The sequence below is a fragment of the Mesorhizobium captivum genome (assembly GCF_033977165.1).
GTDB classification, from domain to species: Bacteria; Pseudomonadota; Alphaproteobacteria; order Rhizobiales; family Rhizobiaceae; genus Mesorhizobium; species Mesorhizobium captivum.
The window spans coordinates 1-57,671 of the sequence record NZ_JAVIJB010000006.1; the positions used below are offsets into that span (position 1 = coordinate 1).

The window sequence follows — 57,671 nt, forward strand, 5'->3', positions numbered from 1 at the left end:
GCAGCCCCGTGCGGCCTAACGCTAACGCTGTCACCTATTCCCTGTCTCACAACAGGGGTGCAGTCCATGGCGCTGTTCCCCTACTGCCCTACTCCCTACTGCCTTACTCCCATACTGCCCTATTCGCCCCAGACGGCGAGCTCGTTGCCGGCCGGGTCGGTGAAGTGGAACCGCCTGCCGCCCGGGAAGGAGAAGATCGGCTTGACGATCGCGCCGCCGGCATTCTCAACCGCGTTGAGCGTCTCCTCGAGATTTTCGGAATAGAGCACGGGCAGCGGTTTGGCCGACGCTTCGCCGGCATCGGCCTGGAAGCCGCCGTCGAGCCCCTCGCCAAAAGCGGAATAGGTCGGCCCGTAGTCGGTGAACGACCAGGAAAACACCGCGCTGTAGAAGGATTTGACGCTGTCCAGCGTCCCGCCGGTGGCCGGCAGTTCCAGATAGTCGAGTTTTCCGTTGAGTTTCATTGCGCTACTCCACTTTGTTCTTGTTGTGTTCTATATCGCGGGGGCCGATACCGGCAAGTCTTTTTGACGCAGCTTTTGCTTAATCGATTGTAGCGGCGGCGCTTGCTTTGCCGACACCTTGCCTTTCGCACTGCAGCATCCTATCGCTCGGATCGGAAGGGCGGGGAACCGGGCTTTGGTCCGGGTGTTGTCTATCTTCCAAGGACCTGGAGGGCGAGTATGACCAAGTGGGTTTACACCTTCGGCGACGGCGCCGCCGAAGGCCGTGCCGGCGACCGCAACCTTCTCGGCGGCAAAGGCGCCAACCTGGCCGAGATGTGCAGCCTCGGCCTGCCGGTGCCGCCGGGCTTCACCATCACCACCGATGTCTGCAACGCCTATTACGCCAACGGCCGCACCTATCCGGCAGCACTTGAGACGGATGTCCTGTCGGCGCTCGACCATATCGGCAAGATCACCGGGCGCTGTTTCGGCGACCCGTCCAAGCTGCTCCTGGTCTCCGTGCGCTCCGGCGCCCGCGCTTCGATGCCCGGCATGATGGATACTGTGCTCAATCTCGGCCTCAACGACGAGACGGTCGAGGCGCTGGCGGCCGATTCCGGCGATGCGCGCTTTGCCTATGACAGCTACCGCCGCTTCATCCAGATGTATTCCGACGTCGTCATGGGCCTCGACCACGAGGTTTTCGAGGAAATCCTCGAGGACCGGAAGGCGAGCCTCGGCCACGAGCTCGACACCGAGCTGACGGCCATCGAATGGCAGGGCGTGATCGCGCTCTACAAGGCGAAGGTCGAGGAAGAGCTCGGCAAGCCGTTTCCGCAGGACCCGCGCGAGCAGCTCTGGGGCGCCATCGGCGCCGTGTTTTCGAGCTGGATGAACAACCGCGCCATCACCTACCGGCGCCTGCACGACATCCCGGAAAGCTGGGGCACGGCGGTCAACGTCCAGGCCATGGTGTTCGGCAATATGGGCGACACCTCCGCCACCGGCGTTGCCTTCACCCGCAACCCCTCGACCGGCGAGAAGCAGCTCTATGGCGAATTCCTCGTCAACGCCCAGGGCGAGGACGTGGTGGCCGGCATCCGCACGCCGCAGAACATCACCGAGGCGGCGCGCATTAACGCTGGCTCCGACAAGCCGTCACTGCAGAAGCTGATGCCGGACGCCTTCCAGGCCTTCGTTGACATCTCCGACCGGCTGGAGAAGCACTACCGCGACATGCAGGACCTCGAATTCACCATCGAGCGCGGCAAGCTGTGGATGCTGCAGACCCGCTCCGGCAAGCGCACCGCCAAGGCGGCGCTGAAGATTGCCGTCGAGATGGCCAAGGACGGGCTGATCACGCAAGAGGAGGCGGTCGCCCGCATCGATCCCGCCTCGCTCGACCAGCTCCTGCACCCGACCATCGATCCGAAGGCCGCGCGCGATGTCATAGGCATGGGCCTGCCTGCCTCTCCCGGAGCCGCCACCGGCGAGATCGTCTTCTCCTCGAGTGACGCCGAGGACGCCAAGGCGCAAGGCCGCAAGGCGATCCTGGTGCGCATCGAGACCAGTCCCGAGGACATTCACGGCATGCATGCGGCGGAGGGCATCCTCACCACGCGCGGCGGTATGACCAGCCACGCCGCCGTGGTCGCGCGCGGCATGGGCAAGCCCTGCGTGTCGGGCGCCGGCTCGCTGCGCGTCGACTACAAGGCCGGCACGCTGATCTCGATGGGCCAGACCTTCCGCAAGGGCGACATCATCACCATCGACGGCGGCAACGGCCAGGTGCTGAAGGGCGCGGTCGCCATGCTGCAGCCGGAACTGTCGGGCGACTTCGCCGCCATCATGGAATGGGCCGACGCCGCCCGCCGCATGAAGGTGCGCACCAATGCCGAAACGCCGCTCGACGCGCGCATGGCGCGCTCCTTCGGCGCCGAAGGCATCGGGCTTTGCCGCACCGAGCACATGTTCTTCGAGGGCGACCGCATCGTCGCCATGCGCGAAATGATCCTGGCCGACACCGAGAAGGACCGGCGCTCGGCGCTCGACAAGCTCCTGCCGATGCAGCGCTCGGATTTCCTCGAGCTGTTCGAGATCATGGCCGGACTGCCGGTGACGATCCGCCTGCTCGACCCGCCGCTGCACGAGTTCCTGCCCAAGACGGAAGCCGAGCTCGCCGAGGTCGCTTCCGCCATGAACGTGTCGGCCGACAAGCTCAGGCAGCGCACCGAGGCGCTGCATGAGTTCAACCCGATGCTCGGCCATCGCGGCTGCCGGCTCGCCGTCTCCTATCCGGAGATCGCCGAGATGCAGGCGCGCGCCATTTTCGAGGCGGCGGTCGAAGCCGGCCGCAAAGCCGGCGCGCTTGTCGTGCCCGAAATCATGGTGCCGCTGGTCGGCCTGGTGAAGGAGCTGCAATACGTCAAGGCGCGCATCGATGCGGTCGCGCAAAGCGTCATGCAGGAAACCGGCACGAAGATCGACTACCTCACAGGTACGATGATTGAGCTCCCCCGCGCGGCCATCCGCGCCCATGTCATTGCCGAAGCAGCCGAATTCTTTTCCTTCGGCACCAACGATCTGACGCAGACGACCTTCGGCATCTCGCGCGACGACGCTGCCTCCTTCCTCGAGACCTACCGGCAGAAGGGCATCATCGAGCAGGATCCGTTCGTTTCGCTCGATGTCGACGGCGTCGGCGAGCTGGTGCGGATCGCGGCGGAAAAGGGCAAGGCGACGCGGCCCGGGATCAAGCTCGGCATCTGCGGTGAACATGGCGGCGACCCGGCATCGATCCGTTTTTGCGAGGAGGTCCGCCTCGACTATGTGTCGTGCTCGCCCTACCGGGTGCCGATTGCGCGGCTGGCCGCCGCACAGGCGGCTGTGGCGGCCGCGAAGGACAAGGCAAAGCGCGCCTGAGCGGCGCGCCGGCACCTTACGATTTTGTATGGAAACTCACGCGAACGTGCGCGTGACGGTTCCCAATCCAGACATCGTTCCGAAGCAGTTTCTGGTTCCGAATTCCTTGGTGCCAGAAACAGATGTTGCCGATTTCCCCCACCTCTTTCCGGTCGATCCTGATCCTGCAGACCAAATTCGTCGGCGACATCGTGCTCGCCTCGACATTGGCCAAGAACCTGCAGCTCGAATATCCTGGCGTCAGCATCGTCTTCCTCTGTGAGGCGCGCTTCGCTGGCTTCCTCACCGCGCACGGCATCGCGGCCGAAGTCGTCACCTTCCGCCGCGCCCAAATGCGCGGCACGCCGCTGCAGCGCGGGCGCGAGTTGCTCCAGATGGTGCGCGAGTTGCGGCAATACCGCTTCGACATGACCATCGACATAACCGACTCGAAAACGTCGCGGATTCTTTCCGGCCTGGTCGATGCTCCGGTCCGGCTGGGTTACCACCCGACGGAACGGCGCATGCGCTGGTATGAACGCCAGCCTGCCAATGTCAGGATGAGGCCCTTCGCTTTCGGCGAGCGGCACTATCTCCACCGTTATCTGTCGCCGCTCGAGGCGCTTGGCGTGGACCTGCGGGTCAGGGCGCCGGCCATCCGCCCGCTGCCCCTCGAAACGACGCGGGTCCTCGCCTTGCTGGGCAAATATCGTCTGCGGCCCCAAGGCTTCGTGGCGGTGCATGCCGGAGCAAGCTTCCCCGGGCGCCGCTGGCAGCCCGAGCGATTTGCCGCCGCGATCGACCGGATATCGACGGAAACCGGCATGGACGTCGTTTTGGTCGGCGGTCCCGACGAAAACGAGGCGACGGACAAGATCATGACGGCCGCGAAAACGTCGGTCGTCAATCTGGTCGGCGCGCTCCCGCTCGAAACGCTGCTGGCGCTGTTCAAGGAAGCGAGGCTGTTCGTCGGCAATGAGAGCGGCCCGATGCATATGGCGGCGGCGGCCGGTACTCCCGTCGTCGGCCTGTTCGGCCTGACCGATCCGGCTCAGTGGGGACCTGTCGGCGTTCCCAGCATCTCGTTGCGGCCGCCGATGCCTTGCGGTTGCGTCGGCGGCGACTTGTGCCGGCGCATCGATCCGAGCAAGGCATGCTGTGTCTGGCGCCTGGACGTGGATAGCGTGGTCGATGCGGTGCGCGAACTTCTGGCACGGACCGAGGTGGCGCTGGAGCAGGCAGTCTAATGCATGGCAACGACATGCATAAAAACAACCGGCCCGCGCAAATTGTCGCGTGGTTGGTTTTCGGATGCGAGCCGTCCCGATTTTCGCCTAGATGCGGGTCTTGTTGACGCAAGCTTGCGTTGAACGGTTGGGCATGCCGGGCTTGGGACGAATGACGGGTTTATTTCGGAAATCGCTTTGCGCGCTCGCTTTGTCGGTCGGGCTGGCCTCGGTTGGCAATGCCGCGGCGCTAGTCGAGCCGACATTGCATCTGAAGCAGCAACGGGACGGCGGGAGCGTAGCGCTCACGCTCGACGCCTGTGGCGGCAAGACCGATACGCGCATTCTCTCGGCGCTGGTCGAGAATAGCATCCCCGCGACCATCTTCGTCACCGGCATCTGGCTGAAGCGCAACGCCGCCGCTGTCGAGATCCTGCGCGCGCATCCGGACCTGTTCGAACTCGAAAATCACGGCGGCCGCCATATCCCGGCGGTCGACACGCCGCGCAAGATCTACGGCATCAGCAGCGCCGGCAGCCCCGATGCCGTCCAGGCCGAGGTCGAGTCCGGCGCCGCAGCGCTCGCCAGCGCCGGCGGCCCGGCGCCGAAATGGTTTCGCGGCGCCACCGCCGAGTACAGCCCGTCGGCGATCGCGATGATCCGCAAGTTGGGCTTCAAGATCGCCGGCTTTTCCCTCAACGGCGACGGCGGCTCGCTGCTCGGCGCCAAGGAAACCGCCCGGCGCATCGCCGCCGCCAGGGATGGCGACGTCATCATCGCCCACATCAACCAGCCGACCCATGCGGCGGGTGAGGGCGTCGTCCAGGGCCTGCTGGCCCTGAAGCAGAAGGGCATGACCTTCGTTCGCCTGGACGATGCTGAGGACGTAGGCAACGACGGCACGACGGATTGATCCGTGCGCGGACGGCTGGGAATTGTACTCTTCTGAAGCTCGCAAGCTTTCGAGATAGGCCGCTGTCCCGCCGGCATTTCGGATTCCTGCACCGCTGCGGCGCTCAGAAAATCACGGCAGGATCCCAGGTCCTCGCGACGAAGCTGACGCTCCTGCTACGCCTGGGACAAGCGCTTCGGCAATCTCGAATAGTTGCGATGGGTCCCCTGCCAACGGTGAAGCGCGTGTGATCGGCGATGCGTCCCCGCAACTTGCGATCAATCCGCCACGCCTTCGACCGTGACCTTGCTCGTATAGAACGCGCCGTGATCGCGGATTTCGGTCATTTCGTCGAAGGGCTGCTCATAGGCCCACATCGCGTCCTTGCCGCTTTCGCCGGCCGGCAGGACGCTCCAATAGCTCGCGTCGCCCTTGTAGGGACAATGCGTCGAATGATCGGTCCTGGCGAGCTTGGTGAAATCGATGTCGTCGAAGGGAATGTAGAAAACCGCCGGGTAGGGCGGTTCCGACAACAGCCTGGCGCGGGTCGACCTGGCGACGACGACATCGCCGGCGCGCACCGTGACGGCGCCGCGGTAAGGTTCGATCGTTATCACCTTGTCTGGATTGCGTTGAAAGCCGGGGGCGGGGTTGGCGCGCTTGTCCATGACGGTTCTCCTTACTCCACCATAAGGTGTGGCGGATGAGCGCCTCGCGCAAGACCGAGCCATGGCGCGAAATCGCGCCCAGACGAAATAATGTTCTAAGCGAAGCCGACAGTCAGGCGGCGGCCTTGAACGCGTCCATGAGGCCCGCATAGGCAGCGGCGATGCCGGCGACCGGATTGGTGCTTCTCGCTGCTGTCTCGACCTTCAGCGCGCCGCCCGAGGTCGGCAGCGTCAGCAGCAGAAACTGGCGGTTGCCGCCGTCTCCGACGCATGCAGCCGCGACATGCTGGGCCTCGCCTTCATTGTCGACGCACATTCTGAACAGCAGCGTTCCACCGACAGCCTCCAGTGCGCCGCCGACGACTTCGGCAAATTCATCGTCGGAAACGGTTTTGGAGTCCGGCGTCAGATCGTCCAGACTTTCGGCAAGCGTGCTTTCGAGGGCTTTGTCGTCGAGCTGCGCGTCCATGCGAACCTCTCCATCCGCCAATCTCACCCAGCCCATTAATCAAACTTAACGCTGACGATGGCCGGATTATGGCGGATTTCACGGTTCGTTCGATCCATCCACCGCCTTGGACTTATGGCGGCTGGACAATCCGCCGGATCATTCCACAATGCGTGAAACAATAACGCGAAAGCGCGAAAAAGGGGAGGAACCGAGATGCTCGGACTGATGCAGGAATGGCCGCTGCTCTGCCACAAGCTGATCGATCACGCCGAACGCCAGCACGGCGGGCGCGAGATCGTATCGCGCTCGATCGAAGGCCCGATCGTTCGCACGACTTTTGCTTGCATCCGTCACCGGTCGCTCAAGGTGGCGCAGCGGCTGGAGCGTGACGGCTTCGGGCTGGGCGACCGCATCGCCACGCTTGCCTGGAATACCGCCCGCCATATCGAGGCCTGGTACGGCATCATGGGCATCGGCGCGATCTACCACACGCTCAATCCGCGGCTCTTTCCCGAGCAGATCGCCTGGATCATGAACGACGCCGAGGACAGGGCGATCTTCGTCGACCTGACCTTCGTGCCGCTGCTGGAAAAAATCGCCCACGGGGTCAAGTCGCTCAGACAAGTGATCGTGCTGACCGATCGGGCGCATATGCCGCAAACCTCCTTGCCGAATGCTGTAGCCCATGAGGAATGGCTGGCCGAGGCCGACGGCGCCTTCGCCTGGAGGAGCTTCGACGAGAACACCGCCGCCGGCATGTGCTACACCTCCGGTACGACCGGCGACCCGAAAGGCGTCCTCTACAGCCACCGCTCGAACGTGCTGCACGCCATGATCGCCGCCATGCCCGATGCCATGGGTGTTTCGACGCGCGACGTCGTCCTGCCCGTGGTGCCGATGTTTCATGCCAATGCCTGGGGCCTCGGCCAGACCGCGCCGATGATCGGTGCCAAGCTGGTCATGCCCGGCTGCAAGATGGACGGCGCCTCGATCTATGAACTGCTCGACACCGAAAAGGTCACCTTCAGCGCGGCGGTGCCGACGGTGTGGATGATGCTGCTGCAATATCTCGAGGAGACTGGCAAGAAATTGCCCTATCTCAACAAGGTCGTCATCGGAGGCTCATCCTGCCCGCGCGCCATCACTGCAAAATTCCAGGACAAATACGAGGTTCAGGTCGTGCATGCCTGGGGCATGACCGAAATGTCGCCGCTCGGCACGCTGTGCACCATGAAGCCGGAATATGAAGGGCTGACGGGCGATGCCCGGCTCGATATCCAGGGCAAGCAGGGCCATCCTCCCTTCGGCGTCGAAATGAAGGTGACCGACGACGAGGACAATGCGCTGCCCTGGGACGGCAAGACCTTCGGGCGTCTCAAGGTGCGCGGCCCGGCAATCGCGCGCGCCTATTACGGCGGCGTCGGCGCCGGGCAGTTCGACGCCGACGGCTGGTTCGACACCGGCGACGTCGCCCATATCGACGCCAGCGGCTATATGCAGATCACCGACCGCTCCAAGGATGTCATCAAATCGGGCGGCGAATGGATCTCCACCATCGATCTCGAGAATCTCGCCGTCGGCCATCCCGATGTGGCGGAGGCCGCGGCCATCGGCGTGCCGCACTCCAAATGGGGCGAACGGCCTTTGCTGGTCGTCGTGCGCAAGCCGGGCAAGGAGCCGAGCAAGAGCGACATCCTCACCTTCATGAGCGGCAAGGTGGCCAAATGGTGGATGCCCGACGACGTCGCCTTCGTCGGCGAAATTCCCCACACGGCCACCGGCAAGATCCAGAAGACCACCTTGCGCCAGCAATTCAGGGAGTATCGGCTGCCGACGGATTGAGGAATATATTCAATCGGCGATTCCACCGAACGCTGAACTGCGCTAACTCTCGGCGCGGGTTGGGGTGATGCGGCAGATGATGGCTACAATTCCTGAACGGCAGACGTCGAGCGCGGCCGGCTGGTCGCGGCGGATCGGGGCATTCTCGCTCGTCCTTTTGCTGACCGTCGTTGCCGGCTACCGGCTCGACCTTGTCGACACGCCGCCTTTCCTGTGGGTGCTGGCGCTCGTCGCGCTGCTTGCGGCGCTCGCGCTGCTGCTCGCCGGGCTTGCCCTGTCGAAGCTTTGGAATTTCGGCGATCGCGGCGGCCGCGATCTCAGCATCGGCGCGCTGCTGGCGCTGCTGGTGCTTGCCCCTTTCGGCATCGCCGCCTACTGGGCGACGATCTATCCGCCGCTGCGCGACATCTCGACAGACCTCGACGACTTGCCGGTGCTGGACACCGGCGACCGGACGGGCGACATGAACGCGCTGTCGCCGCCGACCCCCGGCGAGCAGAGCCTGCAGGCGGAGGCCTATCCGCTGGTCACCGGGCGCAGTTACAACCTGCCCTTCGAAACCGTGGTCGATGCGGTCGAGACCGTTCTCGACCGGCGCGACTGGCAGCTGACCGCGCCCTATCCCGACATCAGCGGGCAGAGCGAGGCGACGATCAACGCGGTCGCCCGGGGCTTTGTGCTCGGGCTGCCGGCCGACGTCGCCATCCGTGTCGCCGACGACGGCGAGCAGGTCATCGTCGACATGCGCTCGGCTTCGCGCTACGGCCGCTACGACCTCGGCGACAATGCCGCCCGCATCACCGATTTCCTCGGCGAACTCGATCAGGAGGTCGCCGGCCAGGTCGGCGCGGCGCCGGCTGAGTGATTAACCGGCAGGGCTGAAAATGCCGTCGATCGCCGGGTCGCCTCCGGTGGCGACGAGGCCTCGGGCCACCAGGTCCTCGAGATGGGCAAGCACCGAGAGGCCGGCGGCGCCGTGCAGCCGCGGATCAGTGTCGCGATAGATCGCCGCGACCATTTCTTGAATCCTCCTGTCGCCGCTGCGGATGCGCTCCAGGATCGCCCGCTCGCGCATCTTGCGATGCGTCTTCAGCCCGCGCATGAACATTCGCGGCGCGGTGACCGGCCCGCCATGGCCGGGCAACAGCAAACGGTCGCCGCGCTCGATCAGCCTGTCGAGCGATTTCATGTAGTCGGCCATCGCGCCGTCTGGGGGCGCGACGATGGAGGTTGCCCAGGCCATGACATGGTCGGCCGAAAACAGGACGCCGGTCCCTTCGAGCGCAAAGGCCGCGTGGTTGGCGGTGTGACCGGGCGTCAGCACCGTGCGGATCGCCCAGCCGTCGCCATGGATAAGGCTGCCCTCCGCCAGCGCGACATCGGGCGCGAAGCCGAGGTCGGCGCTGGCGTCGAGCGGGTTGACCTCGCCGATGCGCAGTGGCCGTGCCGGCCGGTGTGGGCCCTCGGCGAGCACGGTGGCGCCGGTGCGCTCTTTCAGCCGCGCCGCGAGCGGCGAATGGTCGCGGTGGGTGTGGCTGACGAAGATGTGGCTGACTGGCTGGCCGCCGATCGCCGTGAGCAGCGTTTCGAGATGCTGATCGTCATCTGGCCCCGGATCGATCACGGCAAGCGTGTCGCGGCCGACGACATAGCTGTTGGTGCCGTGGAAGGTGAACGGGCTTGGATTTCTGGCGGTGATGCGCAGAACGTCGGGCGCAACAGCGACCGACTGGCCATAGGCGGGATCGAAGCGTGTGTCGAATTCAAGTGCCATGCCGGGCCCTGCTGCTCGCGCGGCAAAATGATTGCCGCGTCCTCCGGAAGCCAATATAGGAAAATCAATGCATGTCGCCCAAAAGTGCGCAGCGGTTTTGGGAGAACGACATGCATCAAGACAAAGTTTTTAAAGCGCGTCGCCTGAATCCGTTCTGCGCGACGCGTTTTAAAGCCAGCAAATCAGCCACAACGGGGAAGACCATGGCAACTGCAACCACGATGCGTCCGCTCGTTTCTCTCGCTCTGCCCGACCAGGGCGCGGCCCGGCTCGCCACGCAGCTCTTTCTGGCGCTTGTCGGAACTCTGCTCCTCACGCTATCGGCGAAGACGAAAGTGGTGCTCGGCCCGGTCGACATCTCGCTGCAGACGCTTGCCGTCCTGCTGATCGCCTCGGCCTTCGGCATGCGCCTCGCCGTCGCCACCCTCATCCTCTACCTCGCCGAAGGCGCGATCGGCCTGCCGGTCTTCCAGGGCACGCCGGAGAAGGGCATCGGCATCGCCTACATGCTGGGCTCCACCGGCGGCTATCTCGCCGGCTTCGTGGTGATGGCGGCGATCGCCGGCTGGGCCGCCGATCGCGGCTGGGACCGTCATCCGGTGAAGCTGTTCGGCGCCATGCTTGCCGCCGAGATCATCATGATGGCGATGGGCTTTGCCTGGCTGGCGGCCCTCATCGGGCCGGAAAAGTCGTGGCAGTTCGGCGTCGCGCCGTTCATCGCCGGCGATCTGATCAAGGTGGCTTTGGCCGCCAGCCTGGTGCCGGCCGTCTGGGCGCTGCTGCCGAAGCGGCCCTGAAAAATGCGTTCGAACGGAACCAGCAAAAAGCCGGCGCTCACCCGCCGGCTTTTTGTTTGGACGGCGTTGACGCATCGGTGCCCGCCATCTGGCCGAAATCAGCGGGACGGCTGTGCGCTGCCTCAGCCGGAGATTGACAAGCCAGTTCGCGAAACCTAAGCACGGGCAGCTTGCGGGGCCGGGGGGTTCGGCAACTCAAGGAGACCTTCTTGAAAGGAACTATCCTTGCTGGAGACAGGGGAACGCTCCTTTGTCCGGTAGTATTAGGGAAATCTAACGGAATACTCAGCCAGCCGTTTAAGTGGCTTTGCTCCGTAGGGGCGCGTTGTTCGATGCTCCACGCACGCACCACGCTGCCGCAGGCTGTGTAAATTGATGTCGGTTTGCCTGACTTGCGCCGGGCCGACTTTCTCCGGAAAGGATGGCCAAGCGTGACTTTGAAGTTCGGCACCAGTGGACTGCGCGGTCTCGTCAGCGAGCTTCGGGGGCCGCCGGCATTTATCTACACAGCCGCTTTCGTTCGCATGCTCCAGGATCGGGGCTCGTTGAAGGAAGGCTCGAAGGTCTATGTCGGGCGTGATCTTCGCGCCTCCAGTCCCGAGATCGCGCAGCTTGTTCATGCGGCGATAGCCGGGGCCGGGCTGGTGCCGGTCGACTGCGGAGCGTTGCCTACGCCCGCGCTCGCGCTTTACGCCAACAGCGAGAATGCGCCGGCAATCATGGTCACCGGCAGTCACATTCCCGAAGACAGAAACGGGCTCAAATTCTACCGGGCGGACGGCGAGATCGACAAGCGCGATGAGGGCGACATTGTCGAAATCCACGCGGGCATGAAGGATACGGTCCCCCCACGGTCGCCGGTTGAACCCGCGCGGTTGGGCGCCGAGCCGTCGCGCCGCTACGCCGAACGGTTTCTCGGCTTCTTTGAGAAGGGCAGCCTTTCTGGGCTGCGCGTCGGCGTCTACCAGCATTCGTCCGTGGCGAGAGACATCATTGTCGACATTCTTCGCGGGCTTGGGGCCGAAACGATACCCCTGGGCAGGGCCGACCATTTCATTCCGGTCGACACCGAAGCGCTCAGGCCGGAGGATGTGGCGCTACTCAAGGACTGGGCCGCGGCAGAGCGGTTCGACGCGATCGTGTCAACGGATGGCGACAGCGACAGGCCGCTCGTCGCCGACAACAGCGGCATTTTCGTGCGCGGCGATCTGGTCGGCGCAATCACCGCGCGTTTCCTGGGCGCCGACTGCGTCGTCACACCGGTCAGTTCCAATTCAGCCCTCGAACGTTGCGGGTATTTCGCGAGGGTTCTTCGCACACGCGTGGGATCGCCCTACGTCATCGAAGGTATCGGCACAGCTCTCGCCGAGGGCGCAAGACTTGTCGTGGGGTTCGAGGCGAATGGCGGCGTTCTCCTGGGTTCGACTGTCGAGAAGGACGGGCGCAGCCTTCCGGCCTTGCGAACGCGGGATTCGCTATTGCCAATTCTTTGCGTGCTTTCAGCGATTGCGACGACCGGCCGCCCGCTCGCGCGGATCGCGGCCGACTTTCGCTTTCTTGCCGGCGCAAGCGGCCGGCTCGAAGGTGTGCCGAGCGAGAACAGCGCGTCCTTTCTCGGCAAGCTGGCAACTGACGCGGCCTATGCCGACAAAATCTTCGCGGTTCTCGGCGGCGTCGCCAATATTGACAACCGTGACGGTGTGCGTATCACCGCCCGCAACGCAGAAGTTGTGCACTTCCGCGCGTCGGGCAATGCTCCCGAATTGCGGTGCTACGTCGAAGCAGAAGCGCAACCCCGCGCGGACGAATTGCTCGAGTGGGGCCTCGCTCTCGGCCGAGCTCAAATCTTGGAAAGTTGAAGTTTGATCAACATCGTTCCTGTCATCATAAGCGGCGGTGTCGGTTCCCGGCTCTGGCCGATTTCCCGCGCCCTGCACCCAAAACCCTTTATCCCGCTGCCGGAGGGCGGGACGCTCATCCGCAAGACCTTCGCCCGCGCCGTGGAACTCGAAGGCGTCGATCATGTCGTGACGGTCACCAACCGTGATCTGTTGTTTCTCACGGCGGATGAATATGCCGAGGTGGCCGCGCCAGGCGTGAAGAACACGTTCCTGCTGGAGCCGTTCGGCCGCGACACCGCGGCCGCGGTCGCGCTCGCGGCATTGCATGTCGCGCGTAAGAACCCGGACGCCATTCTCGTCGTGCTTCCCGCGGATCACCTGATATTGGATCAGGCCGGCTTCCGCGCCAGCGTGGCGAAAGCGGCGTCGCTTGCGGCTTCGGGCCGGATCGTCACGTTCGGCGTGAAGCCTGACCGCCCTGAAACAGGCTTTGGCTATGTCGAGGCCGAGGGGGATAAGGTCCTTCGGTTCGTGGAAAAGCCGAATGCGGCGACAGCCGCCCAATTCATCGCCAGCGGCCGTTTCTTCTGGAACTCGGGCATGTTCTGTTTTACGGCCCGCTCGATGCTCGAAGCCATGCAGGACCTGTGCCCGGATGTCTTGTCCAGTGCGCGCGCGGCACTCGAGAAAGGCAGGGCAAGCGATGCGAGGGATCGGCTTACCGTTGAAGTGGACAGGGACAGCTTCGCGGCTGTTCCCGCCGTTTCCATCGACTATGCGGTGATGGAGAAGGCAAGCAACGTGGGGTTCGTTCCCTGCGGTTTCGATTGGTCGGACATCGGCTCATGGTCCGTGCTGTCGGAGCTTGTTTCGGCCGACGACAGGGGCAACCGAGCTACCGGCGAAGCAATCCTGCACGACGCGGCGAACTGCTACGTGCACAGCGAGGACCGGCTGGTCGGTCTGGTCGGCGTCTCGGACCTTTTGATCGTCGACACGCCGGACGCGCTTCTGGTCGCGCACAAGGACAAGGCGCAGGAAGTGAAGGACCTCTATAACCGCCTCAAGGCGGACGGGCACGAGACCGCGACCCTGCATCGCACCGTGCACCGCCCGTGGGGCACCTACACCGTCCTGGAGGAGGGGCATCGCTTCAAGATCAAGCGGATCGAGGTGAAGCCGAACGCCCGCCTCAGCCTCCAGGCGCATCATCACCGCTCCGAACACTGGGTTGTGGTGAGCGGGACAGCGAAGGTCGTCAATGGCGAGAGCGAGATCCTGCTTACGACCAACCAGTCCACCTATATCCCCTGCGGCCACAAGCATCGCCTGGAAAACCCGGGTATACTGCCGCTCGTCATGATCGAGGTGCAAAGCGGGGAGTATCTGGGCGAGGACGACATCGTGCGTTTCGACGATGTTTATGGACGCGCCTGACGATTCATTGGCCGGCGAGGCCGGCAATCATCAGTTACATCGGAAGCATTAGATGACAAAGACAGCATTGATAACCGGCATCACCGGGCAAGACGGCGCCTATCTGGCGGAGCTTTTGCTTGAAAAGGGTTACGAGGTCCACGGACTTGCACGGCGGTCGAGCACGGCCGACGTCAACACGACGCGCCTGAAATGGCTGGGCATCGAGAAGGATGTCCGGATCGTCGACGGAAATCTGACGGACCTGTCTGGCCTGGCGCGGACGATGCGCGACGTAAGGCCGGATGAAGTCTACAATCTTGCCGCTCAATCCTTCGTCAAATCCTCATGGCAGCAGCCGATCCTGACCGGCAACGTCACCGGCATGGGCGTGACCAACGTGCTCGAAGCGCTGCGCCTCGAAATCCCCGAGGCGCGTTTCTATCAGGCCTCGTCGTCGGAAATGTACGGCCTTATCCAGGAGCCGATGCAGTCGGAGGCCACGCCCTTCTACCCGCGCTCCCCTTATGCGGTCGCGAAGCTTTATGGCCACTGGATCACCGTCAACTATCGCGAAAGCTTCGGCCTGCACGCTTCGAGCGGCATCCTGTTCAATCACGAATCGCCGCTTCGCGGCATCGAGTTCGTGACCCGCAAGGTCACCGACGCGGTCGCGCGTATCAAGAAGGGCATGGCCAGGGAATTGCGGCTCGGCAACATCGACGCCAAGCGCGACTGGGGCCATTCGAAGGACTATGTCCGCGCCATGTGGCTGATGCTGCAGCAGGACCAGCCGGACGACTATGTCGTCGCTACCGGCAGGACGACGACCGTGCGCGACATGTGCCGCATTGCCTTCGAGCATGTGGGGCTGAAGATGGACGACCACCTTGTGATCGATCCCGACCTGTTCAGGCCGGCGGAAGTCGAAGTGCTGCTTGGAAATCCGGCCAAGGCCAAGGCAAAGCTGGGCTGGGAGGCGACGATCTCGCTGGAAGAGATGATTTGCGAAATGGTGGATGCGGATCTTGAGCGGCATGCCAACCCGCCGAGACGCGGGTGATCGGAAAGCCCCTTGCCAACATGGTCGGTACGTTGACGCATCGCATCCTGGTAACCGGCGCCGGCGGGTTTGTCGGCACGGCGTTGTTGCAGTTGCTGGAGCGGGAGCACGCTGGCTGCAAGGTATTCGTGCTCGGTCATGGCGAGGGCCGGCGAAACCCGATCGATTTGCGGGACCGGGAGGCGATCGATGATGCCGTGCGCGAAATCCAACCCACCGCGCTTGTCCATTTGGCCGCGGTCGCGGCTCCTTCCGATGCACGCAACGAGCCGCGGCATGCCTGGGACGTCAATGTGACGGGGACGATGAATCTGGCCGAATCCGTGATGCGCCATGCTCCGGAGGCGAGGTTCGTCTACGTTGGCAGCTCGGAAGCCTACGGAGCCTCTTTCCAGAACGCGGCTGGTCCCCTGACGGAAAACGCCCCGCTCCGACCGGTGAACGTTTACGGCGCCACCAAAGCGGCAGCCGACCTGATGATCGGGCAGATGTCCTATGATGGCCTGCGCGCCATTCGCTTTCGCCCGTTCAACCACACCGGCCCTGGCCAGTCCGACACCTATGTGGTCTCCGATTTCGCGCGCCAGGTCGCCGAAATCCTATCGGGCAAGCGCGAGCCGGTCATTCATGTCGGAAATCTCGAAGCCGAGCGCGACTTTCTCGACGTTCGCGACGTCGTGCGCGCCTATGCGATCGCCGCGATCCAGGACACTAAGACCGGGGCTGACTGTGTCTATAACATCGCGTCCGGGCAGGCTCGCAAGATTCGCGCTATCCTGGACGCGCTTATTGCGCAGTCGGGCATCGAGATCGAAGTGCGCGCAGACCCGCAAAGGCTTCGACCGAACGAGATCCCCGTCGCTTGCGGTGATGCATCAAAAGCACGCGAAAGATTGAACTGGGCGCCTTTGGTATCGTTTGAGCAAACATTGGCCGACGTTTTGGGTTATTGGCGTCGAAATTGTACCCCCCGCTGACGACGCGCCACGCAAAAGGTCAAACCTATGTTCCGAAGCCTGTGGCAATACCGCCATTTCATCATGTCCTCCATCAGGGGCGAACTGCGCGGTCGTTTTGCGCGCTCGCGCCTGGGGGCGCTTTGGTTCATCCTTCACCCGCTCGCACAATCTCTGATTTTTTCGATCGTACTCGCGGAAGTCATGCGCGCCCGCATGCCCAACAGCGACAACACGGCCGCCTATCCGATCTATCTCCTTTCGGGCATGGCCGCCTGGGGTCTGTTCAGCGAGATATTGAACAGGAGCATCGGCATCTTCATCGAGCAGGCTTCGGCGATGAAGAAGATTGCTTTTCCGCGCCTTTGCCTTCCGGTGATCATTCTGGGGAGCGCGATCATCAATCATGTGCTCCTGCTTGCCGCGATTATGATCATATTCCTGTTTTTCGGCCATTTTCCCGGCTTGGCATGGCTGTATCTCGTTCCTGGAATGCTGGTGATTTCAGCCATGGCATTTGGTATCGGCGTTTTCCTGGGAGTGCTGAATGTGTTCGCGCGTGACGTCGCTCAGTTCATGAGCGTTTTCATGCAGCTTTGGTTCTGGTTCACGCCTATCGTTTACTTGAGAAGTGTCGTGCCGCAACACTTCCAGTGGCTGCTCGCGCTCAATCCGATGACGCCTCTGGTCGGGCTTTATCAGGACGCTCTTCTGCTCAACCAGGGTCCGCAATGGACAAGTCTGTTGCCTACGCTTCTGATCGGCGGCCTTGCGGTATTGCTCTCCTTCGCCGTGTTTCGTCGTGCTAGCCCTGAGTTGGTGGATGCCCTCTGATGTCGGTAGTTCTTGATGTCTCCCACGTGGGCAAGTCCTACACCACGTATCGGAGCAATCTGCAAAGATTTGCGAACTGGTTCGGCGCGTCTATTGCGCCGCAAAGCGAGTTCTGGGCAAACCGGGACGTCTCCTTTCAGGTCAGGCAGGGTGAGGCTGTTGCCCTGATCGGGCAGAACGGCGCCGGAAAAAGCACGCTGCTCAAGATGATCACAGGGACCGTTCGCCCGACGGTCGGCTCGGTCATAGTGACCGGGAGGGTCAGCGCCATCCTCGAACTCGGCCTCGGTTTCAACCCGGAGTTCACCGGGCGCCAGAACGTATACCAGGCAGGCGGGCTGATGGGCTTTTCCCAGCAGGAACTGACGGCCCTGATGCCCAGCATCGAGGAGTTTGCCGAAATCGGCGAATTCTTTGATGAACCCACCCGAATCTATTCGAGCGGTATGCAAGCGCGGCTGGCCTTCGCGCTCGCCACGGCGAGACGGCCCGATATCCTGATCGTCGACGAGGTTCTTTCCGTCGGCGACAGTTACTTCCAGCACAAGAGCTTCGACCGGATAAGGCAATTCAAGGCGCAAGGCGCTTCCATTATCCTGGTCACTCACGGCATGGGCGACGTTCGAGCGTTGAGCGACCGGGTGATCTTGCTCGACAAAGGCACGATCCTGAAGGATGGCGAACCGGACGAAGTCGTCGACTATTACAACGCCATGATCGCGGCCAGGGAGAACGACAAGCTGACCGTCGAGCAGCGGCGAGAAAAGGACCAGTGGCTCTACAGCCGCAGCGGGACAAAGGCGGTTGCGGTCGAATCGGTGGCGCTGACCGACGGCGACAGCGGAGCGCCGATCAAGACCGCCGTCTCCGGTCAGAGCGTGACGGTTCAAACCCGCATCGTCGCGAAGGAGGATATTCCGGAGCTCGTCATCGGTTTCATGCTGAGGGACCGAGCCGGCCATACCGTCTGGGGAACCAACACCTGGCACACGGGTCAGGTGCTTTCAAACATTGCAGCCGGAGACAAGGTCGAATGCCGCCTGCGCCTTGCCTGCGCTCTTGGCCAGGGTTCATATGGCCTCTCGGTCGCGCTGCATACGGGAGACGTGCACATCGACAACAATTACGACTGGATAGAGAACATCGAGGTTTTTGACGTCATCAATTCAGACCGTCCCTTCTTTGTCGGGACGAGCCGCCTTGAACACGCGTTCGAAATCGTCCGATGAACAAGAGCTTTGACGATCTGTATAAGGCCTTCGAGGACCGTTTTCGCGGATCGAGAGAACTCGTCAAGGAACGGCTCAAGATCTACCAACCCCTGTTGGCACGGGTGCCGCGGCATGCCGAGGGACCGACCCTTGCAATTGATCTTGGCTGCGGACGCGGCGAGTGGCTGGAGGTGCTCGCCGAGGCTGGGCTGGAAGCGGTGGGCGTGGACACGAACGCGCGCATGGCGCAGGAGGCCATCGACAACGGCCTCAAGGTCGAATTGCAGGGCGCGCTCGAACATCTCAAAGGCAGGCCGGACAAAAGTGTGGCAGTCGTTTCTGCCTTCCACATGGTCGAGCATGTGCCGACGGACTACCTGATCGGACTGCTGGATGAATGCAACAGAGTGCTGACTGACGATGGCTTGCTGATCCTGGAAACGCCCAACCCGGAAAACATCTCGGTCGGCACGCATACTTTCCATCTCGATCCCACTCACAAACGTCCCCTGCCGCCGGATCTGCTCGAATTCCTGGTGGGACAGGCCGGCTTTGCTGAAACGGCGATTCTGAGGCTGAATGGCGCGCCGATGATCGAGGCAGGGCCGATGGAGCGCAGTGTCCACCTCATGTTCGAGGTGGCGCGCGACTATGCCTGCCTGGCGAGAAAGCGTGCCGTCGACGGCCCCAATGCGCTTGCCACATTTGTCGGAACCGCATCGCAACAGGTGCCCTCGGATACGAACCAGATCAAGCAATGGCTCCGTTCGGCCGATGGCGAGATCGTCGGCATATCGGAAGAGGTCAAGGCAACCATATCCTCCAATGCGGACCAGCTTCGCCAATTGACCGACAATCTCGCGGCCCAATCGGAGCTCGTGCGCACCGCAAATATTGTGCTTCAGGACACGATGGCTTCGCTCGCCAGGCAATTGGAGAACGCCAAAGCAAAAGATAACGCTCTGGCTGAGCGAGATGCCGAAATAGCTCGCTTGGGCCAACGCACCGCGACTCTCAAGGAAGAGGTTCAACAACTGACAGATCAGGTAGCAGCGTTTCAGAATTCGACCTCGTGGAGAGTCACAGCGCCAATCCGTGGTATTGTCGATAGCTTCCGCGCTGTTGGTCGAGCTCCAAAGGCAAATATCAAACTTGTGATGCAGCATGGCCTTCTATGGTTGCGCCGAAGACCTCGCACGACCGCAATTGTCCAACGAGTGGTGCGGCTCGCTCCGCCACTCGAACGCCGCCTTCTGGGTTTCGCACGGGCAAACAGCGGTTTGGTCGCCATCGACACAGGCTGGAAGCTTGAGCCGGACCCCGTTGCGCTTGGTGCGTGGCATAAACGCCTCAGGGCTGGAAAGCAGATATGACCTCACAGCCATTGAGACTTTGGGTCGACGGCCAATGTCTGCAGACGCATAGCCGAAAACGCGGAATTGGGCGCTACGTGTTGGATCTGCTCCGCGCCCTTTCGGCCCATGAAAGCGGCATTGAACTCCTGGTTTCTCTTAATGCTGCGATGCCCGAGGCTACAATTGCCGCTCGATCCCTGCTTTCGGGAATCGTGCCGTCGGACCGCATCTATGTCTGGCACGGGAAAGTCGAAGGGGGGGAAGCCGACTATGGCCACACGGCGTGGCGCGGCCGCAGCGAATTAGCGCTCGTCCATCATGTCAATAAACTCGGTCCAGACGTCGCCCTGTCCGCGAGCCCGTTCGAAGGCGCCGTCGATGCGGCCGTTCCGTATCTCGGCGGTTCATTGGCGGCGGTCAGAACTGCAGCCATTTTTTATGATGCGATCCCGTTCAGATTTCCTGACAAATACATGCGCGATACCCGTCAACGGGAGTATTATCATCGGCGCCTTTCCAAATACAAGAATTTTGATCTGGCGTTCACCATCTCGGATTTCTCTTCTCGGGAATTTCGGCAATTCTCTGAATTGTCAAATGATATATGTATTGGTACCGGCATATCCGAGCGCTTTGTAGAGCTTATCAGAAAAAACGATGATAGTGACAACGATGGTATCGGCAGATACATTCTTTATGTTGGCGGCCTAGATTGGCGAAAGAATCTCGAGATAATACCAAAAGCTTTTGGAAAAATTTCAAAATCATTGCAGGAATCCTTGAAATTTGTTGTAGCTGGCGAGATTAACTTCGACGAAAAAGTCGAATACTCCAACATTTGGCAATCTCATGGTTTGCCGGTTGATCAGGTCGTATTCGCGGGCGCGGTCGATGACAGAACGCTGGTCCGCCTCTACAAAGGGGCGGTTGCACTAGTCCAGCCCTCGTTCATGGAGGGCTTCGGCCTGACGGCGCTAGAAGCAATCGCCTGCGGAACGCCTGCAATCGCGGCCAGAGCAGGCGCAGTTCCCGAGGTTGTCGGAGATGACGCTCTGCTCTTTGACCCCGCATCACCTTTGGACCTTGCGGAGAAGATCGAAACAGTAGCAGCGGGCAAACTCGACGCCAAAAAGCTGAAAGAACTCGCGCAGGATAGAATTGACACGTTCAGTTGGCGAAACGTCGCAGACCATGTCGTTCAGGGCCTGCACGGACTCGACCGGCGCATGGCTGCGCCGCAGGTCGACCTCGTCGAAGCGCTCGGCGCCATCAAGAGAGATGACGAGGAAGACGTGTCGACCTTGATGGCCCTCGCCGAGCCGGAGCCGACGAGGCCGCGGCTTCTGGTGGACGCCAGCGCGACACTGATAGATGACCACCGAACCGGCATTCAACGCGTCGTTCGACGAATCTGCGAAAGCATGTTCCCGAGCGGATCCAAAGACGAGAGCAAATACATCTCGTTCTGCGACGACCACACCGGCTGGTACTTTGCAAGGGAATGGACGGCGCGCCCGCCCTCGAAGCGACAGGAGAACCGGCTGCGGCCACAGGCCGGCGATACGGTCTTGATGCTCGACAGTTCCTGGCCTTTCCATACTCTTCATCCGGCGTTTCTCCGCCCGGTCTTGCTCAAAGGCGGCGATGTCATATCCTGCCTTTATGATACGGTCCCGCTGCGTTCGGCAGCCTTTTGCCATGAAGGCATGCCGCCTATTTTCAGCGCCTGGTTTCAAACAGCGCTCATCTATTCCACCGGCATTATCTGTATCTCTCGCGCGGTCGCCGACGAATTGCTGGATTTGCTCGCAGGCATCCGGTTTCCACGCCGAATGAAAATCGGCTACTGGCAGCTCGGCGCGGATTTCGCGGCGATGGAGCCTCCACCGAAACCAATTCGCCGCGGCAAGGACGCGGCCCGCCCTTGCTTCCTGATGGTGGGAACGCTGGAACCGCGCAAGGGCCACCGCGTGGCGCTGGAAGCCTTCGAGGCATTGTGGGCCGAGGGTGTCGATGCCGAGCTCGTCATCGTCGGAAAGATCGGCTGGGGCATCTCTCATCTCGTCCAGCGCATTCGCAGCCATGCCGAGTTTGGCAAGCGCCTGCATTTGCACGAAAAGGTCGGCGATAGCGAGCTGGGTGCTCTCTACGAGGCGTGCGACGCCTTGATCGCGTCCTCCTTTGCCGAAGGTTTCGGCTTGCCCATCGTCGAGGCAGGCCATTTCGGCAAGCCAGTGCTCGCCAGCGACATTCCGGTGTTCCGCGAAGTGGGCAAGGGTGCGGCCGCGGCGCATTTCTTCGAGGTCGGCTCTCCCACCGCGCTGGCCACGGAGGTCAAGCGCTTCCTGAAGAGCGCACCTGCCGAGTCCCGCGAGACGTTGTGGCCGACCTGGTCCGAGAGCGCGGCACAGCTTCAAGATGTCGTCGTCGGGCAGAAGTGGTACGAGGTCTATGAGCCGCAGTCCCCCAGGCCTTTCGCGCTGCCGACCGATCTTGGCGACACACGGATCGCGGCAGTCCTCAAGGGGCAGCAACGCGCCCACCGCCTCGAACTCGTGGAAGGCCCCCACGGGACCGATGACGGTAACGCGCTGAAGATCGTTGTCAGTGTGACCAACCTATCCGGGACAGTGTGGTCGAGCTTCGGCCCGACCGACAGGTACCTGGGGATTGCGCTGGGCTATCATGCGGTCGACATTGCGGGCGAGCGCTTCCAGTATGACAATGCGCGCTCTCACATCCCGTTTGTGCTGGCGCCGGGTGATACGCACTATATGGCCCTCAACATACCCGCCTCGTTAAAAGAGCGCGGGGGCGCGTTCGTCGACATCGAACTCCTGCAAGAGGGGGTGGGTTGGTTCGGCAGCCCGCTGCGCGTGGCTTTGTAGGCGGGTGGCTCGGATGTCTTGGTTGCGGTTCAAAACCGGATCGTCGGTGTCCCGGGGTGGACAGAAGGCAAGAGGCATGATCAGACGCGACGATGTGCGCTCTGTCGAGTTGGTGAAGACAAGAGCGAAGCGGATCGGCCACAAGGTCGGCGCGGTTCAAGGCAGCTTCGAGGGCATTCCCGGTGATGGGCTGCACGACGCCGTGCTCTACTATAAGAGCCTGCACCACGCCATAAACCGTGGGAGACGCTGTCGCTCGTCCACAGTCCGGGAGGCTGTTCTGCTCGTTTTGCTCGGCGAGCTCAGCTTCAGCCCGGTCATTTTCCTGGCGGTGGTGATTGGGCGGACGATCACCGTGCTGGGCGATCTTCTCTTTTTTGCCGGCGGGCTGATCGCCGGTCGATTCTATGGGGTGGGCGTTCCAGCGCCTCCAGGAGGCAACAACAATGCTTAAGACCGCTGCGCTCAAAATACCGCAGATCAGGAGGCTTTGGCAGGATCGCGCCAATCTTTTGGCGGAGCGTGATCTGCTTCAGCGGGAAAACCAACGGTTGCAATCGGAGGGTGCGCATTCAGACAGCGTATTCTTCCACTACAACTGCAGCTTCGACGCGATCGACACAATAAACAGGCACGCTCGGACCGAACTGACAGCACAACCATCCTACGTCACGAACTTTCTTGGGGTCAAAATTGCCCCTAAGTTTTTCCCGGGCATTCTGGACGGCAAGGCGGGAACCATCGAGCCCATACCGATCCCGGCCAACTGGCATGCCGACATTGCCGAGTGGGCGGCCGCACTCAGGGCCGTCGATTTGGCTTTGGAGCGTTTCCGCGTTGTGGAACTGGGCTGCGGCTGGGGATGTTGGTTGAACAATACCGGTGCTGCTGCACGCAACAAAGGACTCTCCGTTGACTTAATAGGAATCGAAGGGGATGCCGAGCATGTGGCCTACGCCCAGGAGGCAATGGCGGCCAATGGCTTTTCGGAAGACGAGTTTCGTATCATCCATGGCGTCGCCGCACCCGAAAAAGGTGTGGCGCTCTTTCCGGTAGTTGAAAATGCCGGCGCCTCCTGGGGCTCGGAACCGATCCTGAATGCAACGGCAGCGCAGATCAGGGAGGCCACGGCATCCGGGCACTATCAACAGATTAGCGCCTTTCCACTGTCAGAAATCGTTCGGGGCGAGCCGGTAGACCTCTTGCACATCGATATCCAGGGCGGCGAGGCAGACTTCATCGATGCTGCCGTAGCCGACCTTAACAGATTTGTCCGCTACATTGTTATCGGCACGCACTCACGCCAGATCGAGGGACGGATCATGGGCACCCTCTTGAGCCAAGGCTGGAAGATCGAGATGGAACGTCCGGCAATCATCGGATTGCCCGATGGGCGACCGCAGATTCTAGTGGATGGTGTCCAAGGCTGGCGGAACGCTGCCCTACGTTAGACAGAGGCAAATGGCGAATTGCTAAGTCGTTCCTACCAGGGCTCGTGCTGTCGCAGATTTTTCAAATAGAATCTAAGGTGTTGCCTGCAACGACGGTTCGGCTCGTCGGCTATTGACGACCGGTTTCAATTTTCCCACCGATGCTTTTGTCTCTCGCAAGCCTTGATATTCCGTTGGACGGCCTGCCCGCACCTTCGTGCTCGCGGTGCCCCACGTCCCGGATGGGCTCACCATAAGGTCGTTCCAAAGCAGGGACAGCAGGACATGCAGGCACCGCAGATCACATACCGGACAACGGCGAGGCCGAGCGCTTCATCCAGACCGCGCCCAGGGAATGGGCCTATGCCGTCGCATATCCGACTTCAGACCGTCGCGCCGCCGAGCTGCCTGCCTGGTTTCATCGCTACAATTGGCACAGGCCGCACGGCAGCCTAAAGTCGCAAACGCCAATCAGCAGACTCGGCCTGTCCGGGGACAACCTGTTGAGGCTCCACAGCTAGCGCACCGCTCCAGATCAGTCCACCAACAGTTGACCCAACCAAACTCGTCTCGGGGTGGGTGAAAATGTCTCAGTTCAGGGACACGCGTCAATGCGGACCGAACGCAGCGCGAACGCGACCTGCCTTGGATCGTCCGGCGGAATCTGCGGGTTTGAATAGGTTAGCGTTATCGTTGTATCTCCCTCCTTTTTGCCGAGAGGCACCACAAGCTCCGTCTCTCCGTTGGCGGCCTGTTCCATTGCTTGTTTGCCATCCACAGACGCCCCGATAGTCTGTGGACCATAGGTGCCCCCCCTTATGGCCGCGCAAAGCGCAACGGAGTTGGGCGAAGGGAGGCGCAACTCGATCGCGTTCGATGGTCCGAGGCTCCAACGATGTGTCGGCTCAACTGAAGACCATCCGATTAACCGAATCCCCGCACCTGATGTGTCGAATGCATAATCCTTTGCAATCATAATCGGAACCAGTGCTTTGACGACCGACGGATTTCTTGGATCAATGCGAGAATAACGAGGGGAGGTCAGCCCCAACTGACTCTTTGCCACCCAGTCTGCGATTTGTGCGGATTGGTAGGAGCAGCCGTCAGGAACAAAAATCGCAGAGTCGCTCGACGGCGGTAGGATCAGTATTTTGTGACAATCCGGGCCGACGACGGCCGCGACCTGCGCCAATCCATCCACTCCCGAATAGCGTGCGCCAAATACCTCATAGGGCGGATTGTAAAATCCGGGCGCGTAAGTTTGGATCAGTTTGGAGATTGTCGATGGACTAACGTATCGCTCTTGCACTATGCTTAGATGAGTGGCCGCAGTGGCCAAGACTCCGATGGCAAGTGTCCCTATCGCTGCGCGCTGCTGCAAGCCATGATCGCTGCCTTCCAATGCCGTAAGGAGCGCAAGGCCGCACGGGTAGAAAAGCGGAATATACCATAGCGCGTATCGCGCCAGTCCGGGGGTTGCGCCAGAGTTGATGTGCGGCGTCGAAATATGGCTGATCAGCGCTGCGAAGAAGAACACCACGATAAACGTCCAGAAGGGAAGCCCCCACTCAAGGGAGATGGACGAGTCCTTACGAATGCTCGGACGCCAATAATAATAAATGCCTGCGACGAGCAGAACTATTCCTAGCGGCCAGTTGGGCAACAAACCGATATCTGGATCGAGAAACCATGCGTAAGCGGTGCCGACACCGACGCCGATATCTGCACCTCCGGCGAACAGTTGAGGCGTGATCACCCCATACCGCAGAAGATAGTAAGTCGGATGAGCCGCGAGCAAAAGAACCGTAGCAACGATTGAGACAACCTCCCAGCGTGAATATGGAATACTCCAGTTGCCAAATCCTCTAATGGCAAGCAGGGCGATTGGAACCAATGATAAACCGGGATTTTGTGTTGCAGCCAAGGACACCATGAGCGCGCCTGCTACCAGCTGATTTCGGCCGGTGAGAATGAGGCCCATGAGACAGATACAAACGGTAAAAAACTCTGTGTGCGCCTTGTTGAAGTACCAAATCACTGGCGACCCAATCAGCAGGATCACAGCTGTCCAATAGCCGCGCCAGCCATTGCTTGCCTGGGCCACAGCGAGCGTGGCGACAAAAATTAGGGCATGCAAGAGCAGGAAGCTGGACTGCGGTCCTATTGGAATTCCGACGAATTTGAGGGGCGAGGCGACGATCGCAGCCAGTAGGCTATAAAACCAAAAGTGGTTGAAGTCGGCGGTAGCACCAATGCGGAGCGCGGGAAACATATTCTTGACTGTTGATGCATCGAGCATCCCGCCAATGGTCTGGCTTTGAAATAGTTTCTGGTAGAAAGCCCAGCTTTGTTCCGTCATCCACGGGCGAGAGGTATCGCTCCATGCCAGAAACATCGCATAATATTCCATCCCATCGCCCACGCGTATCGTAGGCAGGATGATTGCCGCTGCGATACCGCAACAGACGAATGCAAAGGTAATGAGCGACCAACGGCCCCAGAAAGGTGGTGCCGCTTGATTGTAGACGAATCTAGGGTCCGAACTTTCGGCGGTCGTCGAGCCCACTATGCTGCTGCTCCTGTCATATCTTCCACTACCTCGAGACCCTCGCGGATCGCATAGTTTGTGCCACGATCCTCGGGATATACCTGTGCCATCGTCGAAATGAAGGCGTTGCTAAAGGGTGTCCTTCGTCCCGGCACATAGTCCGAGTAGCCGCGCTCTGTCACTGGTTGAGCATAGCTCGAGCGCCACATGCGATATTCGATGACCCACGAGCGATCAAGGTCAGGGAACATCCGCTTCAGGTGTTCAAGTGCGAAATCTGCATATTCATCCTCGGAATAATTCCAGACCGGATCTTTGACTGGCAGGTACTTGGACAGGAACGCGATGTGCGACCCCTTGTAGTTTTCGGGCGGGTCGAAGTTGGTGTGTTCGATGACGCCGACAAACGGAAATCCGGGATCGTTGACGTTGAGCCAATAGGTTTCCGAGAGGCTCCGCTTGAGCCTGAGCACGAGGCACATATTGCCGAGATATTTGACGCGTCTCAGTTTCGCGACATAGGCCGGGTCGGCCTTGCCTTCGAAGATGTCCGCGACGATCGGAAAGGCCGGCGTGAACAGAAACTGCTTTGCGGAAATCGGCCCGTCCTTGGTCTCAAGTGCGGTGATCTTGTTGTCTTTGGTCTTGAGGCCCGCCACCGGCGTACCGAACGTCACCTCGCCGCCCTTGGCGCGGATTGCCTCGACCATAATGTCGGCCAGACGGCCGAAGCCGCCGCGGAAATAGGCCAATTCCTCGCCGCCCTGGCTGTCGCGGGTGCTGCCGCGCAACACCAGCTTCTTCCAGAACCACACCGCATTGATGTCCTCGGCATGGACCGAGAATTTCGACTTGATCAGCGGCTCCCAGACGACCCGATAGACGTTTTTGCCGACAATAGGCTCCAGCCATTCGCGCACTGACAGGTTTTCGATGCCCTTCCAGTCCTTGACGCCCCGAACGCGGAACACCATCAGCCCAAGCCTGATGCGGTCCCAGAACGGCAGCGCCGTAAAGCGCAGAAGATCGAGCGGCGTCGTCAGCCGCCAATGGCGACCTGCATAATACATGCCATTGCGCGAGGGATGGACGACAATGTCCTTTTCGTAGCCCAGCTCGCGCACAAGCCTGGGAACGTACAGATCGTTGTTGAACCAGTGATGGTAAAACTTCTCTACCCGCAGGCCGTCCGAAAACTCGAAGGTGCCGGCCAACCCGCCAGCGTCTTCATCTGCCTCGACGACGCGCACGCGCAGGCCCTTCTTGGCGAGGTCGTAAGCGGCTGCCAGGCCGGTGTAGCCGGCGCCAACGACGACGACATCATAGACTGGACTAGGCATGTATATTCCTTTCCTATGCGCCGCGCGACCGCTCAGCCGCCGCGACGCGGAAGATCTCTGGCCTCAGCAGCATCGCGATGGCGCCGGCCACGGTAGTTGGAACCCAAAGCATCAGATGGGATATCACCGCGAAACTAGTCGCTACATCCTCACGCGCTCCGAGCAGTGTCATGATCGAGAATGCAGCGAGATGGAACGGGCCCACATAGCCCGGCGACGAGGGCACCAAGGTCGAAAGTGTGACGAACGCCATCACGAGCAGCGCCGCAACCGGCGGGTAGGTCAAACCGAACCCAAGCATGACGAAATAGAAGCAAGTTGCTTCACCCAGCCAAGCGAGGAGCGACAGGACAAGTACGGCAAACAGCGGCCTGGGCGCCGACATCTGGCGAAATCCGTCGAGCATCGAAGCGCCCGCCCGCAATAGCTTGGCCACCAGATCGTCGGCGCTGCGCGCCTTGGCGGCCTGCGATAAACGCCTGGCGATCGGCCCGCTGAAAAGCAGGACAGCCAGAAGGATGAGCCCGCCAACAACGACAAGCAGGACCGTCCCGTCGACAAGCCAGGTCGGCAGCTTGACGCCGCCAAGGACGGTCGCCCCGACCGTCAGGCAAAACGCGAGTGTCAATAGGTCTAGTAACCGTTCGAGTACGATTGAACTGATCGCGGCGGTGCGCGGCACGCCAATCGCAGCCGGGAAAACGGTCGCGCGCACGATATCGCCGGCGCGCAAGGGCAGCACGTTGTTGAGAGTGATCGATCCAAGGAACGGCGCAGCGCAACGCGACGGATTGACGGCCTCGCCGGCGGAGCTCAGCATGACCGCCCAGCGGATCACGCGCTGGCAATACCCGAAGGCAAGGCCGGCTAAGGCGGGCACGAGGTAGGGCCAGGAATAGGCCTGCAAGGCCCGCGTCGCCTGGCCGAGATCAACCTTCGAAGCGATGAAGGCAAGGCAGGCAATCGAAATCACCCAGCCGACAGCCGAGCGTCCGAGCCTGCGCGCCGGCGGCGCGGTTTGTTGTCCGGTCACCGAGCCGCCTACCAGACGCGCCAAGGCGCATTGCCCTGAGCCCACAGCTTCTCAAGTTCGCGCTTGTCGCGCAGCGTGTCGCAGGGCTGCCAGAAGCCGGTATGCTCAAAGGCCGCCAACTGGCCGTCGGCAGTCAGGCCCTTCAGCGGTTCCTGTTCGAACGAGGTGGCGTCGCCGGCGATGTAGTCGATAGCCCTCGGCTCGAGGACAAAGAAGCCGCCATTGATCCAGCCGATCTCGTCGCTCGGCTTCTCCTGGAAGGAGGAAACGCTGTGGTCGTCTTCGACGGCCAGCACGCCGAAACGTCCGGGCGGCTGCACCGCGGCCACCGTCGCCAGCTTGCCGTGCTTGCGGTGGAAGGCGAGTTCGGCAGAAATATCGACATTGGCCAGGCCGTCGCCATAGGTCATGCAGAACGTTTCATTGCCGAGGTAGGGCGCGACTCGCTTCAGGCGGCCGCCAGTCATCGTCGCCTCGCCCGTTTCGATCAGCGTGACCTTCCAATCTTCAGCCGGGCTCTCGAGCACGCGGTTCGATCCGTCCTTGAGATCGATCTCGAGATTGGACAGGTGGCGCTGGTAGTTGATGAAGAATTCCTTGATGACGTAGCCCTTATAGCCGAGGCAGATCACGAACTCCCGTATGCCGTGGCTGGCATAGATCTTCATGATGTGCCAAAGCAGCGGCCGCCCGCCAACCTCGACCATCGGCTTTGGCTTGGTTTCCGACTCTTCGGATATGCGCGTTCCCAGGCCGCCGGCCAGAATTACAAGCTTCATCTTCTTCGATCTCTACAGGACGCGCTCCGATGGCGCGATGTTCAGGGAGCGATCGATGATCGCCAACGGTTCCGAGCGCAGCATGAGATAGATGCGCAGGATGTATTCGCCGATGATGCCCAGCAGCAGCGACTGCAGGCCAATGCCGAAGAGGACCAGGACGTGAATGCTTGCCAGACCCTGCGGCAGGCCAGGCTGCAAGAATTTCAGCAGGATGAAATAGAGCGCTCCAAGCGAGGCCACGACTAACATGGCGATGCCAATGATCGAAGCCATGCGCAGCGGAACGGAGGAGTGGTTCAAGACGGCAGTCAGGCCCAGGCGCACGAGGCGGGAGAGCCCAAACTTGCTCTGGCCCGCCACGCGCGCGTCACGCTCATATTCGATGCCGGTCTGGCGAAAACCGATACTGGCGATCATCCCACGCAGGTAGGGATTTGGTGTCTTCATGTGCGCCAGCGCGCGAATGACCTTGCGGTCGACAAGCCTGAAATCGCCGACATCGCGGGGGATGTCGTGCTCGCTCAGCGCATTGATGAACCAGTAGCCGAGGCGGCGGAAATTGTTGAGCCAAGGGGCTTCCTGACGCCGTCGCCTGATCCCGTAGACCACGTCATAGCCTTCACGCCATTTGGCGAAGAACTCGGTGAGCATCTCGGGCGGATCTTGCAGGTCGGCGTCGATCTGCATGACCGCGTCGCCCCGCGTGTGGAGGTAATTTGCCATGATCGAACGCTGAAACCCAACGTTCTTCGAAAAGCGGATAGCGCGCACACGAGGGTCTTTCTCGGCGAGCTTTTCCAGAAGGCTCCAGGTATCGTCCGTCGAGCTGTTGTCGGAGAACACGAACTCCAGACGGCAGCGATCTGTCATGCTTTTCCCAACGGCGGTCAATCGGCCATAGAGAGCATCAATATTGTCGGCCTCGTTGAGCACCGGAATAGAGATAGAAACCAGCGGCAGATCCGCCTTGGCTTTGGTAGCGCGTTTCATCCGGCACCGCCTGGCTGCCCAAGGATCGATCTGACGGCCATGGCGATCGTGATCGAAGCCGCAGGCCCGATCAGATCGTCGAGGCGGCGCGTATCGGCAACAATGTAAGGCAAGTCGTCGGGCCGCATCGCAAGTTCACCAAAGGCAAGTAACTGGCGGTCCGCGCCGATTGCATCGGCGATCGCCACCGCAAACTCCCGCACCGACACAGCCCTGCCACTTGCCAGATTATAGACCCCTGCAACAGGAGGGTTTTCGGGGAGGGCACGTATCATCCTGGCGATTGCGAGGCAAGCATCGTCAACGTAGAGGAAGTCCCGGACCTGCGAACCGGCAGACAGCGGCACGCGCTCCCCACGCGAAAGCCGCCCCAGCAACGACGGAAACAGCCGGTGGGCCTTCTCGCCTGGTCCGTAGATGTTGAAGAGGCGCAAGACGCATGCCCTCAGGCCGACTTCTGCGGCCACGGTCCTGAGCAGCACCGAACCGGCAGCCTTCGTCCCGCCATAAAGCTTGTCTTGTGTCAGCGGGGCTTCTTCGGGGATATAGCCTTTCCCCTGAAGTGGCGCATATTCGGCGCTGGAGCCAATCTGTATGAAATTGGTGGCCCCTGCGCTGGCGACGGCTGCGGCTAGCAGCGCCGGAAATACCGAGTTGACGCGAACCAGCAGGCCGATATCGCGTTCGCGGGGATCGACACCGGCCGCCAGCGCGTTGATAGTTGTCTCGATGCCGTTTTGGCCCACGATATTTGCGTACCGCTCGGGCTCTAGCGGGTCATCCAGCACGAGGTCGTAGTCGGATTGCGCAGCTCTTGAGCGCCGCGTAACGCCCCAGACATCATGGCCCTGCGCCCTAAGGACCGAGACAAGACGCTGGCCGAGAAAGCCGCCGGCGCCGGTGACCAGGATCTTCATCGGCCGGTGGGGTCTCCGTCGTTACGCTGACGCCAATCGTCTATCTGGGCGTCGGTAAAACCGCGCATATTGCCGCGATTTGCATGTTCGCGATACCAGTGCGCTGTCTCCTGAACCATCTGCTCTACGCTCCAGGGTTGCCGCCACCCGATCGCGTTATAGGCGAGCCGGCTATCGAGCTGCAGTGCGCCGGCCTCCGGCAGCGGTTCGTCCAGATAACGCAGCGTTGGCCTTTCCCAAGCCGACGACATCAGCTCGAGAACGTGCCGCACGGAATACTGCGCCGGATCGTTGGGGCCAAGGTTCCAGGCTCTGGCGAAGCGGCGAGGATCGTTTGATAGCAAACCCGCTGCCAAAGTTCCGTAGCCTTGAACGAGCGCCAGCACGTGCTGCCATGGCCGCGTCGCGTCGGGATAGCGCAACGTTAGTGCCTCGCCGCTGGCGACGGCGCGGACGAAATCGGGGATCAGCCGGTCGGCGGAAAAGTCGCCGCCGCCGATGATATTGCCGCCGCGCGCCGTGGCGATGGACGGCATGCCCGGAAGGCTGCGATAACCCTGAATGACCATCTCGGCTGCCGCCTTGGAAGCACTGTAGGGGTCCTTGCCTCCCAACGGATCGTTTTCGCGGTAGGCCCAGCCCCATTCGCGATTCTCGTAGACCTTGTCGGTGGTGATGGCGACGATGCCCTTGACCGATGGGGTCAGTCGAGCTGCTTCTAGCACATTTGCCGTGCCCTGCGCGTTGACCGAGAAGGTACGTAGCGGTTCTGTGTAGGATTTGCGCACCAGCGGCTGGGCAGCCAGGTGAATGACCACGTCGGGCGCCGCGTCGCGCATCGCATCTTTGAGGGTCTCGAGATCGAGAATGTCGGCCCAGGTCGAATTCACATCGGCTGCGAGATCGAGCTGACCAAACAGCACTTCATGCGGCTCAGGCACGAGCGAATAGCCGGACACGGCAATGCCAGCGCGCCGGAACCACGCGCACAGCCAACTTCCACTGAAACCGGAATGGCCTGTTACAAAGACGCGCTTTCCGGTGAGAAGCCGTTCAAAATCGGGCATCGCCCACCCCAAAAGTGAATCCGACCGCTCCTTACGGGAAACCGAGTATGCGGACAAGGGCGGTCATGCGTGCAACCGCAGATGTTGCGTAGTCATCAAATTCGGCAACCCAGGCGTTCGTATGAATTCAGCGGCCATTCCATCAGCCCTGAACCCCGTCGACCTGAATCTGCGGGCGTCCTTGATTGTAGCAAGCGATTGGTGTTCCTCGAAGCAAACCACGCGCATGTTCTTGCGACCGGCCTGAATGATGGTTTCCAACGTGTAGGTATAGCTGTTGAACACGATCAGCCGCTGCGCCGCGTCTTTCGAGATAGCGCGAAAGCCACTCGGAGCATCCCGGACGTCGTTGCTGCTGGTCACACGAACTACCCAGCTACCCAACTTCTGCAGCAGCTTTTTTAGCGGGGAGAAGTGCTCGATCTCCGATATCGGCCGCGCCGACAACCATATCCGCGCGGCCACCGAGAACTGGCCCGTAAGCAAGGGAATGTGATCCACGCCATGTTCCTGGGCGACCTTGATGGTAGCGTCGACGCTTCCTGTACGCGGCGGGTCACTCAGCGTCGTCGCGAGCGTCTCCGCCTCGCTGTAGCAAGGTATCTGGATAATCAGTTTCGGCAGGCCGCGGACTTTTCGATTTTCGGGGGTGGACACTTCCCGTGCAACTAATTTTAGCATCCTCAGGGCATTGTGCGAGAAGTTTTCCGACCACCGGATCGTATTTCCAACTTGGAGTTTAGTGAATTGACGGGAGGTATGGAATGGTTTCACAACGAGGACAAATGTCCGGGATCCTTTGCCTAATTCATTTCCGGAGACACCATTGAAAATAGGGATCGATGGCAGGAATCTTGGATCGGCCACCGACGGGATCGGCCGATTCGTCCACAAGTCGATCAAGGCGCTTTCGGCGCTCGGTGCTGAGGTTTGCGTTTACGCTCCGGCAAAGATCAATGCCAATTACGAGCTACCCCATGACGTAACCCTGCGGACAGGCACATTTCATGCCCTCCCTGCGCGAGCGCTGTGGGGGCAGGCCATGCTGCCGTCCTGGGCCGCGCGTGACAAGGTGGAGGTGTTCTGGGGGCCGTCCCATCGCCTGCCGCTCGTGCTTGATAGCCGAATCGCACAGGTGGTCACCATTCACGATCTCGTCTGGGTGCACGCGCCCGAGACCATGCGTGCGCGGACCTTGATCGGCGAGCGCCTCCTGATGAAACCCGCCTTGCGCAAGGCCGATGTCGTGGTCGCCGATTCGACGGCCACGGCGAGCGCGTTGACGCGCGCATTTCCCTGGCTGAAATCGCCGGTCGCCACCGTCGCCCCCGGCACGGCCGCGCTGCCGGTTCCGGGCGATGTTTCGAGTCTCGAGCCGCTCGGCATAACCAGGCCCTACGCGCTTTTCGTCGGCACGCTCGAGCCCCGCAAGAATCTCGCCAATCTGATCACGGCCTATGGCCTGCTGCCGGCCGGCACCCGCTCGTCCTGCGACCTGGTCATCGTCGGCGGCAAGGGATGGAAACAGACGCGCCTGGCCGATCAGGTGCGCGGCGGCGGCTTGCAGACCAACATCAAGTTCACCGGGTTCGTCGACGATCGTGTGCTTGCCACGCTTTATGCGAATTGTCTGTTTCTGGCGATGCCGTCGCTCTATGAAGGCTTCGGCTTCCCGATCGTCGAGGCGCAGTCGTTCGGCAAACCGGTGCTGACGTCGAACACGTCGTCGATGCCTGAAGTCGCTGGAGACAATGCCGTGCTCGCCGACCCGAACGATCCCGCGGCGATCTCCGCTGCATTCGACCGCCTCTGCAGCGATGCGGAATTCCGCAACGGAATCGCCGTCGGCGCGCGCGAGAATGCCGCGCGATTTACCTGGGAGAATCACGCCAGGGGCATGCTGCGGATCTTCGAGCAGGCCATCCGGCAAAGACGAAAGACCCTCGTTTGAAAGTCCTGCATTTCTTCAAGACATACTGGCCGGATAGCTTCGGCGGGGTGGAGCGCACGATCCATGCCATCGCTCAAGGCACGGCTGCTTATGGCGTCGAAACCGAAGTGCTGTCGCTGAGCCCGGCTCCGGACGAAAACACGAAACGCCTGGACGGCCACATGGCGCGGAAAGCCAGGCTGGATTTCGAGCTGGCGTCGACCGGGTTTTCGCGCGAGGTCTTTCGCAAGTTCGGCGCGCTCGCCCGACAGGCCGACCTTGTCCATTACCACTTTCCATGGCCGGTCATGGACATGGTGCATTTCCAGTCCCGTCACGGCAAGCCGGCCGTCGTCACCTATCATTCCGACATCGTCAAACAAAGGCTCATCCTGCCTTTCTACCGGCCTTTGATGATGCGCTTCCTGGGGGATGTCGACGCGATCGTGGCGACGTCGCCGAACTATCTCGAGTCGAGCCCGGTTCTCAGGGCATTCAGGGCCAAATCGAAGGTTATTCCCATCGGCATCGACGAGGGCGCCTATCCCTCGCCGGGCGAGGCCGACGACAATTGGTGCCGGTCGACGGTAGCGGAGCCGTTCGTGCTGTTCGTCGGCGTGCTGCGTTACTACAAGGGGCTGGATGTTTTGATCCAGGCAGCCTCCCGGGCGCGGTGCAAGATCGTCATTGCCGGCGCCGGGCCGGTCGAGCGGGAACTAAGGCAACAGGCCGAGACACTGGGCCTCGACAATGTGATTTTTCTCGGCGAGGTGGCCGAGCCGCGCAAGATGGCGCTGCTGCACAATTGCCGCGGCCTGGTTTTTCCCTCGAACCAAAGGTCGGAGGCCTATGGGCTTTCGCTGGTCGAGGCGGCGATGTGCGGCAAGCCGATGATTTCTTGCGAGATCGGAACGGGCACAAGCTACGTCAACAAAGCCGGCCAGACCGGGCTCGTGGTCCCTCCGTCGGATCCGGCGCTCCTTGCCGAAGCGATCAACCGGCTGATCGACCAGCCGACCGTGGCGGCGAATTGGGGACGGGCCGCGCGCGATCGATATGTCCGCCTGTTCACCGCCGAAAGGATGGGGAAATCCTATGCCGAGCTCTACCGTCAGCTCGAGGGTCGTATTCACTGACAGGAGCGCCACGGCCTTTCCGGCCTGGACGAGGAGCTCAGCCGTTTTGCGATATCCGCCGCCGATAGGGTTTTCATGGACACTTGGCGGACCCTGCGATCTCCAAAAAACCTCTGGCGGTCCCCCCAACTCCGCGCTAATGCGATAACCGGGTGACGGGGCTGGGATTTTGCAATCCGGAGTGGTGGCGGGCGCTGGCCGGTCCGGAGCCGTTCTGGTAATTGTATCCCCACGCCTGGAGTTCAGTACTACCCAATGACCGCCTACGCAGAAGCCGTATCGGGAATCCGACCGAAGATGCGGCGCGCCATCATCATGGTTCAGGACCTTATCATGGTCCTGATCGCGGTGGCGCTTAGCCTAACTCTCTCGCAGTCGCGGCTTTCCTTCGACGCGTTCTCCTCCGGCGGGCTTGCCTGCTGGGCGCTCATCGTGCTCGCCGCCCATGTGCTGTTTCGCTATAGCGGCCTTTACAGCACGGTCTGGCGCTTTGCTTCCACGCCCGATTTCTTCAACATCCTGAAGGGCTGCGGCAGCCTGACGGTGGTCCTCTATTTGGCCGCGGTTGCCTTCCGCTCCTTCTTCCAGCCGGTTTCCGGCCTCAACGAGCGCCAGTTCATCGTCTTTTTCCTGGTCTCCTTCACCATCATTTCTGCGCCCAGGCTTTACTATCGCTTCCTTCGCGACGGCGCGAGCTGGCGCATCCTGCGCCGCGCGGCCAGCGACGCCTCGGTCAAGCAGGCGCTGTTCATCGGCCGGTTGAGCGAGGCCGACGTGATCGTCCGCTTCACGCGCACGGCTGTGCCGGCCGAATACGCCATCGCCGGCATCATGGCGACCGAGAGCGACGCGCCGCTCGGCACCCAGATCCAGGGCGTTCCGGTCGTGGCGCTCAGGCCGCGCCTGGTCGAGGTGCTGGAGGAGTATGTCAAGGGCACGGAAAACCTCGACCTCCTGATCTTCGGCAAAGGCATCGAGCGCGAGATCGAGGACTATGCCGAGCTGGTGCGCGTCGCCCGCCACAGCGGCATCGCCGTCGTCCAGTTCTCCGGCCTTTCGGAACTGGGGCAGGGCGGCAAGCTGGTTCTCGATGCCGTCGAGATGGAAACCATCATGCGCCGCTCGGCGGTCGCCACCGACACGACGCGCATCGGCGCCTTCGTCGGCGGCAAGCGCGTGCTGGTCACCGGCGGCGCCGGCTCCATAGGCCGTGTCCTGGTCAAGCGCGCGCTGGAGCTCGGCGCCGAGGCGGTGCTGGTGGCCGACAATTCCGAGTTCGGCATTTTCCAGCTCGATCAGCTGATCGACGAGAAAGACCGCGGCCGGCTGACCAGCCGCATCGTCGACGTCACCGACCGGTCTCACATGATGCGCCTCGTCGGCGAGTTCAAACCCGCGATCATCTTTCACGCCGCGGCGCTGAAGCACGTGCCGCTGCTCGAAGAGAACTGGGAAGCGGCGATCGAGACGAATGTCTTCGGCACGCTCGCCTGCGCCGAGGTCGCCGCCGAATGCGGGGTGCCGCAATTCCTGCTGATTTCCAGTGACAAGGCCGTCGACCCGACTTCGGTGCTCGGCGTCACCAAGCGGGCGGCCGAGCAGATCGTCTCCTCGCTGCATGAAACCCATGCCGCGCCCTCGCTTATCCATGCCGGCGGGCTGAACGGCCATCAGGCCGGCGCGCATCACGCCCATCGCGTGGGCGCGCATCGTCCCGGCACCAAATTCATCGCCGTGCGCTTCGGCAATGTCTTCGGCTCCAACGGCTCGGTGGCGACCGTCTTCCAGGCGCAGATCGAGGCCGGCGGGCCGGTCACCATCACCGACCGGCGCATGACCCGCTATTTCATGACGGTGGCCGAAGCGGTCGACCTCGTCATCATGTCGGCAGCCGATGCCGAGCAGCGCCAGGGCAGCGACGACTACGCCATCTACATGCTCGACATGGGCAAGCCCGTGCCGATCCTCGAAGTCGCCGAAACCATGATCCGCATGGCCGGCAAAAGCCCCCACACCGACATTGCGATCCGCTTCACCGGCATCAGGCCCGGCGAGAAGCTGCATGAGACGCTGCATGGCGAGAACGAAGAGGTCGTCAAGCTCGATACCGCCAAGCTCTTCGGCCTCAGGAGCGACGTCGTGGAATGGCCGAGGATCGAGGCCGCGCTGCCGGCGCTGGTGGCCGCGATGAACGATCGGGACAAGGCAGCCGCGCTTGCCATCCTGGCGGGGCTCTACCGGGCGGAGCAAAGCGCCGTCGGCGCGCCCGAGCAGACGGCGCCGAAAACGGTCGGACAGATCGGCTGACACATGTTGCCCCAAGTCCGCTACGTTGGCGCCGGATCCGAGCCGTGACGGCAAAGCGGGCTTTCGATCTCATTGTCGCGGCCGTGATGCTGGCGGTGACGTCGCCTATCGTGCTCACCGCCATGCTGGCGATTCGGGCGACGTCGCCTGGGCCCGCCATCTTCTCGCAGCCGCGCGTCGGGCGGGGGGGCGCTGTCTTTGCCTGCCACAAGCTGCGCACGATGCATCGCAACACCCCCTCCTTGCCCACGCATGAGGCGCCGGCCAGTTCGATCACCGCGGTCGGCAAGGTGCTGCGCCGGACCAAGATCGACGAGCTGCCGCAGCTCTGGAACGTGCTGAAAGGCGAGATGAGCCTTGTCGGGCCCCGTCCGTGCCTGCCGACACAGACGGAGCTGATCGGGCACCGTCAGCGGCTGGGCGTGCTGCCGGCGCTTCCGGGCATCACCGGGCTCGCGCAGATCAAGGGCATCGACATGTCCGACCCAAGTCTCTGCGCCGAGACCGACGCCGCCTACCTCAAGGCTGCCTCCATCGGCCTCGACGTCAAAATCCTTATTGGCACATTTTACCGGGCCTGACCGGCCTGTCGCGCCAGTTCGCGAAGCCGGTCGAACGTGTCGGCCTCCGGCGCCCAGCCTTCCGATGCCAGCAGCGACGGATCGCAGATCTGGGTCGCGCTCAAGGCCTGCCAGGCCGCCTGCTTGCCAAGCAACGTCGCCGCTAGGCGGAGCGATATCGCCGGCACGGGCAAAAGACGCCGCGGACGGCCGAAACCCTGCCGGAACGCGGTGATGATTTCGGACATGGCAAGAGGAGTGGCGTTGCCCGCGACATAGGCCGGGCGAAGCGGTCCGGGACGGCTAAGTAGGTGCAGCACCACGTCCGCTGCCGTCTCGGGCGCGATCAGGGAACGCACGCCCACAAGCGCGCCGGTCGGCAGCGGCAGGGCTGAGTCGGCAAGCCGCATCAGCGACGCCAAGTTGCCCTTCATGCCCTCGCCATAAACCGGCGGCAGGCGCAGCGCCGTGGCATCCGCACGCCCGGTGGACGCGTAGGCCTCGAGCGTCCCGACCTCGCCTTCACGCTTGGAGCGGCCATAGGCGCATTGCGGGGCGGGGGGCGTCGCCTCATTGATCGTGCCGCTGAAGCCGGGACCGGCTACGGCCCGGATCGAGGAAAGATAGATGAAACGCCCGCCGGTACCAATGGCCGCAGCTTTGGCCAGCCGCCCGGTCAACGCCGCATTGGCAGCCCGGTAGTCGGCTTCGCTGGCGTTCCGGTCGTTGTTGAGCGCGGCGCAGTGGACGACATGCGTCACATCGCGCATCAGTGCCGGGAAGGCCTCGTCGGGCGCATCAACGCCAGGCAGCAGAACGTCATGGTCTGCGGCCGACAGTCTTTCCAGTCGGCGTGAGGCGACCCGTACCTCGAATCCAGCCCCTTGCAACCGGCCGACGACCTTGCGCCCAATGAAGCCTGTCGCGCCGGTGACCAGAACCTTCATGAATGGTGGCTGGTGTTCGGCGCCATTGCGGCGGCGCCCTTGACGATCGGCGGCACCGTTCGACCGCAGGCCAGATAGGTACCGCAGACCAGGAACACCATCAGCGTCGAATCGAAAATGTCGTGGCCGACGATGATGCCGGTCAGCCCGCCGATCAGGTAGGTGATGACCGTGACGATGATCATCGTTGCGCCGAACCGTTCCACCGGGTCGGCGCTGAGGCGCAGCGTCCTTGCCGCATTCCGGGCCGCGACCACGAATATGGCAGCAAGCGCCAGCGCCCCCAACAAACCGGCCTGCACCGCCGCGGTGAGGAAGCCGTCGTGATAGTGGTTGTAACCTGCGGTCATGCCGAATTGATCGTGGAAACCCTGTTTCATCAGCGCCCGGCTGCCCGAGATGCCATGGCCGAAAATCGGCATCTCGCGAAAGGCGCCGACGCCGATTTCCCACATCGCAACGCGCAGGCCGATCGCCGTCGAGTGATCGCCTTTGGTGGTAAGTGCATCCCAGTCGCTGAACAGAAAGTCGGCGCGGTCCATGATGACGGGGAAGCCGATGGCCGCGACCAGCAGGCAGGCCGCGCCTGCGATCAACGCCCCGCGCGTCAGGTTGGCTCTGTTGAACCTTCGGCGGTTGATCAGGAGGACGGCGATGGCGGCGATCGGCAGGGCAAGCCAGATGATGCGCGATCCGGAAAGAAGGATCGCCACCACCCCGGCGAGTGTCGCGCCGGCCAGCGGCTTCCAGCCCTTCACGATCCCCGAGAGCGCGCCGGCAAGGCACATCATGGCGGCAAGACAGGTGACCGTCGCGAACACGATCGCATTTCCGGCCCCGCCCTCGGCCCGCATGCCGACCCAGTGATACTGAACGACGGCGATGACCAGCGCGCCGCAACATGCCGCGGCACTTGCAAGCACGACGATGCGCGCAAGGGTGAGCTTCTCAGTGATGCTCCAGGTCGAATAGGAAAACGGGAAGAACAGCAAGGTGATCAGCGCCAGGAAATATTTCAAATCCGCCCCGAGCGCACCATTGACGATTGAAGCAAGGACCATGGCCACGCAATAGGCATAGATCGCCACCGTCATGGCAAGCATCGGCCCGTCGATGTTGAATCGCCGCCGCCTGAAGGCGAGCAGGAAAACGGACCACAGCCCGCCGCCGTTGAAGACGAAGCTCACCACCGATCCCAGCACGGGCGGCGAGAAGAAGCAGATGATCGAGAAGTAGATGTTGATCTGTGTCGGCGTGAGGTGGCGCCGGAGCGATGTAAACGGGTTCAATGCCTTGCTTCGCAATCTTCCAGGTTGTGCGCAGACCCGCGGCGGTGGCAGTTGCCCTCGACCCCGTTCTGTCGCGCCTCGCCCCGTTTCCCGCGCCGGTATAGCGTTTGGCTCCGATCTCCGATAGGGCAGCCGAAGGATGTTCAGCCAAAAATCGCCGACGTGGTCGAAAGCCGTTGGAAGTCAATCTAGCCGATCGAGGCAATAGGTTTGTTCGGTGCCTCTCTATTGCTCAGCTTGCCTGGGAGGATTTTCCGTCTTATCTGGCTTACTTGGAAAATTCATTCCCGAACCGCAGTGCTCGGCGCGCGTCTTGCATTGTTATGGATAATGGCGATCTGCTAGAACGCCCGCCAGAATGTCCAGGGCTTGACGGGCTGTTTGAGGGAAACCGCGCCAATCGCCTGCAGCAAGGTTCTGGCCGGCACGAAAGAACGCTCAACAGTCCATGAACATCGCGCTCACCCATCTGCAGCGGCTTGAGGCCGAGTCCATCCACATATTCCGTGAGGTTGCGGCCTCTTTCTCCAAGCCGGTGATGCTCTATTCGGTCGGCAAGGATTCCTCGGTGCTGATGCATCTGGCCATGAAGGCCTTCTATCCGGCCAAGCCGCCATTTCCCTTCCTGCATGTCGACACGACCTGGAAGTTCCGCGAGATGATCGCCTTTCGCGACCAGATGGCGCAGAAGCTAGGCTTCGACCTGCTCGTCCATGTCAACGAGGACGGCGTACGCGACAACATCAATCCGTTCGATCACGGCTCCAACACCCACACCCATGTGATGAAGACGGTGGCGCTGCGCCAGGCGCTCGACAAATACGGCTTCGACGCGGCTTTCGGCGGCGCCCGCCGTGACGAGGAGAAGTCGCGCGCCAAGGAGCGTATCTTTTCCTTCCGCAACGCGCAGCACGCCTGGGACCCGAAGAACCAGCGGCCGGAGATGTGGAAGATATTCAACACCCGCATCGCGCCGGGCGAGTCGATCCGCGTCTTTCCGCTGTCCAACTGGACCGAGCTCGACATCTGGCAGTATATTTTGCAGGAAAATATCCCGATCGTGCCGCTCTATTTCGCCAAGGAACGGCCGGTTGTCGAACGCGACGGCATGCTCATCATGAAGGATGACGATCGCATGCAACTGCGCCCCGGCGAGACGGTCGAGAACCGTCTCGTGCGTTTCCGCACGCTGGGCTGCTATCCGCTGACGGGGGCCATCGAATCCGATGCCGACACGCTGGAAGCCATTGTCGGCGAGATGCTGACCGCCCGCACGTCCGAGCGCCAGGGCCGCCTCATCGACCGCGACGAGGCCGGCTCCATGGAAAAAAAGAAGCGCGAGGGGTATTTCTGAGCATGCGTCACATCCTGGCCAAGAGCCTCGCCGCGACCGACTCGATCCGCGACTACATGACCGCGCAGGAAAAGAAGTCGCTGCTGCGCTTCCTCACCTGCGGCTCGGTCGACGACGGCAAGTCGACGCTGATCGGCCGGCTGCTTTCCGACACCAAGCAGATTTTCGAGGACCAGCTCGCCGCGCTCGAGCGCGATTCGCGCAAGCATGGCACCACCGGCGAAGACGTCGACTTCGCGCTCCTGGTCGACGGGCTGGAGGCCGAGCGCGAACAGGGCATCACCATCGACGTCGCCTACCGCTTCTTCGCCACGCCGAAGCGCAAGTTCATCGTCGCCGACACGCCCGGCCACGAGCAGTACACGCGCAACATGGCGACCGGCGCCTCGACCGCCGATCTCGCCATCGTGCTGATCGACGCGCGCCAAGGCGTTCTGCGCCAGACGCGTCGCCATTCGATCATCGCTTCGCTGCTCGGCATCCGCCACATCGTGCTTGCCGTCAATAAGATCGACCTCGTCGGCTTCGACAAGACCGTCTTCGACAGCATCGTGGCGGATTACACCGACTTCGCGAAAGGGCTGGGCTTCACAAGCATCATGCCGATCCCGATGTCGGCGCGTTTTGGCGACAACGTCACCACGCGCTCCGAGCGCACGCCCTGGTATTCCGGGCCGTCGCTGATCGAACACCTGGAAACCGTGTCGGTCGACGAGGCGGCCGTCGAACTGCCGTTCCGCTTCCCGGTGCAGTATGTAAACCGTCCGAACCTCGATTTTCGCGGCTTTGCCGGCACCATCGCCTCTGGCACGGTTTCTGAAGGTGACGAGGTCGTGGTCGCCAAGTCGGGCAGGGCTTCCCGCGTCAAGCGCATCGTCGCGCATGGGGGCGATCTTGAGCGGGCGGTTGCCGGCCAGGCCATCACGCTCGTCCTGGAGGACGAGGTCGAGGTGTCGCGCGGCAACATGCTGGTGTCGCCCGCGACGCGTCCGCAGGTCGCCGACCAGTTCGCCGCCAACATCGTCTGGTTCGACGAACAGGCGCTGCTGCCGGGCCGATCCTATATCCTGCGAACTGAAACCGACCAGGTCAGCGCCACCGTCACCGAACTGAAGTACCGGGTCAACGTCAACGATTTCGCGCATGAGGCGGCGAAGTCGCTCGACCTTAATGAGGTCGGCGTCTGCAATCTCTCGACGCGGGCGCCGATCGCCTTTGATCCCTTCGCCGAGAACCGCACCACCGGCGCCTTCATCCTGATCGATCGCATCAGCAATGCCACCGTCGGCGCCGGTATGATCCTGCATTCGCTGCGCCGTGCCGAAAACATCCACTGGCAGTCGCTCGATGTCGGCAAGCGCGGCCGCAGCGACCTGAAGAACCAGCGCTCGGCCGTGTTCTGGTTCACCGGCCTGTCCGGCTCGGGCAAGTCGACCATCGCAAATCTCTTCGAGAAGAAGCTGTTCGCGTCCGGCCGTCACACCTATATTCTCGACGGCGACAATGTCCGCCACGGCCTAAACCGCGATCTCGGCTTCACCGATGCCGACCGCGTGGAGAACATCCGCCGCGTCGCCGAAGTGGCCAAGCTGATGGCCGATGCCGGCCTGATCGTCATCGTCTCCTTCATCTCGCCCTTCAGCGCCGAGCGGCGCATGGCGCGTGAGCTGATGGGCGAGGGCGAATTCGTCGAAGTGTTCGTCGACACGCCGTTCGAGGAATGCGCCCGCCGTGATCCGAAGGGCCTTTACGCGCGCGCTTTGAGCGGCGAGATCAAGAATTTCACCGGCGTCGATTCCCCCTATGAGGCGCCGGAGAATCCCGAAATCCATCTCGAGACTCTCGGCAAGAGCCCGCAGGAGATGGCGGAAGCCCTGGAACACTGGCTGGACGAGCGCGACATTGCCGAAGAGCAGTATGACAATGGCGGCGGTATCTGACGACGAGGCGATGCTCGGCGTCTTCGAGCGCCTGGCGCTCGATGCCGGGCGCGAGGTCATGCGCGTCTTCCACGAGGGCTGCGCGGTCGAGAAGAAGTCCGACTCTTCGCCTGTGACCGAAGCCGATCGCGAAAGCGAGAAGATCATCCTCGCCGGCCTTCGCTCCGCTTATCCGGACATCCCTTGCGTGGCCGAGGAGGAGGTTGCGGCGGGCATCGCCATGCCCGACCTCGACGGCACTTTCTTCCTGATCGATCCGCTCGACGGCACCAAGGAATTCGTCAACCGCCGCACCGATTTCACCGTCAACATCGCGCTCGTGCGCCATGGCGTGCCGGAAGTCGGCGTCGTCTTCGCGCCCTGCACCGGGCGTTTTTTCTCCGGCCGGCCGGGCAAGGCGGAAGCGATCGAAGTGGATGGCGACTATCGCATCGTCGGCCGACGTCCGATTGCCGTGCGGGCAGGGGGCACGCCGCTCGCCGTCGTCGCCAGCCGCTCGCACAACACGCCTGAGACCGACGCCTTTATCCGCGATCTCGGCGCCGCCGAGATCGTCTCCATAGGATCGTCGCTGAAATTCTGCCTGCTCGCCGCCGCCGAGGCCGACGTCTATCCGCGTTTCGGCCGCACCATGGAATGGGACACCGCGGCGGGCGATGCAGTGCTGCGCGCCGCCGGCGGCATGACGCGCACGCTGGACGGCGAGCCGCTCGTCTACGGCAAGCGCAACCAGGCCAGCGACACCGATTTCGCCAACCCGCATTTCATCGCGACGGGGAAGAGCGGGGCTATCGTTTCGTCATCCTAGGGCGGAGCAAGGAGCGAAGCGACGCGGCGCAGACCCTAGGATCCATGCCGTGACGCTAAAGCGTTGCAACGGTTGCAGAATTCTGCTCCGCCGCGCGCTGCATGTAGGTCACGGCATGGATCCTCGGGTCAAGCCCGAGGATGACGAAGGAACCGGCTACGCCGCCGCTACATGCGCCGAGTTCGACCCGACGTAATTCCTGATAGTCTCGATGATCTTGTCCTGGTCGGCTTCGCTCAGATAGGCGTGCATCGGCAGGCACAGGATCTGTTTCGGCAGCTTTTCCGAAACGGCGAGGCCGGTCGGCGTGCGCGGATAGTCGCGATAGGCGACCTGCTCATGCAGCGGCTTCACATAGTAGATCACCGACGGAATGCCCTTCTCGCCGAGATGGGCCTTCAACCCGTCGCGCTTCGGCGTCTCGATCGCATACTGCGCCCAGGCCGAGCGGCCGTGGCCGAGGTTGCGCGATGCCTTGACGATGTCGCCAAGCCCTTTGGCATAGCGGTCGGCGACTGCTTGCCGGGCCACCATCTCTTCCTCGAGGATGGAGAGCTTCTCGATCAGGATCGCTGCCTGCAGCGTGTCGAGGCGCGAATTGATGCCGACGCGGACGTTGTCGTATTGCGTCTCGCCCTTGCCGTGGAAGGCGAAGGATCTGAGCTTGTCGGCCAGCGCAGCATCATTGGTGAACATCGCGCCGCCGTCGCCATAGCAGCCGAGGGGCTTCGCCGGGTAAAAGCTCGTCGAGCCGACATGGCCGAAGGCGCCGCACATTGTGCCGTCGGCGGAGCCGCCCATCGACTGGGCCGCGTCCTCGATCACCAGCAGGTTTTCGCGCTTGGCGATCGCCATGATCGCCTCGTAGTCGGCCGAAAGCCCGAACAGGTCGACCGGGATGATCGCCTTCGGCGTCAAGTGGCCTTCCTTCCTGATCATCTCGATCGCCGCCTCGAGGCTGGCGATGTCGATGTTGTAGGTGTCGGGATCGACGTCGACGAAGACCGGCTCGGCCTTGGCGAGCGCCACCACTTCGGCCGTCGCGGCGAAGGTGAAGCTCGGCACGAACACGGCGTCGCCCGGGCCGATGCCGGCGGCAAACAGCGGCAGAAGCAGCGCATCGGTGCCGTTGGCGCAGGCCACCACATGCTTGACGCCGACGTAGGCCGCGAGCTTGTTCTCGAATTCGGTAACCTGGGGCCCGAGGATGTAACGCCCGTCTTCGACCACACGGTCGATCGCGGCCTTCAACCGGTCGCGGATTCGTTCGCGCTGCGCGCCAAGATCGATGAACTGCATGTCGGCCTCAATGGCTTCAAAATGCTGGAGCGTGCTTTCCGGCTGGACGCACGTCGCTGCTATCAATAACCGGCCCGCTGGTACCAGACTTGGCACGGCTGAAAAAGCCGGCCACGGCCGAGGCGAATTGCGCAAGTGTCGCAGTCTGTTACCGTCTTTTGCCGGCGTACTGCCCGAAGAAGCCGGAAAATCCGGGCTTCCGGGTGCATTCTCGGAGCCTTCTATCGCGCTGTTCCGGTCCTTGGAAACATAAAGTGATCGGTCGGGAAGGGCCTCGTGGACAGCCGATCAGGCGATTTCCTGCCGCCAGGGCGGGTTGGCGCCGGCCCGCGACACAGTCACTGCGGCCGCCTTGGCGCCGAGCTCCAGCGCCTTGCGGATCGCGTCTTCCGAGAGACCGCCGATCGCCGCCTTGGTGAGCAGGCCCTGTTCGTGCAGCGAGGCGAGGATGCCGGCATTGAAGGTGTCGCCGGCGCCGACCGTGTCGACCACCTTCACCTTCTGCGGCACGACTGTGACCTTGTGTTCCCGGCTGTAGCCGACCGCGCCTGCGCTGCCATGGGTGACGACGATCAGCTTGGGGCCGCGGTCCAGCCAGTTGCGCACGACGTCCTCATGCGAGCCTGCTTCGTCGAACCAGTTGAGGTCTTCGTCCGAGAGCTTGACGATGTCGGCCATCGCCATCATCTCGCGGATGCGCCGCAGATGCTTGGCCTTGTCCGGGATGAAGTTCGGCCGGATGTTGGGGTCGAGCATCATCACCCGGCTCTTGTGCTCGCGCCGCATGAACTCCTCATAGGCGGATCCCGCAGGTTCCGAAATCAGGCTGATGGCGCCGAACAGCATCGCCTCGATTTCGGCCCCGAGCTTCGGCAGGTCCTCGATGGTCAGCATCCGCCCGGCGGTGTTCTCGTCATAGAAGGTGTAGGTCGCCTGGCCGTTGGTGAGCCGCACGAAGGCAAGCGTCGTGGGTTTTGGCGAGGTGTGGGCATAGGTCGAGCTCACCTTGCTTGCTCCGAGCGCCTCGCGGAGCTGGCCGCCGAACAGGTCGGAGGAAAGGCCGCAGAAGAAGCCCGCCGGCGCGCCGAGCCGCCCAAGCGCGATCGCGCTGTTGAACACCGCGCCGCCGACATAAGGCGCGAAGGCCGCTTCGCCTTCCGTCGTCATGCGCGGCAGCATGTCGATCAGGGCTTCGCCACAGCAAAGGATCATTTCTTGTCGGTCTCCGGCGGCTGGATCACGCCCTTGCGGATGATGATGTTGGCATAGAGCCTGGGTTCGCTGGTCGCGACGATCGCGTGCGCGGCCTTGACCCGTGCATAGAAGTCGGCGCCGGCCAGCGCAATCACCTTGTGGCCCGGCGCGCGCCTCGCGCAGACCGCTTCCATCTCGCGATGCACGGGATCGGCGAGCACCGGATCGCCTTTGACCGAGGCGCGAAACAAAGCCTCCGGCGCCGTCTCGTCTACCGGAAGCACGCTCAAAACGGCATCGAGCACCGGAATGACGTGATGGCCGTCGGCGCGGATCAGCCTGCGTGCCTGTTCCTCGGCGGGATAATTTCCGTCGACGATGGCGATCTCGTCACCGTGACCCATGGCTCGCAGCGTCGCCAGAAGCTGCGGGCCGAGCAGCGGCGGGATGCCGATCAGCATGGTCAGGCGCTCCTGGAAATCGTGGTCGGTCCGATCAGGAAGCGCTCCGAAAGCGGCAGGCTGGCGCCGCCCAGCGCCCGCGCATGGATGCCGACCGTTCCTTCGCGCACGACGGGCAGCTTCAACCCTTCGGCGTCGATGCCGGCAATCGCATCCGTGACCGCATCGACAAGCCGCCGCCGCACCTTAAGCGGCATCCAGCCGTCGATCACCGCCGCTTCGAAATCGATGACCGAGGAGGCGGCGACGATCGCATAGGCCAGCGCCTGCGAAGCGCTGGCGATCCAGTCATCGAGCTCGGTGCCGATCTCGCCCCATTCCTGCGGCGAGGTCCAAAGATATGAGCCGTCGATGCCCTTGGCGCTGAGCGCCTTTTCCAGAATCGCGATCGAGGCGACGTCGATGAGCTGCGTCGGCTTGCCGTCCGGCCCCGGCACCGGCATCGAGCCCAGTGCGCCTGCGTTTCCGGTCGGCCCGCCGAACAGGCGGCCGTTGAGCACGATGCCGCCGCCGGCAAAGGCGCCGATGTAGAAATAGACGAAGTCGCGCGCGGCGCCCGCCTGGCCGAAGACGAGCTCCGCCCCGCAAGCGGAAGTGGCGTCGTTTTGCAGATAGACCGGAAACTCGCACTGTGCCTGGATGTCGGCGCGAATGTCGCGGTGGCGCCATTCGTCCATGATCTCGCGCGGCGCGCCGGCGGTGTCGGCCCAGCTCCAGAGCTCGAACGGCATGGCGATGCCGAGTCCGGCGATGCGCTTGTCCTGCGCCGGCGTCAGTTCGCCGCGCATCTTTCCGATCCCCGCGGTGACGAACTCGACAGTCTCGCGCGGCGCCGGATAGCGGTAGGAATTCTGCAGCATCGCGCGCACATTGCCGAGGAAGTCGATCAGCACCAGCTCCGCGCTGCGGCGGCCGATCTTGAGGCCGATGAAGAAGGCGCCTTCCGGGTTGAGCGCCATCGGGATCGACGGCTGGCCGATCTTGCCGCGCAGCGGGGCCTGGCGGACGAGCAGCTTGTCTTCCTCGAGTTCCCGCATGATGACCGACACCGTCTGCGCCGACAGCCCGGTCATGCGCGCAATGTCGGATTTGGCAAGGCTGCCATGCTGGCGCACCAGCGACAGCACGAGCCGTTCATTGTGGTCGCGCATACCGCTCTGGTTGGTGCCGCGATGCAGGCGGCTCTCCAGAGCCTCGGGCGAACCGTGCCTCGCAATGCCGGTCTCCACCCCTGTTCCTCCCGTCGGTTTTCCCCAAACTGCTTTTCGTTCAGAATGAGTGAACGGCGCAAGCCTGTCAATAATAAATAAGAGTGATTTAATTATTGACAGACGCGCTGGACTGGTGTCTTTTGAGGTGGCGTCCACGCTGGGAGAATGGTTGGATGCGCTTGAGGCGCCGGGTTGGCCGGCGTCCCGAATGGTTCCATTGGGAGGAAATCGTGACCAAGAAATCGCTGCTGAAGTCCACCGTGTTCGCGGCGGCCGGGCTGGGCCTGCTCGCATTCGCCTCGTCCGCGTCGGCCGCTGGTGTCGGCGCCTGCCTGATCACCAAGACCGACACCAATCCCTTCTTCGTCAAGATGAAGGAGGGCGCGACCGCCAAGGCAAAAGAACTCGGCGTCGACCTCAAGACCTATGCCGGTAAGATCGACGGCGACAGCGAGAGCCAGGTCGCGGCGATCGAAAGCTGCATCGCCGACGGCGCCAAGGGCATCCTGATCACCGCCTCCGACACCAAGGGCATCGTGCCGACGGTGAAGAAGGCGCGCGATGCCGGCCTGCTGGTGATCGCGCTCGACACGCCGCTCGATCCGATCGATGCCGCCGACGCCACTTTCGCCACCGACAATCTGGAGGCCGGCAAGCTGATCGGCGCCTGGGCCGCCGCCACGCTCGGCGACAAGGCCAAGGACGCCAAGATCGGCTTCCTCGACCTGACGCCGTCGCAGCCGACGGTGGACGTGCTGCGCGACCAGGGCTTCATGATGGGCTACGGCATCGACGTGAAGGATCCGAACAAGATCGGCGACGAGGACGATCCGCGCATCGTTGGTCACGACGTCACCAACGGCAACGAGGAAGGCGGCCGCAAGGCGATGGAGAACCTCCTGCAGAAGGACAACACCATCAACGTCATCCACACCATCAACGAGCCCGCCGCCGTCGGCGCCTATCAGGCGCTCAAGGCCGTCGGCCTCGAGAAGCAGGTGCTGATCGTCTCCGTCGACGGCGGCTGCCCGGGCGTCAAGTCGGTGACCGAAGGCGTGATCGGCGCCACCTCGCAGCAATATCCGCTGCAGATGGCCGCGCTCGGTATCGAGGCGATCGCCGCCTTCGCCAAGGACGGCACCAAGCCGAAGCCGACCGAAGGCAAGAACTTCTTCGACACCGGCGTCAACCTCGTCACCGACAAGCCGGCCAACGGCGTGAAGTCGATCGACACCAAGGAAGGCCTCGCCAAGTGCTGGGGCTGATGCTGGCCTGACCGGCAACAAACCTTGCGGCCGGGGCTTGATCCCCGGCCGCATCGGGTGGACGATGCGCTTTCGTAAGCGCTGACATTCCTGGCGACAGACCGGATAGCGTGGACGGCGTGTGGGGCAGTGAGCAGGCTCCGCACAGACGGGAGGAGACATGTCTCAGATTCAGGAATTCGAGAAAGTACTCTCGGGCAGCGACACAAATGTCGCTGCCTTCGAGGAGCACGGCAAGTCGTTCGTCAAGCGCGCCCAGCACTTCCTGCACTCCACGCCGGCGGCAGTGCCGCTGATCGTGCTGGTGCTGTCGGTCATCATCTTCGGCATTGCCATCGGCGGACGTTTCTTCTCGTCCTACACGCTGACGCTGATCCTGCAGCAGATCGCCATCGTCGGTATTCTGGGCGCCGCCCAGACGCTGGTCATTCTGACCGCCGGCATCGATCTCTCGATCGGCGTGATCATGGTGATTTCAGCCGTGATCATGGGCAACTGTGCCCTCACTTACGGGATGCCGACCCTTCTCGCGGTGGTCGTAGGGCTTGCCGCTGGCGGCGCCTGCGGCCTGCTCAACGGTCTGCTGGTCGCTTACATGAAGCTGCCGCCCTTTATCGTCACGCTCGGCACCTGGAACATCGTCATGGCCACGAATTTCATCTATTCGGCCAATGAGACGATCCGCGACGCCGACGTCGATGCCCAGGCGCCGCTGCTTCACCTGTTCGCGATGAGCTTCAGGGTCGGTTCCGCCGTCCTGACGGCCGGCGTCATTGCCACGGTCGTGCTGGTGGCGGTGCTTTGGTATGTGCTCAATCACACGGCCTGGGGCCGCCATGTCTACGCCGTCGGCGACGATCCGGAGGCGGCCAAGCTCTCCGGCATCCAGACCAAGAAGGTGCTGATGGCCGTTTACACGCTTGCCGGCCTGATCGCCGCCTTCGCGGCCTGGGTCTCGATCGGCCGCAACGGCTCGATTTCGCCGTCCGCCGCCGTCACCGACTACAATCTGCAGGCGATCACCGCGACGGTGATCGGCGGCATCTCGCTCTTCGGCGGCCGCGGCTCGATCCTCGGCACGCTGTTCGGCGCCATGATCGTCGGCGTCGTCTCGATGGGCCTCAACATGCTGGGCGCCGATCCGCAATGGAAAGTGCTGCTCACCGGCGTGCTGATCATCGGCGCCGTGGCGATCGACCAATGGATCAGAAAGGTTTCGGTGTGACCATGACTGAGCAGGCTGTCCTCACCGCGCGCGGCCTCACCAAGCGCTATGGCCGCGTGACCGCGCTCAACAACTGCGACTTCGATCTCTATCCGGGCGAAATCCTGGCGGTGATCGGCGATAACGGCGCCGGCAAGTCGACGCTGATCAAGGCGATCTCTGGTGCTGTGCATGCCGACGAGGGGGTGATCGAGCTGGATGGCAAGCAGGTGCAGTTCAAATCGCCCATCGAGGCCCGCGAGGCAGGCATCGAGACCGTCTACCAGAACCTGGCGCTGTCACCGGCGCTGTCGATCGCCGACAACATGTTCCTCGGCCGCGAGATCCGCAAGGCGGGCCCGCTCGGCAGCTGGTTCCGCATGCTCGACCGTCCGGCAATGGAGAAGCGCGCCCGCGACAAGCTCACCGAACTCGGCCTGATGACCATCCAGAACATCAGCCAGGCGGTGGAAACGCTCTCGGGCGGCCAGCGCCAGGGCGTCGCGGTGGCGCGCGCCGCCGCCTTCGGCTCCAAGGTGGTGATCATGGACGAGCCGACGGCTGCGCTCGGCGTCAAGGAAAGCCGCCGCGTGCTGGAGCTGATCCTCGACGTCAAGAAGCGCGGCCTGCCGATCGTGCTCATTTCGCACAACATGCCGCATGTCTTCGAGGTGGCCGATCGCATCCACATCCACCGGCTTGGACGGCGCCTCTGTGTCGTCGATCCGAAGCAGATTTCGATGTCGGATGCCGTCGCGCTGATGACCGGCGCCAAGAAGCCGCCGGAGGACGCGCTGGCCGCCTGATCCCCATCAACCACGGTAAATAGCCGCAGGGACACAGCATGGACATCGTAGCCTAAATCGATTTAACATATGCTGCAATGCGGCAAAGTGGGGTGGGAGGAACGGTGAAAGTCGGTATGATCAGGCCAACCGAACGAGAGGCGATATGACATCCGCCATGACCATCGAAGCCCCCGCTCTCGACAATCCCGATCCCAAGACGCTCGCCGAGGAAGTCTTGCTGTCCCTGAAATACAGGGTCGGCAAGGACACCACAGTCGCCACGCCCTATGACTGGCTGACCGCCTCGATCAAGGTGGTGCGCGACCGCGTCGTCGATCACTGGATGCAGGCGACCAAGGAAGCTTACGACCAGCAGGAAAAGCGCGTCTATTATTTGTCGCTCGAATTCCTGATCGGCCGACTTATGCGCGACGCCTTCTCCAATCTCGGCCTGATGGAGAATATGCGCGAGGCGCTGGCCTCGCTCGGCGTGGACCTCGACCTGATCGCCGGCCTCGAGCCGGACGCAGCCCTCGGCAATGGCGGCCTCGGCCGGCTCGCCGCCTGCTTCATGGAAAGCATGGCGACCGTCGATATCCCGGCGCACGGCTACGGCATCCGCTACGCCAACGGCATGTTCCGCCAGGAGATCCATGACGGCTGGCAGGTCGAGCTGCCGGAAACCTGGCTCGACCACGGCAATCCGTGGGAGTTCGAGCGCCGCGAGCGTTCCTTCGAGGTCGGCTTCGGCGGCTCGGTGGAATCGATCACCTCCAAGGACGGCCGGCTCGAGCGCCATGTCTGGAAGCCGACCGAGCATGTGCTGGCCGTCGCCTACGACACGCCGGTCGCCGGCTGGCGCGCCAAGCGCGTCAACACGCTGCGGCTGTGGTCCGGCATGCCGATCGACCCGATCCTGCTCGACAAGTTCAACGCCGGCGACCACATCGGCGCGCTCGCCGAAAGCAACAAGGCCGACGCGCTGTCGCGCGTGCTTTATCCCGCTGATTCCCACATGGCCGGGCAGGAACTCAGGCTGAGGCAGGAATATTTCTTCTCGACCGCCTCGCTGCAGGACATCGTCCAGCGCCATCTCAGCCAATATGGCGACCTGAAGTCGCTGCCCGACAAGGCAGCGATCCATTTGAACGACACCCATCCCGCGGTCGCCGTGCCGGAGCTGATGCGGCTCTTGATGGATGTCCACGGCATGGATTTCGACCTTGCCTGGGATATCACCACGCGCACCTTCGCCTACACCAACCACACGCTTCTTCCCGAAGCGCTGGAAAGCTGGCCGGTGCCGTTGTTCGAGCGGCTGCTGCCGCGTCATATGCAGATCGTCTACGCCATTAACGCCCAGGTGCTTCTGGAGGCACGCACGACCAACCAGTTCTCCGGCGAGCAGATCGCTCGCATCTCACTGATCCAGGAAAACGGCGACCGTCGCGTGCGCATGGGCAATCTCGCCTTCGTCGGCTCGCATTCGATCAACGGCGTCTCGGCGCTGCACACGGAACTGATGAAGGAGACGGTGTTCGCCGATCTCCACAAGCTCTATGCGGACCGCATCAACAACAAGACCAACGGCATCACGCCGCGGCGCTGGCTGATCCAGTGCAATCCCGGCCTGACCGCGCTTGCCCGCGAGGCGATCGGCGGCCGCTTCATGGACGACATCGAGGCGATCAAGGATCTCGATCCTCTCGCCGACGATGCCGTTTTCCGAGAGAAGTTCGCCGCCGTGAAGCGGCAGAACAAGGCGAGGCTTGCGAACCTCGTCGCCGACCGGCTCGGCATCAAGCTCGACCCGTCGGCGCTGTTCGACATCCAGGTCAAGCGCATCCACGAATACAAGCGCCAGCTGCTCAATATCCTGGAGGCGATCGCGCTTTACGACCAGATCCGCTCGCATCCCGAGCGGGACTGGATGCCGCGGGTAAAATTCTTCGGCGGCAAGGCGGCGCCGAGCTACCACAACGCAAAGCTGATCATCAAACTGGCCAACGACGTCGCTAGGGTCATCAACCGCGATCCGGCGGTGCGCGGCCTGCTGAAGGTGGTGTTCGTGCCGAACTACAATGTCAGCCTGGCCGAGCTGATGATGCCGGCCGCCGATCTTTCCGAGCAGATCTCGACCGCCGGCATGGAAGCGTCCGGCACCGGCAACATGAAGTTCGCGCTGAACGGCGCCCTGACCATCGGCACGCTCGACGGCGCCAACGTAGAGATCAAGGAGCATGTCGGCGACGACAACATCTTCATCTTCGGCCTCACCACCGCCGAGGTCGCCGAACGGCGCAACAATGGCTACAATCCGCGGGGCGTGATCGAGGCTTCGCCGGAGCTGGCGCAGGCGGTGGCCGCGATCTCGTCCGGCGTCTTTTCGCCCGACGACCCCGACCGCTATCGCGATCTCATGAACGGCCTCTATCAGAGCGACTGGTTCATGGTGGCGGCTGATTTCGATTCCTACGCCGCCTGTCAGCGCGAGGTCGATGCCGTGTGGCGCAACAGTCCCGACTGGTACGCGCGCGCCATTCGCAACGTCGCCCGCGTCGGCTGGTTCTCGTCCGATCGCACCATCCGCCAATATGCGAAAGAAATCTGGAACGTACCTGCCTGATGTGATTGCATGAGGTCACGAACGATGCGGCCCCGGTGCATGCCGCCCAAAAGTGCATAGCGGTTTTGGGATTACGGCATGCACCAAAACAAGGACTGGTGCATGCCGCCCAAAAATGCATAGCGGTTTTGGGACTACGGCATGCACCAAAACAAAGACTGGTGCATGCCGCCCAAAAGTGCACAGCGGTTTTGGGATTACGGCATGCACCAAAACAAAGATCAGTGCATGTCACCCAAAAGTGCGAAGCGGTTTTGGGACAACGACATGCACCAAAACAAAGACTGGTGCCCGGGGAGGGCGACCGCCTGATGAGGAAGCCGCGCGCGACCGCTGCGACAAGCGGGCCGGACGGACTGGCGCCAGCCGGCGATGTCGCGGCGATTGTCGCCGGAACGCATGGCGATCCCTTTGCCGTCCTGGGCCTGCATGAAGCCGGCAAAGGCTTCGTCGCCCGCTGCTTCGTGCCCGATGCCGAATTCGTCACCGCCTACACGCTGACCGGCAGGGAGGTCGGGGACCTCATCCGCAGCAATGATGCCGGCTTCTTCGAAGGCAGGCTCTCGATCCGCAAGCGCCAGCCGCTGCGCTATCACGCCAGAAATGCCGGCGGCGATTGGTGGCTGACCGATCCCTATTCCTTCGGCCCGGTGCTGGGGCCGATGGACGACTACTACATGGCCGAGGGCTCGCATCTAAGGCTCTTCGACAAGCTCGGCGCCCATATCATCGAGCATGAGGGCGCGACCGGCGTGCATTTCGCCGTCTGGGCGCCCAATGCCCGGCGCGTCTCGGTGGTTGGCGCCTTCAACGACTGGGACGGCCGCCGGCACACCATGCGCTACCGCAAGGACACCGGCATCTGGGAGCTGTTCATTCCGGACCTCCGCGCCGGCCAGCCCTACAAGTTTGAGATCATTGGCCCCGACGGCGTCCGGCTGCCGCTCAAGGCCGACCCGTTCGCCTTCGAATCCGAGCTGCGACCTGCGACTGCCTCGGTAACGGCGCCGCCGATAGCGCATCAATGGGGCGACGAGGCGCACCGCAGCTTCTGGCAGAAGGCCGATCCCAGACGCGAGGCGATCTCGATCTACGAGGTCCATGCCGGCTCGTGGCAGCGCCGCGACGACGGCACGTTCCTGACCTGGGACGAGCTCGCCGCACGGCTGATCCCTTACGTGGTCGACACCGGCTTCACCCATATCGAGTTCCTGCCGATCTCCGAGCATCCTTACGACCCGTCCTGGGGCTACCAGACCACCGGCCTCTACGCGCCGACCGCGCGTTTCGGCGATCCCGACGGCTTCGCCCGCTTCGTCGACGGCGCCCATCGCGCCGGCGTCGGCGTCGTCCTCGACTGGGTGCCGGCGCATTTCCCGGTCGACGAGCATGGGCTGGTGCAATTCGACGGCACCGCTCTCTACGAGCATGCCGATCCGCGCCAGGGTTTTCATCCCGACTGGAACACCGCGATCTACAATTTCGGCCGCCGCGAGGTGGTGTCGTTCCTCGTCAACAACGCGCTGTTCTGGGCCGAAAAATATCATGTCGACGGTCTGCGCGTCGACGCGGTCGCCTCGATGCTCTACCTCGATTATTCGCGCAAGGCGGGCGAATGGATCCCCAACGAGAAGGGCGGGCGTGAGAACCTGCAGGCGGTCAGCTTCCTGCAGAAGATGAACAAGGAGCTTTACGGCCACCATCCCGGCGTGATGACGATCGCCGAGGAATCGACCTCATGGCCGAAGGTCTCGCGGCCGGTGCATGAGGACGGGCTCGGCTTCGGCTTCAAGTGGAACATGGGCTTCATGCACGACACGCTGGAGTATCTCTCCAAGGAGCCGATCTATCGCAAGCACCACCACAACGACGTCACCTTCGGCCTTGTCTACGCCTTCTCCGAGAATTTCGTCTTGCCGCTCTCCCATGACGAGGTCGTGCACGGCAAGGGCACGCTGCTTCACAAGATGGCCGGCGACGACTGGCAGAAGTTCGCGACGCTGCGCGCCTATTACGCCTTCATGTGGGGATATCCCGGCAAGAAGCTTCTGTTCATGGGGCAGGAATTCGCCCAGCGCCGCGAGTGGAGCGAGGAACGCGCGCTCGACTGGAACCTGCTGGACTTCGCACCGCATCGCGGCGTCTGGCAGGTGGTGCGGGATTTGAACTACCTCTACCGGTCGCGCCCGGCGCTGCATGCGCGCGACTGCGAGCCGGAAGGCTTCTCCTGGCTGATCGTCGACGATCGCAACAACTCGGTCTTTGCCTGGCTGCGCAGCGCGCCGGACGGCAATCCGATCGCCGTCATCTCCAATTTCACGCCGGTGCCGCGCGAGAACTATCGTGTGCCGCTGCCGAAGGCAGGCGAGTGGCGCGAGATCATCAACACTGACGCCGCCGATTATGGCGGCTCCGGCATGGGCAATGGCGGCATGGTCATAGCCAGCGGGGAAGGGGGCGGCACCTCGGCGCCGATGCTTCTGCCGCCGCTGTCGACGATCATGCTGGAATTCGTCGCGGACTGAAGCAGATGATAGCTCATCTTGCTGAAGCAAATTTCCGGACAGCTTAGGAGGGAGGCAAACAATGGCAGAGATCAAGAGACCCCAGCCGCTGGCGCGCGATGCCATGGCCTATGTGCTGGCCGGTGGCCGCGGCAGCCGCCTCAAGGAGCTGACCGACCG

Annotated in this window: 47 protein-coding genes and 1 pseudogene (1 of these 48 running past the window's edge); 30 read left to right on the plus strand and 18 right to left on the minus strand. The window is 62.5% G+C overall.

The window, feature by feature from the left end:
- Positions 1 to 119 precede the first annotated feature (119 nt).
- Positions 120 to 464, minus strand: a complete 345-nt coding sequence (locus RFM40_RS07385) for a VOC family protein (RefSeq protein ID WP_320277338.1) — start codon at positions 462 to 464, stop codon at positions 120 to 122.
- Positions 465 to 683: 219 nt separating this feature from the next.
- Here RFM40_RS07385 and ppdK point away from each other — a divergent pair, with 219 nt between their 5' ends.
- From ppdK to RFM40_RS07400, 3 genes are all read left to right on the plus strand, one after another.
- The gene (ppdK, locus tag RFM40_RS07390) at positions 684 to 3,368 is read left to right on the plus strand and encodes a pyruvate, phosphate dikinase (RefSeq protein WP_320277339.1); all 2,685 of its coding nucleotides are present in this window, start codon (positions 684 to 686) and stop codon (positions 3,366 to 3,368) included.
- 122 nt (positions 3,369 to 3,490) lie between these two features.
- Positions 3,491 to 4,594 (plus strand): glycosyltransferase family 9 protein, encoded by a 1,104-nt coding sequence (locus RFM40_RS07395; protein ID WP_320277340.1) that lies wholly within the window; start codon positions 3,491 to 3,493, stop codon positions 4,592 to 4,594.
- Between the two features lie 151 nt (positions 4,595 to 4,745).
- The gene (locus RFM40_RS07400) at positions 4,746 to 5,486 is read left to right on the plus strand and encodes a polysaccharide deacetylase family protein (protein ID WP_320277341.1); all 741 of its coding nucleotides are present in this window, start codon (positions 4,746 to 4,748) and stop codon (positions 5,484 to 5,486) included.
- 257 nt (positions 5,487 to 5,743) lie between these two features.
- Here RFM40_RS07400 and RFM40_RS07405 read toward each other — a convergent pair whose 3' ends face one another.
- Complete coding sequence (locus tag RFM40_RS07405) at positions 5,744 to 6,133, minus strand: DUF427 domain-containing protein (RefSeq protein WP_320277342.1); 390 nt, start codon at positions 6,131 to 6,133, stop codon at positions 5,744 to 5,746.
- 112 nt (positions 6,134 to 6,245) lie between these two features.
- A complete protein-coding gene (locus RFM40_RS07410; protein WP_320225623.1) occupies positions 6,246 to 6,602 on the minus strand; it encodes a hypothetical protein in 357 nt (118 codons plus the stop codon).
- Positions 6,603 to 6,797: 195 nt separating this feature from the next.
- Here RFM40_RS07410 and RFM40_RS07415 point away from each other — a divergent pair, with 195 nt between their 5' ends.
- Both RFM40_RS07415 and RFM40_RS07420 read left to right on the plus strand, forming a co-directional pair.
- Positions 6,798 to 8,426 carry a fatty-acid--CoA ligase gene (locus tag RFM40_RS07415; RefSeq protein ID WP_320277343.1) on the plus strand — a complete coding sequence of 543 codons (1,629 nt, stop codon included), beginning with the start codon at positions 6,798 to 6,800 and terminating at the stop codon, positions 8,424 to 8,426.
- Between the two features lie 79 nt (positions 8,427 to 8,505).
- The gene (locus tag RFM40_RS07420) at positions 8,506 to 9,291 is read left to right on the plus strand and encodes a DUF1499 domain-containing protein (protein ID WP_320225621.1); all 786 of its coding nucleotides are present in this window, start codon (positions 8,506 to 8,508) and stop codon (positions 9,289 to 9,291) included.
- Here the strand turns inward: RFM40_RS07420 and RFM40_RS07425 are convergent, their stop codons facing one another.
- Entirely contained in the window at positions 9,292 to 10,200 is a 909-nt protein-coding gene (locus RFM40_RS07425; protein WP_320277344.1) for an MBL fold metallo-hydrolase, read from the minus strand.
- Between the two features lie 203 nt (positions 10,201 to 10,403).
- Between RFM40_RS07425 and RFM40_RS07430 the strand changes: the two genes are divergently transcribed.
- From RFM40_RS07430 to RFM40_RS07485, 12 genes and pseudogenes are all read left to right on the plus strand, one after another.
- Entirely contained in the window at positions 10,404 to 10,997 is a 594-nt protein-coding gene (locus RFM40_RS07430; RefSeq protein WP_320277345.1) for a biotin transporter BioY, read from the plus strand.
- Positions 10,998 to 11,428: 431 nt separating this feature from the next.
- Positions 11,429 to 12,856 carry a phosphomannomutase gene (locus RFM40_RS07435; RefSeq protein ID WP_320277367.1) on the plus strand — a complete coding sequence of 476 codons (1,428 nt, stop codon included), beginning with the start codon at positions 11,429 to 11,431 and terminating at the stop codon, positions 12,854 to 12,856.
- Between the two features lie 6 nt (positions 12,857 to 12,862).
- Entirely contained in the window at positions 12,863 to 14,275 is a 1,413-nt protein-coding gene (locus RFM40_RS07440; RefSeq protein ID WP_320277368.1) for a mannose-1-phosphate guanylyltransferase/mannose-6-phosphate isomerase, read from the plus strand.
- Between the two features lie 52 nt (positions 14,276 to 14,327).
- The gene (gene gmd, locus RFM40_RS07445; protein WP_320277346.1) at positions 14,328 to 15,317 is read left to right on the plus strand and encodes a GDP-mannose 4,6-dehydratase; all 990 of its coding nucleotides are present in this window, start codon (positions 14,328 to 14,330) and stop codon (positions 15,315 to 15,317) included.
- On the plus strand, positions 15,314 to 16,294 hold the full coding sequence (locus tag RFM40_RS07450; protein WP_320277347.1) for a GDP-mannose 4,6-dehydratase: 981 nt from the start codon (positions 15,314 to 15,316) through the stop codon (positions 16,292 to 16,294). The genes gmd and RFM40_RS07450 overlap by 4 nt, the downstream gene beginning before the upstream one ends.
- A gap of 27 nt (positions 16,295 to 16,321) precedes the next feature.
- Positions 16,322 to 17,107, plus strand: a complete 786-nt coding sequence (locus RFM40_RS07455; RefSeq protein ID WP_320277348.1) for an ABC transporter permease — start codon at positions 16,322 to 16,324, stop codon at positions 17,105 to 17,107.
- A complete protein-coding gene (locus RFM40_RS07460) occupies positions 17,107 to 18,336 on the plus strand; it encodes an ABC transporter ATP-binding protein (RefSeq protein WP_320277349.1) in 1,230 nt (409 codons plus the stop codon). The genes RFM40_RS07455 and RFM40_RS07460 overlap by 1 nt, the downstream gene beginning before the upstream one ends.
- Positions 18,333 to 19,691: a methyltransferase domain-containing protein gene (locus RFM40_RS07465; RefSeq protein ID WP_320277350.1), complete on the plus strand. Its 1,359-nt coding sequence runs from the start codon at positions 18,333 to 18,335 to the stop codon at positions 19,689 to 19,691. Before RFM40_RS07460 ends, RFM40_RS07465 begins: the two co-directional genes overlap by 4 nt.
- The gene (locus tag RFM40_RS07470; RefSeq protein WP_320277351.1) at positions 19,688 to 22,561 is read left to right on the plus strand and encodes a glycosyltransferase family 4 protein; all 2,874 of its coding nucleotides are present in this window, start codon (positions 19,688 to 19,690) and stop codon (positions 22,559 to 22,561) included. The genes RFM40_RS07465 and RFM40_RS07470 overlap by 4 nt, the downstream gene beginning before the upstream one ends.
- Positions 22,562 to 22,637: 76 nt before the next feature.
- A complete protein-coding gene (locus tag RFM40_RS07475; protein WP_320225612.1) occupies positions 22,638 to 23,015 on the plus strand; it encodes a hypothetical protein in 378 nt (125 codons plus the stop codon).
- The gene (locus tag RFM40_RS07480) at positions 23,008 to 24,012 is read left to right on the plus strand and encodes a class I SAM-dependent methyltransferase (RefSeq protein ID WP_320225611.1); all 1,005 of its coding nucleotides are present in this window, start codon (positions 23,008 to 23,010) and stop codon (positions 24,010 to 24,012) included. The genes RFM40_RS07475 and RFM40_RS07480 overlap by 8 nt, the downstream gene beginning before the upstream one ends.
- Positions 24,013 to 24,299: 287 nt before the next feature.
- A pseudogene (locus tag RFM40_RS07485) lies at positions 24,300 to 24,512 on the plus strand (integrase core domain-containing protein); the annotation flags it as partial.
- 74 nt (positions 24,513 to 24,586) lie between these two features.
- Here the strand turns inward: RFM40_RS07485 and RFM40_RS07490 are convergent.
- The 8 genes from RFM40_RS07490 to RFM40_RS07525 form a co-directional block, all read right to left on the minus strand.
- A complete protein-coding gene (locus RFM40_RS07490) occupies positions 24,587 to 26,557 on the minus strand; it encodes a tRNA guanosine transglycosylase family protein (RefSeq protein ID WP_320225610.1) in 1,971 nt (656 codons plus the stop codon).
- The gene (locus tag RFM40_RS07495; protein ID WP_320225609.1) at positions 26,557 to 27,879 is read right to left on the minus strand and encodes an NAD(P)/FAD-dependent oxidoreductase; all 1,323 of its coding nucleotides are present in this window, start codon (positions 27,877 to 27,879) and stop codon (positions 26,557 to 26,559) included. The genes RFM40_RS07490 and RFM40_RS07495 overlap by 1 nt, the downstream gene beginning before the upstream one ends.
- A 13-nt stretch (positions 27,880 to 27,892) precedes the next feature.
- Positions 27,893 to 28,936, minus strand: coding sequence for a lysylphosphatidylglycerol synthase transmembrane domain-containing protein (locus tag RFM40_RS07500; protein ID WP_320277352.1), 1,044 nt, complete (start codon positions 28,934 to 28,936; stop codon positions 27,893 to 27,895).
- Positions 28,921 to 29,691 carry a glucose-1-phosphate cytidylyltransferase gene (gene rfbF / locus RFM40_RS07505; RefSeq protein ID WP_292298075.1) on the minus strand — a complete coding sequence of 257 codons (771 nt, stop codon included), beginning with the start codon at positions 29,689 to 29,691 and terminating at the stop codon, positions 28,921 to 28,923. Before rfbF ends, RFM40_RS07500 begins: the two co-directional genes overlap by 16 nt.
- A gap of 12 nt (positions 29,692 to 29,703) precedes the next feature.
- Complete coding sequence (locus RFM40_RS07510; RefSeq protein WP_320225607.1) at positions 29,704 to 30,684, minus strand: glycosyltransferase family 2 protein; 981 nt, start codon at positions 30,682 to 30,684, stop codon at positions 29,704 to 29,706.
- The gene (locus RFM40_RS07515) at positions 30,681 to 31,601 is read right to left on the minus strand and encodes an NAD-dependent epimerase/dehydratase family protein (protein WP_320225606.1); all 921 of its coding nucleotides are present in this window, start codon (positions 31,599 to 31,601) and stop codon (positions 30,681 to 30,683) included. Before RFM40_RS07515 ends, RFM40_RS07510 begins: the two co-directional genes overlap by 4 nt.
- The gene (gene rfbG, locus RFM40_RS07520) at positions 31,598 to 32,668 is read right to left on the minus strand and encodes a CDP-glucose 4,6-dehydratase (protein WP_320225605.1); all 1,071 of its coding nucleotides are present in this window, start codon (positions 32,666 to 32,668) and stop codon (positions 31,598 to 31,600) included. Before rfbG ends, RFM40_RS07515 begins: the two co-directional genes overlap by 4 nt.
- A 63-nt stretch (positions 32,669 to 32,731) precedes the next feature.
- A complete protein-coding gene (locus RFM40_RS07525; RefSeq protein WP_320225687.1) occupies positions 32,732 to 33,571 on the minus strand; it encodes a glycosyltransferase family protein in 840 nt (279 codons plus the stop codon).
- Here RFM40_RS07525 and RFM40_RS07530 point away from each other — a divergent pair.
- The 4 genes from RFM40_RS07530 to RFM40_RS07545 all read left to right on the plus strand — a co-directional run bounded on the left by RFM40_RS07530 (position 33,495) and on the right by RFM40_RS07545 (position 38,622).
- Positions 33,495 to 34,619, plus strand: a complete 1,125-nt coding sequence (locus tag RFM40_RS07530; RefSeq protein ID WP_320277353.1) for a glycosyltransferase family 4 protein — start codon at positions 33,495 to 33,497, stop codon at positions 34,617 to 34,619. The genes RFM40_RS07525 and RFM40_RS07530 overlap by 77 nt on opposite strands.
- Complete coding sequence (locus RFM40_RS07535) at positions 34,616 to 35,734, plus strand: glycosyltransferase (protein WP_320225603.1); 1,119 nt, start codon at positions 34,616 to 34,618, stop codon at positions 35,732 to 35,734. Before RFM40_RS07530 ends, RFM40_RS07535 begins: the two co-directional genes overlap by 4 nt.
- 255 nt (positions 35,735 to 35,989) lie before the next feature.
- Positions 35,990 to 38,041: a UDP-N-acetylglucosamine 4,6-dehydratase gene (locus RFM40_RS07540; RefSeq protein ID WP_320225602.1), complete on the plus strand. Its 2,052-nt coding sequence runs from the start codon at positions 35,990 to 35,992 to the stop codon at positions 38,039 to 38,041.
- A gap of 86 nt (positions 38,042 to 38,127) precedes the next feature.
- On the plus strand, positions 38,128 to 38,622 hold the full coding sequence (locus RFM40_RS07545; protein ID WP_320220212.1) for a sugar transferase: 495 nt from the start codon (positions 38,128 to 38,130) through the stop codon (positions 38,620 to 38,622).
- Here RFM40_RS07545 and RFM40_RS07550 read toward each other — a convergent pair.
- Together RFM40_RS07550 and RFM40_RS07555 are read right to left on the minus strand one after the other, a co-directional pair.
- Positions 38,610 to 39,548 carry an NAD-dependent epimerase/dehydratase family protein gene (locus tag RFM40_RS07550; protein ID WP_320225601.1) on the minus strand — a complete coding sequence of 313 codons (939 nt, stop codon included), beginning with the start codon at positions 39,546 to 39,548 and terminating at the stop codon, positions 38,610 to 38,612. The two genes, RFM40_RS07545 and RFM40_RS07550, sit on opposite strands and share 13 nt — an antisense overlap.
- Positions 39,545 to 40,837, minus strand: a complete 1,293-nt coding sequence (locus RFM40_RS07555) for an O-antigen ligase family protein (protein ID WP_320225600.1) — start codon at positions 40,835 to 40,837, stop codon at positions 39,545 to 39,547. The genes RFM40_RS07550 and RFM40_RS07555 overlap by 4 nt, the downstream gene beginning before the upstream one ends.
- 448 nt (positions 40,838 to 41,285) lie before the next feature.
- On the opposite strand from RFM40_RS07555, the gene cysD reads away from it, so the two are divergent.
- Genes cysD through cysQ form a run of 3 tightly spaced genes read left to right on the plus strand, consistent with a single transcriptional unit; the run spans position 41,286 to position 44,939 of the window.
- A complete protein-coding gene (cysD, locus tag RFM40_RS07560) occupies positions 41,286 to 42,191 on the plus strand; it encodes a sulfate adenylyltransferase subunit CysD (RefSeq protein WP_126101397.1) in 906 nt (301 codons plus the stop codon).
- A gap of 2 nt (positions 42,192 to 42,193) precedes the next feature.
- Positions 42,194 to 44,131 carry a sulfate adenylyltransferase subunit CysN gene (gene cysN / locus RFM40_RS07565; RefSeq protein WP_320225599.1) on the plus strand — a complete coding sequence of 646 codons (1,938 nt, stop codon included), beginning with the start codon at positions 42,194 to 42,196 and terminating at the stop codon, positions 44,129 to 44,131.
- Positions 44,132 to 44,141: 10 nt separating this feature from the next.
- Positions 44,142 to 44,939 carry a 3'(2'),5'-bisphosphate nucleotidase CysQ gene (cysQ, locus tag RFM40_RS07570; RefSeq protein ID WP_320225682.1) on the plus strand — a complete coding sequence of 266 codons (798 nt, stop codon included), beginning with the start codon at positions 44,142 to 44,144 and terminating at the stop codon, positions 44,937 to 44,939.
- 156 nt (positions 44,940 to 45,095) lie between these two features.
- On the opposite strand, the gene RFM40_RS07575 is transcribed toward cysQ, so the two are convergent.
- The 4 genes from RFM40_RS07575 to RFM40_RS07590 form a co-directional block, all read right to left on the minus strand.
- Positions 45,096 to 46,238 (minus strand): DegT/DnrJ/EryC1/StrS family aminotransferase, encoded by a 1,143-nt coding sequence (locus RFM40_RS07575; protein WP_320225598.1) that lies wholly within the window; start codon positions 46,236 to 46,238, stop codon positions 45,096 to 45,098.
- 288 nt (positions 46,239 to 46,526) lie between these two features.
- Positions 46,527 to 47,450 carry a carbohydrate kinase family protein gene (locus RFM40_RS07580; protein ID WP_320225597.1) on the minus strand — a complete coding sequence of 308 codons (924 nt, stop codon included), beginning with the start codon at positions 47,448 to 47,450 and terminating at the stop codon, positions 46,527 to 46,529.
- Positions 47,447 to 47,893: an RbsD/FucU family protein gene (locus tag RFM40_RS07585; protein WP_320225596.1), complete on the minus strand. Its 447-nt coding sequence runs from the start codon at positions 47,891 to 47,893 to the stop codon at positions 47,447 to 47,449. Before RFM40_RS07585 ends, RFM40_RS07580 begins: the two co-directional genes overlap by 4 nt.
- Positions 47,894 to 47,895: 2 nt before the next feature.
- A complete protein-coding gene (locus tag RFM40_RS07590; protein WP_320225595.1) occupies positions 47,896 to 49,122 on the minus strand; it encodes an ROK family transcriptional regulator in 1,227 nt (408 codons plus the stop codon).
- 212 nt (positions 49,123 to 49,334) lie between these two features.
- On the opposite strand from RFM40_RS07590, the gene RFM40_RS07595 reads away from it, so the two are divergent.
- From RFM40_RS07595 to glgC, 6 genes are all read left to right on the plus strand, one after another.
- Entirely contained in the window at positions 49,335 to 50,369 is a 1,035-nt protein-coding gene (locus tag RFM40_RS07595; protein WP_126101390.1) for a sugar ABC transporter substrate-binding protein, read from the plus strand.
- Positions 50,370 to 50,529: 160 nt separating this feature from the next.
- Positions 50,530 to 51,594 carry an ABC transporter permease gene (locus tag RFM40_RS07600; protein ID WP_320225594.1) on the plus strand — a complete coding sequence of 355 codons (1,065 nt, stop codon included), beginning with the start codon at positions 50,530 to 50,532 and terminating at the stop codon, positions 51,592 to 51,594.
- Positions 51,570 to 52,379 (plus strand): ATP-binding cassette domain-containing protein, encoded by an 810-nt coding sequence (locus RFM40_RS07605; RefSeq protein ID WP_320277354.1) that lies wholly within the window; start codon positions 51,570 to 51,572, stop codon positions 52,377 to 52,379. Before RFM40_RS07600 ends, RFM40_RS07605 begins: the two co-directional genes overlap by 25 nt.
- 145 nt (positions 52,380 to 52,524) lie before the next feature.
- Complete coding sequence (locus tag RFM40_RS07610) at positions 52,525 to 54,987, plus strand: glycogen/starch/alpha-glucan phosphorylase (RefSeq protein WP_320225592.1); 2,463 nt, start codon at positions 52,525 to 52,527, stop codon at positions 54,985 to 54,987.
- A gap of 311 nt (positions 54,988 to 55,298) precedes the next feature.
- The gene (gene glgB / locus RFM40_RS07615) at positions 55,299 to 57,512 is read left to right on the plus strand and encodes a 1,4-alpha-glucan branching protein GlgB (RefSeq protein ID WP_320225591.1); all 2,214 of its coding nucleotides are present in this window, start codon (positions 55,299 to 55,301) and stop codon (positions 57,510 to 57,512) included.
- A gap of 61 nt (positions 57,513 to 57,573) precedes the next feature.
- Positions 57,574 to 57,671: the 5' portion of a glucose-1-phosphate adenylyltransferase gene (gene glgC, locus RFM40_RS07620; RefSeq protein ID WP_320225590.1), read on the plus strand. The gene runs 1,168 nt beyond the window's last position; the window shows 98 of its 1,266 coding nt (coding positions 1-98); its start codon is at positions 57,574 to 57,576; the stop codon falls past the right edge of the window.

What these genes read in the sequence shown, in the direction of transcription:
- RFM40_RS07385 (WP_320277338.1), bottom strand. Translation starts at nt 464, where the DNA reads ATGAAACTCAACGGAAAACTCGACTATCTGGAACTGCCGGCCACCGGC.
- ppdK (WP_320277339.1), top strand. Translation starts at nt 684, where the DNA reads ATGACCAAGTGGGTTTACACCTTCGGCGACGGCGCCGCCGAAGGCCGT.
- RFM40_RS07395 (WP_320277340.1), top strand. Translation starts at nt 3,491, where the DNA reads ATGTTGCCGATTTCCCCCACCTCTTTCCGGTCGATCCTGATCCTGCAG.
- RFM40_RS07400 (WP_320277341.1), top strand. Translation starts at nt 4,746, where the DNA reads ATGACGGGTTTATTTCGGAAATCGCTTTGCGCGCTCGCTTTGTCGGTC.
- RFM40_RS07405 (WP_320277342.1), bottom strand. Translation starts at nt 6,133, where the DNA reads ATGGACAAGCGCGCCAACCCCGCCCCCGGCTTTCAACGCAATCCAGAC.
- RFM40_RS07410 (WP_320225623.1), bottom strand. Translation starts at nt 6,602, where the DNA reads ATGGACGCGCAGCTCGACGACAAAGCCCTCGAAAGCACGCTTGCCGAA.
- RFM40_RS07415 (WP_320277343.1), top strand. Translation starts at nt 6,798, where the DNA reads ATGCTCGGACTGATGCAGGAATGGCCGCTGCTCTGCCACAAGCTGATC.
- RFM40_RS07420 (WP_320225621.1), top strand. Translation starts at nt 8,506, where the DNA reads ATGGCTACAATTCCTGAACGGCAGACGTCGAGCGCGGCCGGCTGGTCG.
- RFM40_RS07425 (WP_320277344.1), bottom strand. Translation starts at nt 10,200, where the DNA reads ATGGCACTTGAATTCGACACACGCTTCGATCCCGCCTATGGCCAGTCG.
- RFM40_RS07430 (WP_320277345.1), top strand. Translation starts at nt 10,404, where the DNA reads ATGGCAACTGCAACCACGATGCGTCCGCTCGTTTCTCTCGCTCTGCCC.
- gmd (WP_320277346.1), top strand. Translation starts at nt 14,328, where the DNA reads ATGACAAAGACAGCATTGATAACCGGCATCACCGGGCAAGACGGCGCC.
- RFM40_RS07455 (WP_320277348.1), top strand. Translation starts at nt 16,322, where the DNA reads ATGTTCCGAAGCCTGTGGCAATACCGCCATTTCATCATGTCCTCCATC.
- RFM40_RS07460 (WP_320277349.1), top strand. Translation starts at nt 17,107, where the DNA reads ATGTCGGTAGTTCTTGATGTCTCCCACGTGGGCAAGTCCTACACCACG.
- RFM40_RS07465 (WP_320277350.1), top strand. Translation starts at nt 18,333, where the DNA reads ATGAACAAGAGCTTTGACGATCTGTATAAGGCCTTCGAGGACCGTTTT.
- RFM40_RS07470 (WP_320277351.1), top strand. Translation starts at nt 19,688, where the DNA reads ATGACCTCACAGCCATTGAGACTTTGGGTCGACGGCCAATGTCTGCAG.
- RFM40_RS07475 (WP_320225612.1), top strand. Translation starts at nt 22,638, where the DNA reads ATGATCAGACGCGACGATGTGCGCTCTGTCGAGTTGGTGAAGACAAGA.
- RFM40_RS07480 (WP_320225611.1), top strand. Translation starts at nt 23,008, where the DNA reads ATGCTTAAGACCGCTGCGCTCAAAATACCGCAGATCAGGAGGCTTTGG.
- RFM40_RS07495 (WP_320225609.1), bottom strand. Translation starts at nt 27,879, where the DNA reads ATGCCTAGTCCAGTCTATGATGTCGTCGTCGTTGGCGCCGGCTACACC.
- rfbF (WP_292298075.1), bottom strand. Translation starts at nt 29,691, where the DNA reads ATGAAGCTTGTAATTCTGGCCGGCGGCCTGGGAACGCGCATATCCGAA.
- RFM40_RS07510 (WP_320225607.1), bottom strand. Translation starts at nt 30,684, where the DNA reads ATGAAACGCGCTACCAAAGCCAAGGCGGATCTGCCGCTGGTTTCTATC.
- RFM40_RS07515 (WP_320225606.1), bottom strand. Translation starts at nt 31,601, where the DNA reads ATGAAGATCCTGGTCACCGGCGCCGGCGGCTTTCTCGGCCAGCGTCTT.
- rfbG (WP_320225605.1), bottom strand. Translation starts at nt 32,668, where the DNA reads ATGCCCGATTTTGAACGGCTTCTCACCGGAAAGCGCGTCTTTGTAACA.
- RFM40_RS07540 (WP_320225602.1), top strand. Translation starts at nt 35,990, where the DNA reads ATGACCGCCTACGCAGAAGCCGTATCGGGAATCCGACCGAAGATGCGG.
- RFM40_RS07545 (WP_320220212.1), top strand. Translation starts at nt 38,128, where the DNA reads ATGCTGGCGGTGACGTCGCCTATCGTGCTCACCGCCATGCTGGCGATT.
- RFM40_RS07550 (WP_320225601.1), bottom strand. Translation starts at nt 39,548, where the DNA reads ATGAAGGTTCTGGTCACCGGCGCGACAGGCTTCATTGGGCGCAAGGTC.
- cysD (WP_126101397.1), top strand. Translation starts at nt 41,286, where the DNA reads ATGAACATCGCGCTCACCCATCTGCAGCGGCTTGAGGCCGAGTCCATC.
- cysN (WP_320225599.1), top strand. Translation starts at nt 42,194, where the DNA reads ATGCGTCACATCCTGGCCAAGAGCCTCGCCGCGACCGACTCGATCCGC.
- cysQ (WP_320225682.1), top strand. Translation starts at nt 44,142, where the DNA reads ATGCTCGGCGTCTTCGAGCGCCTGGCGCTCGATGCCGGGCGCGAGGTC.
- RFM40_RS07575 (WP_320225598.1), bottom strand. Translation starts at nt 46,238, where the DNA reads ATGCAGTTCATCGATCTTGGCGCGCAGCGCGAACGAATCCGCGACCGG.
- RFM40_RS07580 (WP_320225597.1), bottom strand. Translation starts at nt 47,450, where the DNA reads ATGATCCTTTGCTGTGGCGAAGCCCTGATCGACATGCTGCCGCGCATG.
- RFM40_RS07585 (WP_320225596.1), bottom strand. Translation starts at nt 47,893, where the DNA reads ATGCTGATCGGCATCCCGCCGCTGCTCGGCCCGCAGCTTCTGGCGACG.
- RFM40_RS07600 (WP_320225594.1), top strand. Translation starts at nt 50,530, where the DNA reads ATGTCTCAGATTCAGGAATTCGAGAAAGTACTCTCGGGCAGCGACACA.
- RFM40_RS07605 (WP_320277354.1), top strand. Translation starts at nt 51,570, where the DNA reads ATGGATCAGAAAGGTTTCGGTGTGACCATGACTGAGCAGGCTGTCCTC.
- RFM40_RS07610 (WP_320225592.1), top strand. Translation starts at nt 52,525, where the DNA reads ATGACATCCGCCATGACCATCGAAGCCCCCGCTCTCGACAATCCCGAT.
- glgB (WP_320225591.1), top strand. Translation starts at nt 55,299, where the DNA reads ATGAGGAAGCCGCGCGCGACCGCTGCGACAAGCGGGCCGGACGGACTG.